Origin of the sequence: Niabella pedocola (genome assembly GCF_021044425.1) — a bacterium.
GTDB classification, from domain to species: domain Bacteria; phylum Bacteroidota; class Bacteroidia; order Chitinophagales; family Chitinophagaceae; genus Niabella; species Niabella pedocola.
The window spans coordinates 2710191-2767861 of sequence record NZ_JAJNEC010000005.1; the positions used below are offsets into that span (position 1 = coordinate 2710191).

54 protein-coding genes and 1 pseudogene (2 of these 55 cut by a window edge) are annotated in these 57671 nt (G+C 48.2%); 19 read left to right on the forward strand and 36 right to left on the reverse strand.

Annotated elements, in window-relative coordinates:
* The 8 genes from LQ567_RS18655 to LQ567_RS18690 all read left to right on the forward strand — a co-directional run.
* On the forward strand, positions 1 to 283 hold the 3' portion of the coding sequence (locus tag LQ567_RS18655; protein ID WP_231007036.1) for a SusC/RagA family TonB-linked outer membrane protein. 3074 nt of this gene lie to the left of the window's left edge; 283 of the gene's 3357 nt are visible here — the last part of the coding sequence; the start codon falls outside the window, past its left edge; it ends in the stop codon at positions 281 to 283.
* A gap of 21 nt (positions 284 to 304) precedes the next feature.
* Complete coding sequence (locus LQ567_RS18660) at positions 305 to 1831, forward strand: RagB/SusD family nutrient uptake outer membrane protein (RefSeq protein WP_231007037.1); 1527 nt, start codon at positions 305 to 307, stop codon at positions 1829 to 1831.
* A 77-nt stretch (positions 1832 to 1908) separates the two neighbouring features.
* Positions 1909 to 2841, forward strand: coding sequence for a dihydrodipicolinate synthase family protein (locus LQ567_RS18665; protein ID WP_231007051.1), 933 nt, complete (start codon positions 1909 to 1911; stop codon positions 2839 to 2841).
* Between the two features lie 9 nt (positions 2842 to 2850).
* Positions 2851 to 3993, forward strand: a complete 1143-nt coding sequence (locus LQ567_RS18670; protein WP_231007053.1) for a kelch repeat-containing protein — start codon at positions 2851 to 2853, stop codon at positions 3991 to 3993.
* The gene (locus LQ567_RS18675) at positions 3990 to 5255 is read left to right on the forward strand and encodes an MFS transporter (RefSeq protein WP_231007055.1); all 1266 of its coding nucleotides are present in this window, start codon (positions 3990 to 3992) and stop codon (positions 5253 to 5255) included. Before LQ567_RS18670 ends, LQ567_RS18675 begins: the two co-directional genes overlap by 4 nt.
* A 6-nt stretch (positions 5256 to 5261) precedes the next feature.
* Positions 5262 to 6830: a sialidase family protein gene (locus tag LQ567_RS18680; RefSeq protein ID WP_231007057.1), complete on the forward strand. Its 1569-nt coding sequence runs from the start codon at positions 5262 to 5264 to the stop codon at positions 6828 to 6830.
* Between the two features lie 4 nt (positions 6831 to 6834).
* Entirely contained in the window at positions 6835 to 8925 is a 2091-nt protein-coding gene (locus LQ567_RS18685; RefSeq protein WP_231007065.1) for a GDSL-type esterase/lipase family protein, read from the forward strand.
* 3 nt (positions 8926 to 8928) lie between these two features.
* On the forward strand, positions 8929 to 10113 hold the full coding sequence (locus LQ567_RS18690; RefSeq protein WP_231007067.1) for an AGE family epimerase/isomerase: 1185 nt from the start codon (positions 8929 to 8931) through the stop codon (positions 10111 to 10113).
* A 201-nt stretch (positions 10114 to 10314) separates the two neighbouring features.
* Here LQ567_RS18690 and LQ567_RS18695 read toward each other — a convergent pair whose 3' ends face one another.
* The 13 genes and pseudogenes from LQ567_RS18695 to LQ567_RS18750 form a co-directional block, all read right to left on the reverse strand.
* Complete coding sequence (locus LQ567_RS18695; protein ID WP_231007070.1) at positions 10315 to 10989, reverse strand: hypothetical protein; 675 nt, start codon at positions 10987 to 10989, stop codon at positions 10315 to 10317.
* A 30-nt stretch (positions 10990 to 11019) separates the two neighbouring features.
* Positions 11020 to 12033 carry an alpha/beta fold hydrolase gene (locus tag LQ567_RS18700; RefSeq protein WP_231007072.1) on the reverse strand — a complete coding sequence of 338 codons (1014 nt, stop codon included), beginning with the start codon at positions 12031 to 12033 and terminating at the stop codon, positions 11020 to 11022.
* A 154-nt stretch (positions 12034 to 12187) separates the two neighbouring features.
* Positions 12188 to 13342, reverse strand: a complete 1155-nt coding sequence (locus LQ567_RS18705; RefSeq protein WP_231007074.1) for a helix-turn-helix domain-containing protein — start codon at positions 13340 to 13342, stop codon at positions 12188 to 12190.
* 377 nt (positions 13343 to 13719) lie between these two features.
* Positions 13720 to 13797 (reverse strand): annotated as a pseudogene (locus tag LQ567_RS26320) (DUF6979 family protein); the annotation flags it as partial.
* A 269-nt stretch (positions 13798 to 14066) separates the two neighbouring features.
* A complete protein-coding gene (locus LQ567_RS18710; RefSeq protein ID WP_231007089.1) occupies positions 14067 to 14558 on the reverse strand; it encodes a hypothetical protein in 492 nt (163 codons plus the stop codon).
* 13 nt (positions 14559 to 14571) lie between these two features.
* On the reverse strand, positions 14572 to 16494 hold the full coding sequence (locus tag LQ567_RS18715; protein ID WP_231007099.1) for a J domain-containing protein: 1923 nt from the start codon (positions 16492 to 16494) through the stop codon (positions 14572 to 14574).
* 17 nt (positions 16495 to 16511) lie between these two features.
* Complete coding sequence (locus LQ567_RS18720) at positions 16512 to 17480, reverse strand: DUF4407 domain-containing protein (RefSeq protein WP_231007102.1); 969 nt, start codon at positions 17478 to 17480, stop codon at positions 16512 to 16514.
* On the reverse strand, positions 17477 to 18739 hold the full coding sequence (locus LQ567_RS18725; RefSeq protein WP_231007104.1) for a DUF4407 domain-containing protein: 1263 nt from the start codon (positions 18737 to 18739) through the stop codon (positions 17477 to 17479). Before LQ567_RS18725 ends, LQ567_RS18720 begins: the two co-directional genes overlap by 4 nt.
* 524 nt (positions 18740 to 19263) lie before the next feature.
* A complete protein-coding gene (locus LQ567_RS18730; protein WP_231007106.1) occupies positions 19264 to 19470 on the reverse strand; it encodes a hypothetical protein in 207 nt (68 codons plus the stop codon).
* Between the two features lie 221 nt (positions 19471 to 19691).
* On the reverse strand, positions 19692 to 19937 hold the full coding sequence (locus tag LQ567_RS18735) for a hypothetical protein (protein ID WP_231007107.1): 246 nt from the start codon (positions 19935 to 19937) through the stop codon (positions 19692 to 19694).
* A gap of 10 nt (positions 19938 to 19947) precedes the next feature.
* The gene (locus LQ567_RS18740) at positions 19948 to 20169 is read right to left on the reverse strand and encodes a hypothetical protein (RefSeq protein ID WP_231007109.1); all 222 of its coding nucleotides are present in this window, start codon (positions 20167 to 20169) and stop codon (positions 19948 to 19950) included.
* 315 nt (positions 20170 to 20484) lie between these two features.
* Entirely contained in the window at positions 20485 to 21150 is a 666-nt protein-coding gene (locus LQ567_RS18745; RefSeq protein ID WP_231007112.1) for a DNA-binding transcriptional response regulator, read from the reverse strand.
* 5 nt (positions 21151 to 21155) lie between these two features.
* The gene (locus tag LQ567_RS18750; RefSeq protein ID WP_231007113.1) at positions 21156 to 22796 is read right to left on the reverse strand and encodes a tetratricopeptide repeat-containing sensor histidine kinase; all 1641 of its coding nucleotides are present in this window, start codon (positions 22794 to 22796) and stop codon (positions 21156 to 21158) included.
* A 641-nt stretch (positions 22797 to 23437) separates the two neighbouring features.
* Here LQ567_RS18750 and LQ567_RS18755 point away from each other — a divergent pair.
* From LQ567_RS18755 to LQ567_RS18765, 3 genes are all read left to right on the forward strand, one after another.
* Positions 23438 to 24550: a hypothetical protein gene (locus LQ567_RS18755; protein WP_231007115.1), complete on the forward strand. Its 1113-nt coding sequence runs from the start codon at positions 23438 to 23440 to the stop codon at positions 24548 to 24550.
* Positions 24551 to 24965: 415 nt separating this feature from the next.
* Positions 24966 to 25844: an isocitrate lyase/PEP mutase family protein gene (locus tag LQ567_RS18760; protein ID WP_231007116.1), complete on the forward strand. Its 879-nt coding sequence runs from the start codon at positions 24966 to 24968 to the stop codon at positions 25842 to 25844.
* A 137-nt stretch (positions 25845 to 25981) separates the two neighbouring features.
* Positions 25982 to 26470 carry a hypothetical protein gene (locus tag LQ567_RS18765; protein ID WP_231007118.1) on the forward strand — a complete coding sequence of 163 codons (489 nt, stop codon included), beginning with the start codon at positions 25982 to 25984 and terminating at the stop codon, positions 26468 to 26470.
* Between the two features lie 303 nt (positions 26471 to 26773).
* Here LQ567_RS18765 and LQ567_RS18770 read toward each other — a convergent pair whose 3' ends face one another.
* Together LQ567_RS18770 and LQ567_RS18775 are read right to left on the reverse strand one after the other, a co-directional pair.
* A complete protein-coding gene (locus tag LQ567_RS18770) occupies positions 26774 to 27139 on the reverse strand; it encodes a DUF1304 domain-containing protein (RefSeq protein WP_231007120.1) in 366 nt (121 codons plus the stop codon).
* A gap of 120 nt (positions 27140 to 27259) precedes the next feature.
* A complete protein-coding gene (locus tag LQ567_RS18775; protein WP_231007134.1) occupies positions 27260 to 28465 on the reverse strand; it encodes a sialidase family protein in 1206 nt (401 codons plus the stop codon).
* Between the two features lie 518 nt (positions 28466 to 28983).
* Here LQ567_RS18775 and LQ567_RS18780 point away from each other — a divergent pair.
* Both LQ567_RS18780 and LQ567_RS18785 read left to right on the forward strand, forming a co-directional pair.
* A complete protein-coding gene (locus tag LQ567_RS18780; RefSeq protein WP_231007143.1) occupies positions 28984 to 31773 on the forward strand; it encodes a family 78 glycoside hydrolase catalytic domain in 2790 nt (929 codons plus the stop codon).
* A gap of 116 nt (positions 31774 to 31889) precedes the next feature.
* The gene (locus LQ567_RS18785) at positions 31890 to 33419 is read left to right on the forward strand and encodes a choice-of-anchor I family protein (protein ID WP_231007152.1); all 1530 of its coding nucleotides are present in this window, start codon (positions 31890 to 31892) and stop codon (positions 33417 to 33419) included.
* A gap of 9 nt (positions 33420 to 33428) precedes the next feature.
* Here LQ567_RS18785 and LQ567_RS18790 read toward each other — a convergent pair whose 3' ends face one another.
* The gene (locus LQ567_RS18790; RefSeq protein WP_231007164.1) at positions 33429 to 33815 is read right to left on the reverse strand and encodes a VOC family protein; all 387 of its coding nucleotides are present in this window, start codon (positions 33813 to 33815) and stop codon (positions 33429 to 33431) included.
* A 469-nt stretch (positions 33816 to 34284) separates the two neighbouring features.
* On the opposite strand from LQ567_RS18790, the gene LQ567_RS18795 reads away from it, so the two are divergent.
* Positions 34285 to 34629: a chorismate mutase gene (locus tag LQ567_RS18795; RefSeq protein WP_231007166.1), complete on the forward strand. Its 345-nt coding sequence runs from the start codon at positions 34285 to 34287 to the stop codon at positions 34627 to 34629.
* A gap of 70 nt (positions 34630 to 34699) precedes the next feature.
* Here the strand turns inward: LQ567_RS18795 and LQ567_RS18800 are convergent, their stop codons facing one another.
* The 7 genes from LQ567_RS18800 to LQ567_RS18830 all read right to left on the reverse strand — a co-directional run bounded on the left by LQ567_RS18800 (position 34700) and on the right by LQ567_RS18830 (position 42171).
* Positions 34700 to 36691: a tetratricopeptide repeat-containing sensor histidine kinase gene (locus LQ567_RS18800; protein ID WP_231007175.1), complete on the reverse strand. Its 1992-nt coding sequence runs from the start codon at positions 36689 to 36691 to the stop codon at positions 34700 to 34702.
* 408 nt (positions 36692 to 37099) lie between these two features.
* Positions 37100 to 37924, reverse strand: a complete 825-nt coding sequence (locus tag LQ567_RS18805) for a formylglycine-generating enzyme family protein (RefSeq protein ID WP_231007177.1) — start codon at positions 37922 to 37924, stop codon at positions 37100 to 37102.
* Positions 37925 to 37931: 7 nt separating this feature from the next.
* On the reverse strand, positions 37932 to 38672 hold the full coding sequence (locus tag LQ567_RS18810; protein WP_231007178.1) for a hypothetical protein: 741 nt from the start codon (positions 38670 to 38672) through the stop codon (positions 37932 to 37934).
* Positions 38673 to 38741: 69 nt separating this feature from the next.
* Entirely contained in the window at positions 38742 to 39491 is a 750-nt protein-coding gene (locus LQ567_RS18815) for a hypothetical protein (protein ID WP_231007187.1), read from the reverse strand.
* Between the two features lie 18 nt (positions 39492 to 39509).
* Positions 39510 to 40235, reverse strand: a complete 726-nt coding sequence (locus tag LQ567_RS18820; RefSeq protein ID WP_231007189.1) for a hypothetical protein — start codon at positions 40233 to 40235, stop codon at positions 39510 to 39512.
* 40 nt (positions 40236 to 40275) lie between these two features.
* A complete protein-coding gene (locus tag LQ567_RS18825; protein WP_231007191.1) occupies positions 40276 to 40773 on the reverse strand; it encodes a GNAT family N-acetyltransferase in 498 nt (165 codons plus the stop codon).
* 24 nt (positions 40774 to 40797) lie between these two features.
* Positions 40798 to 42171, reverse strand: coding sequence for a M20/M25/M40 family metallo-hydrolase (locus tag LQ567_RS18830; protein ID WP_231007195.1), 1374 nt, complete (start codon positions 42169 to 42171; stop codon positions 40798 to 40800).
* A gap of 225 nt (positions 42172 to 42396) precedes the next feature.
* On the opposite strand from LQ567_RS18830, the gene bshA reads away from it, so the two are divergent.
* On the forward strand, positions 42397 to 43524 hold the full coding sequence (gene bshA / locus LQ567_RS18835) for an N-acetyl-alpha-D-glucosaminyl L-malate synthase BshA (protein WP_231007196.1): 1128 nt from the start codon (positions 42397 to 42399) through the stop codon (positions 43522 to 43524).
* Positions 43525 to 43608: 84 nt separating this feature from the next.
* On the opposite strand, the gene LQ567_RS18840 is transcribed toward bshA, so the two are convergent.
* On the reverse strand, positions 43609 to 44211 hold the full coding sequence (locus LQ567_RS18840; protein ID WP_231007197.1) for a 3-keto-disaccharide hydrolase: 603 nt from the start codon (positions 44209 to 44211) through the stop codon (positions 43609 to 43611).
* A gap of 148 nt (positions 44212 to 44359) precedes the next feature.
* Here LQ567_RS18840 and LQ567_RS18845 point away from each other — a divergent pair, with 148 nt between their 5' ends.
* The gene (locus tag LQ567_RS18845; protein ID WP_231007198.1) at positions 44360 to 44683 is read left to right on the forward strand and encodes a hypothetical protein; all 324 of its coding nucleotides are present in this window, start codon (positions 44360 to 44362) and stop codon (positions 44681 to 44683) included.
* A gap of 20 nt (positions 44684 to 44703) precedes the next feature.
* Here LQ567_RS18845 and LQ567_RS18850 read toward each other — a convergent pair whose 3' ends face one another.
* Positions 44704 to 45105 (reverse strand): GreA/GreB family elongation factor, encoded by a 402-nt coding sequence (locus LQ567_RS18850; RefSeq protein ID WP_231007199.1) that lies wholly within the window; start codon positions 45103 to 45105, stop codon positions 44704 to 44706.
* Between the two features lie 302 nt (positions 45106 to 45407).
* The gene (locus tag LQ567_RS18855) at positions 45408 to 46622 is read right to left on the reverse strand and encodes an MFS transporter (protein ID WP_231007200.1); all 1215 of its coding nucleotides are present in this window, start codon (positions 46620 to 46622) and stop codon (positions 45408 to 45410) included.
* 25 nt (positions 46623 to 46647) lie between these two features.
* Between LQ567_RS18855 and LQ567_RS18860 the strand changes: the two genes are divergently transcribed.
* Positions 46648 to 46914 carry a hypothetical protein gene (locus LQ567_RS18860; RefSeq protein WP_231007201.1) on the forward strand — a complete coding sequence of 89 codons (267 nt, stop codon included), beginning with the start codon at positions 46648 to 46650 and terminating at the stop codon, positions 46912 to 46914.
* On the opposite strand, the gene argH is transcribed toward LQ567_RS18860, so the two are convergent.
* The 10 genes from argH to tsaB form a co-directional block, all read right to left on the reverse strand.
* Positions 46897 to 48240 carry an argininosuccinate lyase gene (gene argH, locus LQ567_RS18865; RefSeq protein ID WP_231007202.1) on the reverse strand — a complete coding sequence of 448 codons (1344 nt, stop codon included), beginning with the start codon at positions 48238 to 48240 and terminating at the stop codon, positions 46897 to 46899. The two genes, LQ567_RS18860 and argH, sit on opposite strands and share 18 nt — an antisense overlap.
* A 35-nt stretch (positions 48241 to 48275) precedes the next feature.
* Positions 48276 to 48662 (reverse strand): four helix bundle protein, encoded by a 387-nt coding sequence (locus LQ567_RS18870; protein ID WP_231007203.1) that lies wholly within the window; start codon positions 48660 to 48662, stop codon positions 48276 to 48278.
* Positions 48663 to 48709: 47 nt separating this feature from the next.
* Positions 48710 to 49774, reverse strand: coding sequence for a M20 family metallo-hydrolase (locus LQ567_RS18875; RefSeq protein ID WP_231007204.1), 1065 nt, complete (start codon positions 49772 to 49774; stop codon positions 48710 to 48712).
* A 28-nt stretch (positions 49775 to 49802) separates the two neighbouring features.
* Positions 49803 to 50633 (reverse strand): acetylglutamate kinase, encoded by an 831-nt coding sequence (gene argB / locus LQ567_RS18880; RefSeq protein WP_231007205.1) that lies wholly within the window; start codon positions 50631 to 50633, stop codon positions 49803 to 49805.
* Positions 50630 to 51766: a PDDEXK nuclease domain-containing protein gene (locus LQ567_RS18885; RefSeq protein ID WP_231007206.1), complete on the reverse strand. Its 1137-nt coding sequence runs from the start codon at positions 51764 to 51766 to the stop codon at positions 50630 to 50632. Before LQ567_RS18885 ends, argB begins: the two co-directional genes overlap by 4 nt.
* A gap of 48 nt (positions 51767 to 51814) precedes the next feature.
* A complete protein-coding gene (locus LQ567_RS18890; RefSeq protein ID WP_231007207.1) occupies positions 51815 to 52789 on the reverse strand; it encodes a Rossmann-fold NAD(P)-binding domain-containing protein in 975 nt (324 codons plus the stop codon).
* A 219-nt stretch (positions 52790 to 53008) separates the two neighbouring features.
* Positions 53009 to 54157, reverse strand: a complete 1149-nt coding sequence (locus LQ567_RS18895; protein WP_231007208.1) for an aspartate aminotransferase family protein — start codon at positions 54155 to 54157, stop codon at positions 53009 to 53011.
* Positions 54158 to 54309: 152 nt separating this feature from the next.
* A complete protein-coding gene (locus LQ567_RS18900) occupies positions 54310 to 54957 on the reverse strand; it encodes a rhodanese-like domain-containing protein (protein WP_231007209.1) in 648 nt (215 codons plus the stop codon).
* A 97-nt stretch (positions 54958 to 55054) separates the two neighbouring features.
* Entirely contained in the window at positions 55055 to 55393 is a 339-nt protein-coding gene (locus LQ567_RS18905; protein WP_223708787.1) for an ArsR/SmtB family transcription factor, read from the reverse strand.
* 104 nt (positions 55394 to 55497) lie between these two features.
* Complete coding sequence (tsaB, locus tag LQ567_RS18910; RefSeq protein WP_231007210.1) at positions 55498 to 56163, reverse strand: tRNA (adenosine(37)-N6)-threonylcarbamoyltransferase complex dimerization subunit type 1 TsaB; 666 nt, start codon at positions 56161 to 56163, stop codon at positions 55498 to 55500.
* Positions 56164 to 56237: 74 nt separating this feature from the next.
* On the opposite strand from tsaB, the gene LQ567_RS18915 reads away from it, so the two are divergent.
* On the forward strand, positions 56238 to 56618 hold the full coding sequence (locus LQ567_RS18915; RefSeq protein ID WP_231007211.1) for a RidA family protein: 381 nt from the start codon (positions 56238 to 56240) through the stop codon (positions 56616 to 56618).
* Between the two features lie 170 nt (positions 56619 to 56788).
* Positions 56789 to 57671: the 5' end (the start) of a 2-oxoacid:acceptor oxidoreductase subunit alpha gene (locus LQ567_RS18920; protein ID WP_231007212.1), read on the forward strand. 962 nt of this gene lie beyond the right edge of the window; the window shows 883 of its 1845 coding nt (coding positions 1-883); the start codon lies at positions 56789 to 56791; its stop codon lies off the right edge, out of view.

Genomic DNA, 57671 nt, shown 5'->3' on the forward strand with positions numbered 1-57671 from the left:
GAATTTTGCAACCGATGCGTCGGGCAATAATCCCCCCGCCAACCTTTGGGAAAAAGGAGATTACCTGATGCTGAGAGAAATGACATTGAGCTACAGCCTCACCCGTCAGCTGCTGACAACCTTTCTCAGGAATAAAATTAAAGGGCTCAGTGTATCCGTAACAGGATCCAACCTGGTATACTTTACAAAGTACAGCGGCATTTTCCCGGAAGTAGGCGGATTTGATAATGGCCGTTACCCGTTGCCCAAGCGGCTGACATTTGGAGCACAGATCACGTTTTAACCATCAATAAATTTTACAATAATGAAACCGAATATAATATCTCTTATAATGGGCTTCGCGGGGATTGCATTGGTTGCCACATCCTGCAAGCAGCAGCTGAATGAAGTGATCCCGCAGGACCGGATCAGTAAATCACTGGCGCTAACAGATGCCGGTGCCGCACAAACCCTGTATGCCGGCGCCTACGCTTTGTTCCGCTCCAACGTGGGTACTTTTTTTAACCTGGGTGAAATGCGTTCAGATATATGGGCCGATGGTATTTTTACAGAATCGGTAGACGGTACCGCCCAGCAATTATATACGCATAATATCAGCGCCCTGAATGTACCTTATGCAAACTGGGGCGGGTTCTACGGTCTTATATATACGATTAACAATGTTATAGATGTACTGCCTCAAAGCCCGGTGGATGCGGTTACCAGCCAGCGGGAAGTGGCCGAGATGTACGGTCTGAGGGCCTATATTTATTACACCATGCTCAAAACCTGGGGCGGCGTACCGTTGTCGACCACACCGGTTGTTACTATAAACAATGCTGCAGAAACCTATAAGGCCCGGAGCACACCGGATTCAGTAATGCTGCAGATAAAAAGCGATATCGAAAAGTCGCTCCAGTTATTTGGAAGCAGCAATACGCTTCCTGCGGGCAACCGCGTTTTCTGGAGCCGCGTAGCATCGCTGGCATTGAAAGGTGATGTGTACCTCTGGTCCGGTACCCACTTAGGCGGCGGCAATGCCGACCTCACAACAGCCAAAACGGCGCTGCAGGAAATCATAAATTTACAGGGCAGTACAATCAGGCTGCAAACCAATTTCGCCGATATTTTTGACCCTACAAAAAAAAGCAATAACCCGGAGATCATCTTTGCGGTTAACTATGAACTGGGGCAGGCAACACAGGGTACATTTGGCAATTTCCTGGTAAATAATATCCAGGCTTCCGGTCTTTCTTTTGCCAAGGCCGCTACACCTACGGTTTCGTCCGTATATCCGTATGTGGGGGGCGCCAACCGGGTAGGCATGTCGCAGGCCACGATCGACAAGCTAACGGCAAATGCCGCGGACCAGCGGATACCGTATTCATTCAAAGTCATGTATTCCGCCGCCGCACCCTTTGCCACAAGAGGAGTGATGCTTACAAAATTTATTGGCGCCACTTCCGGTACCACACAGGTGTATAATAATGATTATCCCGTATTCCGCTATGCAGATATATTGCTGTTGATGGCCGAGGCAAAGGCCAAGTTGGGCGAAGATCCCTCCTCAGAGATCAGCCAGATACGGGCAAGAGCGTATGGCGCCGCGGCTCCTGCTTTTGTAAACGGATCCGTTTCCGATAATCTGAACGCCATTCTGGAAGAATACCTGAGAGAATATATCGGAGAAGGTAAACGCTGGTGGGCTTTAAGAAGAGCCGGCGATAATTATGTGTATGCGGCCATTAAACCGGCCTATCTTTCACCCGCCACGGTGGCAAAATTATTGCTGCCCATTTCTCAGTCGATGATGAATAATGACCCTCTGTTGGCGCAAACGCCCGGATATTGATGCCATCGGCAAAATAATATAGATTAGCTGCCGTGTATGTGCAAAAAATTGTTTTCATTCAATAGTATATAAAATTTATGAGTTATAAAAAATTGACAGGTCTCATCGCTGCCCCTTTTACACCCATGCATCCGGATGGCAGTCTTAACCTGGACCGGATACCCGCTTACTACAGCTTTCTAAAGCACAATAAGATGATTGGCGCTTTTATCAATGGTTCTACCGGTGAAGGCGTTTCTCAAACCAAGGAGGAGAAAAAGCAGGTAGCCGAGGCCTGGGCCGAAGCCACCCATGGCGATGATGCTTTTAAAGTCATCAATCTCGTAGGAGGCACTTCGCTGCGTGATTGCATCGAAATGGCCGAACATACCGCCCGGGTAGGCTTGTACGCTGTTTCCTTTACGGCGCCCTATTATTTTAAGCCCTTTACCCCTGCGGCACTTGCCGAGTGTTGCAAGGAGGTTGCGGCTGCGGCACCCCAAACGGCTTTCTATTATTATCATATCCCGGTGTTAACCGGCTGCCCGGTCAGCATGTATGATTTATTAAAAGCAGTTGACGGATCCATCCCGAATTTTGCCGGTATCAAATACACTCATGAAGACTTTATGGATTTTCTTTCCTGTATGTATGTAGACGGTGGCCGGTACGACATGCTTTGGGGGCGGGATGAAAACATGCTTTCGGCACTGGCCCTGGGGAGCTTTGGTGCGGTAGGCAGTACCTACAATTATGCAGCGCCCCTGTATCATGCGTTGATAGACGCGTTTAAGAAGGGATCTCTGCAAACGGCAAAGGATCTTCAGTACCGGGCCATCGAAATGATCCGGCTATTGGGCAAATACGGAGGCATCGCTACGGGGAAAGCTTACATGAAACTGGTGGGAATGGATTGCGGAGCGTTTCGCTTACCTGTGCTCAATATGAATGATGCGGCGTTTGATACCTTTAAACAGGACGTAGCTGCCATCGGTTTTGAAGACTTCCGTTCCCGGCTCCCGGTTGAATAAATTGCACACATGTTTAAATGCATTCGATATCTGTATTATTTATTATTCATTTTAAGTATGCAATGGATTGCCTGCCATCCCCGGCACAAAAGTAAACCGGCATTTCAATGGAAGCAGTTTGCACTACTCCCTTCAGCAAATGGAGCGAAGTCGCTGGGATACGCCGGTCCGGTTACGGGCATCCTGGGCCATTGGTTATTGATAGGAGGCGGGGCCAATTTTCCGGATGGAATGCCCTGGAAGGGTGGCAAGAAACAGTACTATAGTCAGGTATATGTAACGGACCTCAACGAAAAAGTTCCATTCTTCAGGGAATTCCGCTTGCCCTACCCCGTGGCGTACAGCGCAAATTGCAGCACATCCTCTGGGATTGTTTGTGTGGGCGGCGAAGCAGGTAAAGGGCCGCTCAGCCGGGTGCTGCTGATTCAGTTTGATAAAGAGATGCCGGTGTTCAGCTCCCTTCCCTCATTGCCACTGACGCTTACGAATGCTGCAGGCACGTCCATCGGAAACACGATCTACGTAGCGGGCGGGGAAACAGGAACCACCGTATCTTCCCGGTTTTTTAAACTGGACCTGGAAGACACGCTTAAAGGCTGGCAGCCCCTGCCGGATATTCCGCACCCGGTATCACATGCCGTATTGGTATCCATGCCGGAGAGCGGCACCGTTTTCCTTGCCGGCGGCAGAAGCAAAACAGAAAGCGGTGTCAGCAACTTATATAACAGTCTGTTTGCTTATGATATAGCCACCGGGCAATGGATGGCAAAGAAAAACCTGCCCTATGCCTTGAGCGCAGGAACGGGCGCAGTCATTGAAAACCGGTATATTGCCTTATTGGGCGGAGACAGGGGAACGGCGTTTCATAAAACCGAAGTATTGATCAGTGCCATCGGAAAGGAACAGGACCCTGTAAAAAAACAGGCACTTACCGAAGAAAAGAACCGGGTACAGGAAACGCATCCCGGCTTTAGCAATGAGATCCTGTTGTATGATATCGAAAACGACCGGTGGATGAGTGCCGGAAGCATTCCTTTCCCCGTTCCGGTAACCACCACCGCGGTTACAGGCAACAACCGGCTATGGCTCCCGTCCGGCGAGATAAAGGCCGGTGTGCGCAGTCCGTTCATCCTTGAAGCAAGCATCCGATGAAGATGATAACAAATACAACAGCTTCCCAAAAACAATCCGCCTTCTATCCATGGATGGTGGTGGCGCTCTTGTGGGGCGTGGCATTGCTCAATTATATGGACCGGCAGATGCTCAGCACCATGCGGGAGGCGATGCAGGTCGATATACAGGAACTGGAACGGGCAGAGCGCTTTGGCTTTCTGATGGCGATCTTCCTGTACATCTACGGTTTTATGAGCCCCGTGGCCGGTGCGGTGGCCGACAGGGTGAACCGGAAATGGCTGATTGTAAGCAGCCTCCTGGTTTGGTCGGCGGTTACCTACGGGATGGGTATGGCAACCAGCTTTAACCAGCTGCTGGGACTGCGCGCGCTTATGGGCGTAAGTGAGGCCCTGTATTTACCCGCAGCCCTTGCCATGATCGCCGATTATCATACCGGTAAAACGCGGTCGCTGGCTATTGGCATTCATATGACGGGCTTATACGCCGGCCAGGCGCTGGGCGGATTTGGTGCTACAGTGGCCGCAGCCTACACCTGGCATACGGCATTCCATTGGTTTGGTATTGCAGGCATTGCGTATGCGGCAATCCTGGCACTTTTGTTAAAGGATACAAAACCGAAACCGGCTGCTGGTACCGGGCCGGGAAAAATACATGTATTCGGCGGGCTGGTAACCCTCTTTTCCAATATTGCTTTTTGGGTGATCCTGTTTTGTTTTGCGGCCCCCAGTCTTCCGGGTTGGGCAATCAAGAACTGGTTGCCGACATTATTTGCAGATACCCTGCAGCTTCCGATGTCAAAAGCCGGACCAATGGCCACCATTACCATAGCCCTCTCTTCTTTTGCAGGCGTTATTTTGGGCGGCCTCCTTTCCGACCGGTGGGTACAAAAAAATGTAAGAGGCCGTATTTATACAAGTGCAATCGGCCTGGGTTTCACCATTCCTTCACTGGTACTACTGGGGTTTGGCCATAGCCTGCCTGCAGTGATGGGTGCGGCTATTTGCTTTGGAATAGGCTTTGGAATTTTCGACGCCAATAATATGCCGGTCCTCTGCCAGTTTATTCCGCCCCGGCTAAGGGCTACCGCCTATGGCTTTATGAATATGGTGGGCGTTTTTGCCGGCGCATTTATTACAAACCTGCTGGGGAAGGCCACGGATGAAGGGCATCTTGGAAGAAACTTTGCCATGATGTCCGGCATCGTTATGGTTGCAATGCTTCTCCAGTTTATTTTTTTAAAGCCCAGGACTAATAATTATACGGAACAGCATCAATCGTAAATCAGTATGCAGACAACAATCATCAGAACGCGCCTGTATGGCGCCCTTCATTTGATCTTAATGACCGGCTTGGCCGCCGTAAGCTACGGACAGCAGGCCGCCACTGCCGAAATTGTAAATTATACCATACCGGTTTTAAAAAGAGCCGGCAGTAATCCCGTGCAGCGGATCAGCGTATATGTACCCGCCACAGCCCCACCGGTAAAAAATATTTCCGTGCGCATCAATCCGCAGGCCATGGCTGCATTTGAAAAAATAACGGTATACCATACCGGCAATGAACCCCTGTTCTCCGGCAGGAATATTGCCGGTACAGGCACGGTAACCGGGAGTAACCTGTTGCTGGCTGTAAATGTTCCGTTGAAGCCCGGCTTTAATTATCTGTGGATGAGTCCTGTTTTAAAAGAACAGGCGCCTGTAGGGGTATCTGTAAAAATGGAGGTAACACAGCTGATGCTGGCAGATAACAAAGTGCTGATTCCCCGCAACCGGCAGCCGCAGGAAAAGGGCTGGGCTACGGGCGTGCGCATCCGTATGCCCGGTGATGATGCGGTAAACACCTATCGGATACCTGGTTTAACAAGAACCGATAAAAACACGCTGATCGCCGTATATGATATCCGGTATCAAAATGACCGCGACCTGCCCGCAGATATTGATGTGGGAATGAGTCGCAGCACCGACGGCGGCCAAACCTGGGAACCCATGAAAGTGATCCTGTCAATGGGAAAGACCGGGGAAAACAGTGGTATCGGCGACCCCGCTATTTTATTTGATCCGGTAACCAAAAAAATATGGGTGGCGGCGCTTTGGAGTAAAGGAAACCGTTCGATAGCAGGTTCAGAACCGGGCCTCTCGCCCGATAGCAGCGGGCAGTTTGTACTGGCGTATGGTGCGGATGACGGAAAAACATGGTCGGCGCCCATCAATATCACCGCACAGGTAAAGAACCCCGCCTGGCATTTGTATTTTCAGGGACCGGGAAATGGTATTGCCATGCAAAACGGCACCCTGGTTTTTCCTTCCCAATACTGGGATGAAACAAAGAAACCGGGCATCCCTCATTCATCTGTCATTTACAGTACGGATCATGGGCAAAGCTGGAAATCGGGCATTGGCGCGCGATCGAACACAACCGAAAGCCAGGTGGTGGAAACCCGGCCGGGCGTACTGATGCTGAACATGCGCGATAACCGGGGTAGCTTCCGGAGTATCGCCACTACAAAAGATTATGGAAAAACCTGGCTGGAGCACCCCAGCTCCTACCATGCGCTGCCGGACCCCGTTTGTATGGGTTCCATTATTAAAGCAAAGGTGCGGGTAAAGGGCGTATTAAAAGAAGTCCTTTTCTTCAGCAATATGAATAACACTTATGCACGTGATCAATTAACGATTAAGGCGAGCCTTGACCTCGGGGAAACCTGGCTGCCGGCAAACCGTATACTGATCGATGAGCGGAAAGCATATGGCTACTCATCACTGGTGCAGATCGATGATCACACCTTGGGGCTCTTATACGAAGGGATAAGGGATCTGAATTTTGTACGCGTACCGGTTGCGGAAATCATTCCATAAAGCCATGCCGAAGCAAGCCCGTTTGTATTGCTGCTGTATCCTGCTGTGGCTGATGGCCATTGCCGGGCAGGCGCAACAGCCGGTAAGGGTTGCCTGTATAGGCAATTCGGTTACTTATGGATGGGGGTTAAAAGATCCTCAATCCACATCCTATCCTGCGCAGCTGCAGCGGATGCTGGGCGCTGGATATGTGGTTAAAAATTTTGGCCACAGCGGCGCCACGGTATTAAAAAACGGGCATAATCCCTATTATAAAAGCAAGGCCTTCGGCGATATGCTCGCATTCAGGCCGGATATCGCTGTCATTCACCTGGGGCTGAACGATACCGATCCCAGGAACTTTCCCGGGTACCGCGATGCATTTATGCCGGATTACAACTGGCTGATCGATACCATCAAAAAGATCAACCCGGAGGTGCGCATTTATGTCTGCAGTTTAACACCGGTGTTCACCGGGCATAGCCGGTTCCTGTCCAGTACCTTCAGCTGGTATGGGAATTTACAGGAACAGATACGCCAGATCGCAACGGCCCGTCAGCTGCCATTGATCGATCTGCACGAGGCATTGGAGCACCGGCCCGACCTGTTTACAGATGCGGCCACCCTGCATCCCGATGAAGCCGGTGCGGCCATTATCGCACAAACCGTGTACCGGTACCTCACCGGGAATTTCGGGGGGCTGCAATTACCACCGCTCTTTACCCGGGATATGATATTTCAGCGGGATGTGCCCATCCGGATTGGAGGCATGGCCAATGCGGGCACTACTGTATCCGTAACATTTATGAATGCAACGCGGCGTGCGGTAACCGGTTATGATGGTAAATGGCAGGTGGTGTTCCCGGCATCCAAAGCCGTATCAACACCGGTGGAACTGGAGATCCGTAATGAGCAAAAAACAGTCCGCCTTCAAAACATCCTCGTTGGAGATGTATGGCTCTGCTCCGGTCAATCCAATATGTATTTTCCGGTATCACAAAGTACCGGGGGCGATAGTATTTTAAACAATGCAAACCCGGCGCTCCCGTTGCGGTTGTTTCACTATAAGCCACTGGCAGAAACCGATAACCGTACATGGACGCCAGAGGAACTGACACGGGCAAACAACCTGGATTTCTTTTCCGGCAGATGGATCACAAATACGACGGCAGCAGCCTCCGGTTTTTCCGCGGTGGGTTATGTATTTGGATTGGAGATCCTGCACAGGGAGCGGGTGCCCGTTGGCCTCGTAGAAGTCGCCGTTGGCGGTTCGCCGCTGATTTCCTGGGTGAGCCGGCATACGCTCGAATCCCATCCCTTGTTTGAACCGGCGTTCAAAAACTGGAGGCAGTCTGATTACCTGTCGCAATGGTGCAGGGAACGGACTGCTGTAAATGTAAAAAACGCAAGCAGGGCAGGGCAGCGGCACCCCTATGAGCCGGCCTATAATTTTGAGGCCGCCATTGCAAAGCTGCTTCCCTTCCCCATTAAAGGCGTGCTCTGGTACCAGGGAGAAAGTGATGCCGACAATGCGGAATTGTACCAGCAATTATTTCCCGTTTTTGTAGCCGACTGGCGCAAAAAATGGCAGCAACAGTTTCCCTTTTATTATGTGCAGTTGTCCAGTATCAACCGCCCCTCCTGGAATTATTTCAGGGATGCACAACGGAAATTACTCAGTGACCTGGACCATGCCGGAATGATAGTGACCAGCGACCTGGGCGATCCGGGAAATGTACATTATAAGGATAAAATTCCGGTAGGCCTGCGCCTGGCCCGGCTGGCCCTGAACAAAACGTATCACCGCAACATCATGGCCTCCGGCCCCATGCTGCGCTCCGTTAAAAAGAACGGGCATGTGGTGGAAATCCGTTTTGATGATGCGGCGGGGTTAAGAACAGCCGATAGCAAACCGTTAAGGGGGTTTGAGCTGGTAACGGATCAGGGAGGGTTCATTCCCGCAGCGGCACAGATAAAAGATGATATAGTATTGATCCGGATCCCACAGGGCATGCGGGTAAAAAAAATAGCCTATGGCTGGGCTCCCTTTACAAGAGCCAACCTGGTAAACAAAGCGGCATTGCCGGCAAGCACATTTATTCAATCATTAAAATAAAAAATGGTGGATACACAAGCACTCATACAACTCAAAGATTTTTACACAGCGCAATTGCTGGAAGATACCCTTCCGTTTTGGTTTCCCGGGAGCATTGACACTGAATACGGCGGATATTTACTGATGCGCGACCAGGACGGATCCCTAATCGATGATGATAAAGCCGTCTGGATACAGGGGCGGGCGGCCTGGCTGCTGGCTACCCTGTATAATACCGTGGAGCCCCGGGAAGAATGGCTGGCCGCTGCAAAGAGCGGGATCGATTTCCTGAGCAGGTATTGTTTTGATACCGATGGCCGGATGTTCTTTCATATGACCCGGGACGGGCGGCCCATCCGGAAGCGGCGTTATTTCTTTTCAGAAACCTTTGCGGCCATTGCTTTTGCAGCGTATGCCAGGGCCAGCGGCGACCCCGAGGCGGCCAACCGGGCAAGAGAATTGTTCACCCTGTGTATCCGCTATGCGGAGGGGGAAGCGCCCTCGGCACCCAAGTTTACAGATACCCGTCCCGCCAAGGGAATCGGCGTACCCATGATCATGATCAATACCGCACAGCAGCTGCGGGAAACCATCGGTGATCCCCGTTGCGATACTTATATCACCAAATGGATCCGTGAAATTGAAACCCATTTTGTAAAGGACGATATCCGCTGTGTGATGGAACAGGTGGCCGCAGACGGAAGCATCATCGATCATATCGACGGCCGCACGTTAAACCCTGGTCATGCCATTGAGGGAGCCTGGTTTATTTTACATGAAGCCGTTTACCGGGATAACGATCCGCAGCTGATTGACCTGGGATGCCGCATGCTGGATTATATGTGGGAACGCGGCTGGGATACGGAACACGGCGGCATCCTGTATTTCCGGGATGTATACCATAAGCCGGTGCAGGAGTACTGGCAGGATATGAAGTTCTGGTGGCCGCATAATGAAGCCATCATTGCCACCCTGCTGGCCCACCTGGTAACTGGTAATGAAAAATATGCGGTATGGCATCGCCAGGTGCACGACTATGCTTACCGGCATTTTCATGATAAGGAAAACGGCGAATGGTTCGGTTACCTGCACCGCAACGGAAGCATTGCGCAAACGGCCAAGGGCAACCTGTTTAAAGGCCCCTTCCATCTGCCGCGCCAGGAATGGTACTGTGCCCGGGTGCTGGAAAAGTATATTAAGCAGAGGTAGAAATGGGAGATGCTACAATGACGCTTCCTTGAACAGGACGGGTGCCGTGTTATGCGGCCCCCCGGCCTGTTCAGGAGCATTACCGTTTTCTCCTGCTTTTTCAGATCGGAAGAGGAACGGTCATTCCTTCAAAAAAACGGATGGAGATCCGCGCTTACCCGTGGCTATATAGTTGTACGATGCTCCGGCCCATTGGGGGTGTCAAAATCTGAAATTGCATCCCACCTGGGCAAAAAAAGGTAATATAGGTTTGCTCTTGAAGTCCTGGGCCAGCACATTACCGCCTTTTAAGGTAAGATCATACCGCTGAAACGAAATACCGGTTTGCAGTCCGTAGTAAAAATTCCCGCCGGTAGCGGGCTCAAACCAGCCGTCTTTTACATCCCTGTATTCATTTTTATATTGATTACTGTGTTTGAAATGGGTCGCAATGGCTTTGTCAAGACCGGCTTCGGCACCTGCAAACCAACGCGGACGATAATAGCCGATGGTGCCCGAAACATCAACACCCCAGTTGGCCAGGCGCACCAGGTCGTTTTCATACCTGCGGAAAATACCCTGGGCTTTAACGGCAAACCGGAAATGGTCGAGTTTTATCAGCGGGATCTGTCCGCCGATTTTTGTTTTGAAATCATCGGTCAGTGTGCCGCCGGAAGGAAAGGAATACTCCGCCGTTACCAGCAGCGGAAATGAATTCACCGGCAGTTTATAGCTGTATCCCACACCAAATACGAGTCCGTATTCTGCCCCCGCAAAAGTGTGGATCAGTTGTTTGCTTTTATTCAGGCTGCTCCAGTTAAGGGTTTGGGCATGCAGGGTGGTAACGGTTAACAACAGCGTAACGATAAAGATATTTAAGAGCGCATACTTTTTCATAATGAAAGGTTTGATGAGGTATTGTTTTATTTACTGGAGGGTGTTGAGATATGCAAGGATTTGCGGCAGGGTGGTCTTGGTCCAGGCTTCCGGATTGGTAATGATGCCATCATGCCCCACACCAGGTACCTTAACCCGGTTCACAGAAGGGTAAACCGCTGTTATTTTCTGTGCCCATGACTCCGGGTAGGCTTTATTTTTTTCACTGAAGAAAAAAAGCACCGGCTTTTTGAATTGTTCCAGGCCGGCGGAGAAATCGCTTTTATTATGCTCGCCAACTTCAAAAAGAGCATCCATGATCACGGCCCCATCCCTCCATGAAATGGCGGGGTCAAAGGACCCTTCACCTGTGATGTCGTTTTTGGAACTTAACATCGACATCTTATAATCCAGAATTTCATGCTGGTCTTCCTTGCCACTGATAAACTGGTCGATATAGGAAGCGTCATTCAACACCTCGCTCCATAATTTCATCGACCTTGATTTTTTTACATAGTCGGTTACATCCTTCCATTTCAGTCCACCGGGTTCACAAAGGATCAGGCCCCGAACAAGGCCTGGGTATTTTCCGGTAAAACCGGATGCCAGCATGGCGCCCCAGGAATGTCCGAGCAGTACTACCTGCTGATCAGGGCGGGTGCGGTAGTGTTCAATAACCGACTTCAATTCTTCGTACATCTGGTCGATGGCTTTTTCGCCCAGCTCCGTATACGCCTTTTTGGGGAGCCGTTGCGAAAGACCGGAACCGCGCTGGTCATAGAATACCACCCGGTATCCGTTGGCTGCAAGATCCTTGCAAGGCAGCAGATACCGGTAGTCGGCTCCAGGACCACCATGCAGGGCAACGATCATTGTGGCCCCGAACGGTCCGTACGCTTCTGAATGCAGGATGTAGTTGTTTACTTTAATAGAAGGCAGGCCCGGATCCTGATCGGCCGTTTTAGCTACCAGGTTGCCGGCACCGGTAAGGGTACGGTCCTTTGTGGAACAGGCCACCAGGAAGAGCACAAAAAGAAGTGCAGAAACATTGCTTTTAAAAATCATACATTATGGTTTTGAAAATTTGAGTCTCAAAGATGAAGAAGGCCCGCTGCGCGAGCGCTCCATCAGGAGAGATGATACTCAACAGTTTTTTTTACAACTGATTTGTAACCAGTGATGTATGAGTGTTGATACCTTTTCGTTGAAGATTGATACCTTAGATATTTGAATGTTCTACCTGTTTTTGATACTCGGTTGGGGTAATACCCATGCATTTTTTAAAATTCCGGTTGAAGGAGGCTTTTGAATTAAAGCCGCACTCAAAGGCCAGCGAAAGCAATGTGTATTTTTTATTGGAACTGTCGGCCAGCAGTTCCAGAAATGCTGCTACCCGAAGGGTATTGATATAATCATAAAAATTCTGGTCGCCGGTGGTATTGATCACCTGCGACAGGATATTGGGATGCACCTGGAGCCGCTCGCTCAGGCGGCTCAGGGTTAATTCGGGATCCGTATACAGGCGTTCCTTTTCCATCAGTTGTTTCAGATCGGCCTGGATCTTTTCCAACGCATCCGGACCAAGCCTGGATTTCTGGTATTTTTTGTTTGCTGCTTTTGGTATTGCTGTGGGGGCGGTTTCAGGTGTTTCTAAAAGATCCGGACCGGTAATCTGTGCAGCAGCCGGCGGCAACACTGTTTCCTCCGGGCTGTTCAGAATGCCCACCTGCTTGATTCCGAAGTAACCGATAAACAGGATAAAAAAGACGACCACTGTATAAATGGCAGCCTCATCGCCCCAGATCACAATCGCCCAAATAATGCCGATACCGGCAATAAGGTACCGCAGCCAGTTCAGGTTGATCTTTTCCGTATCAGCGTATTGCTCCAGGATCCGTTTCCGGTGTTTTTTTAACAGCAATAGCGACAGGAAAATATAGGTAATGCCGGATAGAATAATTGCGGTGAATATGTATACGGTCTCGGTTTCATAACCCCTGCCTTCATGTTCGTATACATAAATTTTATGGATGCCGGGCAAGCTTAAAAAACCGGATAAGCAGATATAAAGGGCCAGAAATGGCAAAAAATGCCAGAACCAGCGATTTTTTGGAGGAAACTGGTTGGTGAGGGCTGCGGTATATAAGTATAAAAAGGGCCCGTGTGCAAGCGGCAACGGAATGCCGAGGCCAAGCAGGAAGGGCCACTCCAGGTATCTTTTGGTAAGTACGGTGTAGAATAAAAACAAATGCAGCCCCAGTAAGAACAGCCATGCCGCCAATATATAATCAGCCCCTGTCTTCCTTTTTTTGGTGAGCAAAAGCGAAGACAGGAAAAAAGTAATAATAATACCTGTTAGATAAACAATAGTCAAAATAATGATCCGGTTAAAAGCAGCGCAAAAATAGCAGAAAGCACGGTTATGAAGTTATAGTGCGTGCCGATGCTTTGCTGGAATTGCGAAAGTCACAGGATTGAATGATCTCCGTTTTATTTAAAGAGAAGAGGAGGTGTGAGGTTTCCGGAATTTAATTACATATGAACTGATTGCTTTTATATTGGTGATCGATTATGAGCGGGTATATTACTATTTTGTCTTTTTAAGACAAACCGGCAACCACAACGTCTGCGTGGGAATTGGTCCGGATACCCGAATGCTGCGGAGCATGGACCCACATGTCGCTAAAATTGACCGGTTGACCGGGTGTGACTTTAGCCAGTTTACATACGTATTGCATAAGGTTTATTCTTCTAACTGATGTATGCTCCACGCCGTACATCGTAAATCAATCCTTTTTCACAAAGGTCGAGAAATGCTGATTTGGGGCAATTCTTCTTGGTGCCGGGCTATCACCAAAGATCTGTAATGTAACTTCTTCCCATGCCCTCACCGGGCTTAAATCTTTATCAATTCTCAGCTTACGTACTGCACTGAGTGCTGTCTCCCGTATTTATTTACCTTTTTCACATGCAGTGTATATTTTCGATAAAGCACATTCCTGATCTCTACAGAATTGAAGATGAGCACTAAAATGCGTGTTAACAATGTAGTTTTCGGTTGCGCTGTCAGCCTGTGTTCTTTCAAACACATAAGCAGCTTACCGGAAAGTAATAAACCGGGGCGTTATATAATCCAGTACCTCCTTGCAGGTAAACCAGCATACCAGCGCAATACCAATCGTTACTATCGTAATGAGTATGCTGATAGCTGTTCCGGGACTTGGATAATGCTTACGAAATAAAATGCGAAAATGTACAAAGCCTAGTATAATGTACAAGCCGCTAAAGAACAGGATAACGGTAAAAGAACGGATAAAATACAGCAAGAGGAGCTTCCCTGTGGAAAGATCCATGTCGCTGTAAGACTTGGCTGCCTGGAACAGTGCAGGTGCATTTGCCGACGCCAGGAACAGGACACCCGAAAGTACAACGGCGGCCACTAATAGCTCCGCATGATCCATGCCGTTATAAGGCCGCTTCATCATCTTCAGCCGCCGTAATAAAAACAACGTGCTATAAAAAAGAATATAGGTCTGGAATAATAGCAGTAGCAAAATGATTCCAAAGTGTGTCGGTAAAAAATGGTTCATGATGATCTTGGTTTTATTGAATCAGGGTAATATTCCAGTAATGGATGTTGGATAGAGATGCGGGCAGTTCTCCCGGTCCGAACTTTTTGGAAGTGGTTTCCCACAGGTAATAACTTTTTTTATCAATAGATATTCCAACGGCATTGCCGGGGGGCGGCTTGTCAAACGCCACTGCAATAACCGCATGTTTATAGTAGTTGCTGGTCATTAGTGCTACCGGGTAACCCAATTCGCCCAATACGCTATACAGGAATAGTGCCCGGGTATCACAGTCTCCTTTCAGGTCTGCCAGAAACTCAGCGGGTGATTGTACCCCGAATTTTGAATAGCCCTTGCAGCAATCCGTTTTGCAGGTTGCAAGATATTGGTTGATGTAGGTATCGTTATAACTGTCGGAGCAGGATCGGTCTACGACCAGCGCATAGGGAATGGATTGTATACAGGACAGGATCATCGACGCTGTTTGTGACCGGTTGAGTTTTTTTGCCTTTGCCAGCGCGCCAAAAGCCAGGACCGCTGGCTTTATGGCATCCTGGTCGGTGGCCAGCATCTGGCTGTATACCCCACCGATACCGAGCGATGCGTATTGCTGTTCATTCATCTGGCGGTGAGCCCGGGCCGACTGGTGCCACTGAGATGACCGTACAGACAGCTGGATGGTATATACGCTATCGTTCCGGTCCTGCCAGCGAAGTGTATGGGTGATCAATGTATCTGCCGGCATATCGGGGTGTTGAATGGGTTCTTTTTTTGAACGGATGTTGTCCAGCCTTGTATGGGCACCAGCCGATGGGCGATGCGTTTGCTGCTGAAGCATGGCGCCGATGGTTAACAGAAAGACAGCGCCCAACAGGAATGCAAGTACCCAATGAAATCCTTTGCCGGCTTTTTCGGTCATCCATACAAGCAGTAAGGGCAGCAGCAATATCCCGGCAAGGATCAGTATAATGGCGAATAAAGGTGGCCAGATAAGACCTGCAACCAGTAATAGGAGGAGCCACCACCAATCAGAATACAATGGTGCCGGTGTGGTATAAACAGGTGTTGTTTTTGATGAGTACGCATAAGGCCGGCTTTTTTGGGGCACCCGCCGCCATTCGGTCCAGCGGGTGTCGCAGTTTTCGGTGTATTGCTCTTCCCTTGTAAAGACCTGTCCGCCTTCTGTTTTTGTTTCAACGCGCCCGGTGGTACCAACACAGGCTGTATAGGTTTCTGTGACCTCCTCTTCATAGCGGTGCAATACATAGGCAAACAACTCCCCACGCAGGGTTCCGAAACTGTACTGTTCATGTTTCGTAATGCCGTCAAGTCGCGGATCTTTTATCCGGATGTCATAGAGGTCGAGCTGGTAATAGGTCTCCTTACCGGCCGTAACGATTTTGCAACAGACCGGTTGTCCGATAGGTGTTGTAAATATATCGGTGCCGGAATACATCCGCTGATATTCATCGGGTGCCTCTTTTGCATAGATATCGGGTGCGGATATGGTTACCAGTATTTCTGTAGGTGTAATTGTAAAGCAGGTTTCCCATTGTCCGGCGTAATGTTCAACAAGATCTGGCATACCCTGGAATTTTGCTTCAATGACACCCTGCACATAAATTTTTCTTTCGTGGATAACGGTGTAAGTGCGGGTCTTTGTTTCCTGGTGAGGGTTCCGGGCATGGGTAGCCTTTTTAGTGTTAAGGGAATCCTGTGATGCTTCTTCCTTTTTTTGACGGGTGCGGTAGCTGTCATAAACGGCACGGGATGTGGGATCACCCAGCATTTCATAGGCTTCATTGATGTCCTTAAAATGATCCTCCGCATCAGGGTTACCGGGATTTTTGTCGGGATGATAGCGTTTGGCAAGACGGCGGTAGGAAGCGCGAAGTTCTTCCGGCGTAGCCTGCTCCGGTACCTCCAATATGCGGTAATAATCTTTCTTGTAGTCCATCGCAGTTCGGATTGCTATCAGTTGTCAAGATACTTTTGAACAAAATCATTCGTGTTGCCGGCAACTGGCGGCTTTTTGCGAATGGTATTGAAAGGCGGATCGATGTACCGGGAGAAAATCGTAACGGACCGATCCCATAATTTTTTGTAATGCATGGTAAAAGCCTGGTAGGCATCCGTGACCAGTTTCCTTTCGAACGCTTTTTTTTGCTGGTAATAATGGTGGTCGCCGGAAATAACATAAATCAACAGACCCGGAAGTATAAAGAGCAGCACGATGATAATGACCAATAGCCGGGATAGCGGATAACTTCCGTTCACCCTTTTTATCCGGTACAGGAAGAAGCTGTTTGCTGCAATGGTGCATGCGGCTGTAGATTCGAGTGCCTGGGTTTTGATCTGCATTGCCTGTAAACTGCGATCGATCCTGGCCATCTGGTCATCGTATATGGTTGTGCCGGATTGCTGCTTTTGCTGGTTATAATAATGGTACCGGGTTAAAAGTTTTTTTGTTTCTTTTTCTGTTAGCCCGGATATGCGGGTGGTATGCGTGTTCAACAGTTGCTGCTTATAGTGGGCTACGTCTGTTGAAAGTCGGGTTGCATATAACAGGATGATCAATGGTTGTGCGATCAGGAACCCCATAAACGCAATAAAGCCGATGCGTATGATATCTGAAAAGTTCAGCTTTTTTTTATGCTTCCGGTCTTCTTTAGAGAAGGTATTCAGCAGGAAAATGTAAATGCAGATAAACAGTAAAGAAAAAAATATCGCGAGCATGGTTTCCACCGCAACGGAATGAAATAAAAGTTCGATGGCATAAAAGATACTGACGCAGGTTAGTAACAGGATTGCAATGATGAGCAATGTGGCGGCATAGAAGCGCTTTAAAATGCCGGCACTGCGCATCAGATCCTGTTCTGCTCCCAGCAGTTTTACAAGACTTCTTTGGGAGGCAAAACCACGTGGTTTGCTGCCGTTGCTCATGGCGTTACATCATTGTGCGGTACCTTGCTTTCGGCTACGAATGCTTCCGGGTTGGCCACAATACTTTCTTTCTTTTTTTCTTTCCAGTGTTCAAGGGCGGCTGCACTTAACTGACTTTGTGCTTCCAGTAAGGCGATTTTTTCTTTTAGCAGCCGGATCACCTGGTGCTGAACCACCTTGTCTCTTTCATGCCCTTGTTGATCCTGATAAAAATTGTGTTGTATTTCAATACCGCTTTCTGCCTTGATCAGCTCTTTGATGTTCTCTTCCATATAGTCATATGGACTTTTGATGAGCATCAACTTAAAGAAGATCGGTGTGAGTTCAATTGCCATAAAGAGCAAGGTAATGAACCAGGAGATCGCCGGACCTGATATCTCGTGCCCGATTTTTATGCGTTCCAGCAATCCATCCAGCCCGGCGGCATATTTTTCGCTTTGATTCAGAGCGGCCGCACGCCGGTCTTCAATGGCTTCTTTTTCTTTTTTTACACGCAGATAATCGGGGTTTGCCTCTAATGCTTTTATTTCTGCTGCCAGGCCATCCATTTGCTGTTTAATGGCCAGGGCACGGGGCCCAACGGTAACCAGGCGGGCTTCTTCGATATAGTTCTGTTCAAGCGTTTGGTACCGGCTTCGCTTATTGCTCAGCTCCATTTCTATTTTTTCAATCTCTTTGTCCTTTTTGACAAGTTCACTATTGAATACAGAATCGGTTTTAGCTTTGTAGACCTGCTGCTGTTCAATCTGCTTTTCATGCAGTTTAATATCGATTTCTGTTTTGAACATCCGGATCTCGACGGGTTTTGAAATGGTCATCGCAATGATTGCACCCATCAGCAATCGGGGTAACGCTCCTTTGAGTTCTTTCCCGGTAATGTCTTCGGTTCCGTCGCCTTTTCCGGTACTGGAAATAATAAACCGGTCGATATTGAAAATGATCAGTCCCCATATGATACCAAATATCACGGCCTTGGCCATGGTTGGAAGATCCGTAATGTCGTGATTTCCTCCAATAGCGGCTGTTGTTTTAAATGAATCAATGGCGTTTCCCCTTGGCTCGAAGATCGTATAGAATGCATAGCCGCCTGCCAGTCCGGCCATCAGACCGGTCGCTACAATGATGCCTCCAAGACACAGGTATTTTACCTGGTCACCGTAGGTACTCCGTTCCAGGATATAGCGGTCGGCGCCGGCTGCTTTCCAAAAAAGGCGCATGATGCGCGAAGATTTGGGGCTTTGATAAAAATCACGAGACATAGTCATTAAATTGAGATGAATTAAAGGAGATATTGAAATCGGTTATTTGGAGGTTTAGTAGAAGTCGGGGGTATAATGGTTTTAACCGGATGGTTGTGTTGGCAAATGCAGGCGGCGCAACTCGGATATTGAAAGGCGGCTCATTGGAAAAATAAGCATCAAGATACCGGCGCATTTGCGGATTCACCGGCAGGTTTTTGAGATCAATGACTTTTTTAGCAGAACGCCAGGTGCTCTTTATTACGATTTCGACCCCGGTCGTGGTAGAGGGCAACGTATAAACGGCGGCGCCTGCAGAGCGTCGGTCTGAATGTTTACCCGGCCGGATATGCAGTCTGTTTGCATGCATCGTTTCCCAGCTGATCAACAATAATCGTTTATTTTCTAAAATGAGATCGATATAATCCAGGTGACGGAATGCCGGCCTGCGGAAGTTGAAGCACTGCTTTATCTTCTTTGCGCAACTATAAAGGAACCGTTTCATTTTTAAAGTTGTTTTAAAGCCTGTTGTTTTTGACAGTACACTAATCCTCCCATCTGCAAAGTGTCCGGTTGCTATTCTCTGCACTGTCCAATGTGGTTGCGATGATGCGGTAATTGCAGTTTTTTAAACCCCTGCAATGTTCATTGTAATGATACCAGGTGGCCGTATTGCTGTCGCAGATATATACGGTGGTGGGGGTGCAGCTGTTGCTGTTGAGGATGAAAACGGCTAAAAGAATGGATTTCATTTTCGGACTGTAACCTGTTTATAATAGAAATATGTTTGGTTTTTTCAGTCCGTTAGCCCCTGGCTGGCTGGCCGGTTCCATGATGGGCTATAATCCTGGCGGAGCAATTGGCATGGCTTAAAGTTTATAATGGTTATAAATAAGGAACCTGTTATCGAAAGGCGTTTTCATGGCGCAACGGCCGCTGGTATATGGAGATTTTGGTTACCTGGTTGCGGAATCTATATATAGGTTTTGTTCCCGTTGCGGTTGATATAATAACGCCCGCCCCTTGGACCGGTATAAATTTTATGCCCGTTATAATATTCTCCGTCATCAGCCTCGATACTTTTTGTTTTGCGGGCCTTGCTTTTTTTGGGGGTGACGGTTTTTTGTGTGCTGGCTTTTTTTTGGGATTGTGCATGCAGGGGCGTTGTACCGAACGCAGTGACCAATAACAGGAGCAGCAGTATTTTTTTTATTTGCATGGTTTACACTTTAAATCGATATGAAAATGAACAGGAGCATAAATGCCGAAATCCCGGCTAAGAAAAAAAGGAATAGGATGCAGCCCTGTGGCGCGCTGTTTGGAATAGCACGTTTCTTCGGTTGTTTAGCAATAGCCTTCCCGATTTTATAACTCGTTTTGAAAGCGGTATTTAAAATTTTCATACCGCTTTTTGATTTTTTCCTCCAGGGATCGTAGTATCCTTTTGCCATGGATCAAAAGTATAGCGGCAGCAAGACTGTTTTTTACGGAAAACCGTAAAGTGACGGATTTTTTTAAATAAATTGTTGAACGTTTTCAAAGAGGAGCAGGACACTATATAAATGGCTCATAGCGAATCTTCCGGCTGTTGTCCTGCGTGCATCCCGCAGCGGCGCATATGCGTCAGGTACAGGTTGCCATCAGGAGCTGCGGAACAGCGCTGATCCTGTTAGCGGTAACCAGCTCACCGCCCAGCTGCGGCCGGGAAGGTGTGCAGCACTTCGGGTTACAAAGATGAGCGGCGTAATGCCCTTTGTTGGCTCCGGTTAAATAATGCGCATCTTCACGCAATGCGCAATCAGCTGCTCGTTGGTGCTGCAGTCCAGGGCATCTTTGATGGTGTTCAGCCGCTTTTCAATACTGCTGAGTCCCGATGGTTTGATGTTGTTTTTTTTCAGGTATGCGGAGATCTCATGCTGCCGCTTTCCATTCGCCATTAACGTCAGGATGGTAATATCAAATGCATCAAGTTCATAAGTATTCTTCTGCTTTTGTTGCTGTACAAATTGCTGCGGAAAATAACGCCGGTTGGCTGCAATCTGTTCCAGGGCCAGCTTCAGCTCCCGGGCATCATTACGGCCCTTGTATACATACCCGTCAATATCTTCTTTCTGGAAGAGTGCTTCAATAGTGGACGGTTTTCCGGTGGCCGAAAATACCAGGATCTTCAGGTCGGGCTGTATATTCCGGGCGGCCGCAATCAGCGCTTCTCCGCTGCTGATCTTTTGTTGACGGTGATCTTCCTCGAAATGAAGATCGGTGATCAGCAGGTCGTAGGAGGCGTTGGCCTGCAGTGCTTTTTCAATGCGCAGCAGCGCGTCGTCACAATAGTACACATAATCCGGGTTGGGAATGTGCAGCTCTTCCAGTGTTTTTTGTATAGACAGGTTGACGGTTTCGTAGTCTTCAGCGATCAATATTTTTTGAATCATATGGGTTATGCAGTTGGGATATACAGTTGAATTTTCATGCCTTCCGATGTTTCGGTGTCAAAGCTAATGCGTCCGCCCATACCGGCAATACGGGATTCCGTATTCCGGAGCCCGTTACCATAGCGGAAATCCGGAGCGGCACCTACCCCGTCATCGGTGTATTGAACCGTTAGTGTTTTCTGCTGCAGGAGAAACCGGATGACCACATTTCCGGCCCGGCTGTGTTTTTTCATATTCACCATTAGTTCCTGCAGGATCTGTGTCAGTTCTTTTTTAATACCCGGTTTTACCGCGCTCCAAAGTTCTTTGGAGTTGCCCACGATCAATACCCGGGTATCGGCCGAGCTGAAAGAGGAAAGCAATGCTGCGAGCGATTCATTAAAGGGGAGGGGGGCTTTTTCTTCCGGCTGCTCATAGGAAATATTGCGGGATTGCTCATAGAGATGGGTGAGGTCGTCCAGCAATTGTTCCTTTCCGCCGGTTTTATCATGATCCACTTTCGATATGACGTGGTAAAGCCCGTTGGCCACCACATCGTGTACTTTTTGGGAGGTTCTTAACTGCTGTTCGCGGATGGCCCGTTGTTTTTGTTTCCGGTACCACCAGAAACCGGTAATGGTGAGTACAAGTATGCTCAGCAGCAGGATCCATTGCCCGACGATCTGTACCTTTTTTTCCGCATTGTCTTTTTGTAATACCAGGTTATCGGCCTTGCTTTTTTCCGTTTCATAGCGGATGAGCGCAAATTGGTTTTTATCCGTATTGCGGCTGGTTTGCATACTGTCATTTAAAAACCGGTAACGGTTAAAATAGCCCTTTATAAGTTCAGGTGGGCCAAATGTTATGAGTTTCCGTAGTGCCAGCAATTCATCGCCGGGGTTGGCCGGCTGTTGCGTCAGGAGATACATTTTGTTGGCATAGAATAAGGCAGAATCCGGACGCGAGCGGGCGTAGTAGTCGGATAAATGCGCATAGCTGGCACTTAGGCCCGAGGCATCTTTGTTGCTTTCCCGTACCTGCAGGGCGGCCCGCAATTCGGGCAGCGGGTTATACGTCGAATCCCGGAGCCGTTTGGTATTGGCCATATTGGTCAAAACCCGGGCATATTCCGCCGGGTTATTTTTGCTTTCCTCAAGGATCGATTGGTAGATTGAAAGCGCTTGTTCGTATTGTCTTAGCCGTTGGTAAGCCAGTGCCTTATTGTTTAAGGCCGTTATTCTGTCGGAGTCTTTTGCAAATTTTAATGCGTGATTGGAATAACCTAGAGAGGTTTCATATTTTCTGAGCGTGATATTGGTGTATGCCAGTTCATTATAAACCGATGAAAGCGCACGCCGGTCACTATATTTTTTTTCATTCAGGAATTTCAGTGCCTGCAAAGAGGTCTCCTGGCTGCCAAAAGGGTCTGCGGCCTTCGATAGTAGGATGGCCATGTTGGCATAGGCTCTTCCGATCAGCAGACTGTCACCGGGGCTGGTAGCTACTTTATTAAAATAATAAAAAGCCGAGTCTTTGTTTGTTTTAATAAAATTTGTAGCCTTCTGAAAGTCCGTAGACGGGGGAACGGGCTTTGCCTTGGGAGGGGTGTTGCACCCGGAGAAGATGGCCGAAATGAACAGGAACAATAAGGGCTTTAAATAGTTCAAGACAGTTATTTTGCTTAAAAATAATACGAGTTTAATAAAAACAAAAAAATAAGGCAGGACGAATGCCTGCCTTATTAATGATGACCCGGTTATTTTACTGGAGGAAGGGGCCGTGGTAACGGGGGAATATGCCCGCCATCTCCGGAGGGGTCCGAGGTATCGGCCCGAACGGTTATCTGCAATTTGCTGAGGTCGGTTTTTGCGCTCGCTTTAATAACAGGTGTAGAATGACTGGGCGATAATGCCATCAGAAAAGCTATAAACAATGTGATCATTTTTAAGTATTTAAAATGTTTGGTAATACTGCAGCCGGTATCCGGCGCAGCGATTTAAGCCACGTAAGAAGCGCTTCTTACATTGTTTGGGAAGGGGTGGGAGATTGGATTGCGGAAGCTTCTAAACGCTTCCCAAACCGGTTATCGACTGCCGCTTTCGCTGCTCCCGGAAATCAGTTCTGTACAGGAACATCTCTTAGCAAGGGAGATGGGCAACTGATTCTGGAAACAAAGATAGATCGATGTAACAGGCTGATTGTTAGATGATTCCGGTAATTCCGGTCTTTCCGTTTCGAATTCCAGGGATTCCGGAAATGCCGGCGGAATTCCGAAAAATCCGTTAGTTTTATCGGACAATTGTTGCCAATGTTTGCTGATTACACAAAACTGGTTCTGCTGGATTATGAAAAAAAGAGGGCGGAAAATGCACTCTCGCTGCGACTGATTCATCCAAGTCCGGCTAAGCTTCGGGAAGAGTGTTTTTATGTTCGGAGTCGGGGCTATGAAAAGAAAAAAGATGAAGTGGCATTAGTCGGGTTCTTTGGCGATGATATGGCGAATATTTTGAATACCATAAAGCGATTTGACATTGACAAGTTCAGACCCCTGAACAATTTTCTTAAAAAACCGGAGATTAATACCGATCAAAAAAATATTGAGTTACTGGCCTGGTTAATCGATTTTGAGCTACGGCCGTTTGAATTGGGCAGACTGTATGAAGTACCGGAAGAAGCGGTTGAGGACTTGAAGACAGCAGAAGCGAGGAATAAAGAAGCAGCAGATGAAGCAAATCCAGTAGAAGGGACTGCGCCTGCAGAGGAGCAGGAGCTAACAGATCCCGATCCGGGGGAAAACATGGAAACGGAAAAAAAGGACGGGATGCGAGAAGGGCCGGATCAACCCGAAGCACCGGCCCCGGAGGCCGGAACAATAAAGGATCCGGTTGCGGTTGAAACACCCGGCACTTCGGAACAAGCGGAGCCGGATAAAGGATCGCCGATGGGAGTTGCTATACCGAAGCCGGAGTTGCGGAAACCCGGATCTGTTTTTAAAAGAGGATTGGCTGTTTTAGCCATAACATTATTTGCAGTAGCGGGATTTTGGATTTACCGGGGCGGAAAGAAGGAACCGGAACCCATTCCCATGGGCCAGGCGCTGCCGGCAAATAATGCCTGTATGCGCTGGACGGGCGATCATTACGAACAAATTCCCTGTAGAGGAACTACGGGTGACACACTGGTGGAACCGCTGGATCCGGAAAAGATCCGTTCGTTTAAAAAGATCACCCGACCGGATACCATCACCCGGCAATCGAAGGGATCGGTTTGGTATGTGAAAATTAATAAGGGGAAGGAGATTGAATTTTATACTTCGGATGGGTTTCACCCAATCGACCGGCAGCTGCGGTTAAAACCGGTTACCGATTATATTATTGAGAAACATCTTCACCTGGCGCAGGCACAAAACACAGGTAACTGATTTCCGGTTTCCGTAGGTACTGTCCGATAAGCATAAATATAATAGCTGGTTAGCATAAGGTTGCTCTTGCAGCATTACGTTTCAATGTACAGGACAGAGGTACGGAGGGCTTCGATACAGGATCGTATAGCGCAGCAAGTACCGGATCGTGAGCGGGGTTATCAAATACGTTCTATGGTCATGCCGTCCCGATCAATCGGGATTGTTTCGGCATCTGTAAAAGGATGACCCGTCAAATGGAGGCCAATTCACCCCGTCAGCTCAGGAAAACGCAGCTTTACCCGAACGCAGTATTTTAACAATTACTTCCACGTCACCGGCCGCGATATCTTTTAAAAAACAGGAAAATTGCAGTAACTTACTATGTCCGGAGTATTGATTGTAATCCGGGTTCTTTTACATTAAACCCCAGACTATGGTTCCTCCCATTCAAAAAGAAAAAGCTGAGCGGTTCCTGAAACTGCATCACGATGAAGCGATCCTCGTATTGCTAAACTCATGGGATACCGGCAGCTCAAAATTAATTGAGGCCTGCGGCTATAAAGCCATTGCCACCACCAGCATGGGCATTGCTGCCTCCATGGGGTACCCCGATTGCCAGGTGATACGGTTGCCCGAAATGCTGGAAGTGATCACGGGTATTGTAAACGGCGTACAGGCGCCGGTAACCGTGGATATAGAGGCGGGCTATGGCAATGACCTGTACGAAGTCATTGAATCGGTTAAGCAGATCATCGCCACCGGAATTGCCGGAATCAATATTGAAGACAGCATTCATCTGAGCCCGGTATTGATAGACGAGCAGGAATTTTGTGAACGGATAGCTGCAATCCGTTCCTTATCTAATGCACTAGGCTTTCACCTGGTTATTAATGCCCGAACGGATGCCTTTTATACCGGATCGGGTACACCGGCGGAAAAATTAGCCGAGTCTATAAGGCGGGGGAATAAGTACCGGGAAGCAGGTGCCGACTGCATTTTTGTACAGCCGGTATGGGAAAAAGCAGCCATCGCCACACTGGTTAAAGAAATCAATGCGCCCATTAATATTCTTTCCAACCCCACCATCGGGGCGGGCGGACTTCCACCCTCCGTTCCCGAGCTCCAGGACCTGGGTGTGGCCCGCGTAAGCCTGGGCTCCAGTATGATGAAGGCAACCCTGGCACTGATAAAAAAAGTGGCCCGAGAATTGTCCGGCCAGGGTACCTACCATACATTATCTGAGGTGATGAACCCGCTCGATGAAGCGGTACAGGCCTATAATATGGCTATCGGGAAAACGTCATCGTTGTAAAGATCCCGTATGTAATTCCGGCAAGGGCGCGGGGTCCTCTGCGAGCGACCCCGCTGTGAAAAAGAATAATACCGGAAATGCTTAGGCCAACACGCTGGAAATACAGCATTTTATTTACAGATAAGAAAATAAAGCGGATGCGAACACTCTTGCTAAATATACTGCTGATCAACGCCACGGGTGCTTATGGACAAAGCCTGGCTGAAATGGACAGCCTGGTACGTGCAGCTGGCAGCATCCGGAACTCCAATCAACTGGCACAATCGCGGCAGCTCGCCGTTGCAAAAGGCTATGGTCCATCAGCCCTGTTTGTGCTCGCGGCGTTGTTCAACAAAGAAGGTGAAACCGGCATTTATTCGGATTGCAGAAAACGTAATCTGACCGAAGGGGAAGTGGCGATGATTTTTGCGGATGGCATAGAATGGATGCCCTATGCGACACTGACCGGCATGCAGAATTGCACCCTTACGTTTTGTGAAGACAATCTCAATAAGATTGAATATTACTTCGGGGTTATACATCTGATCGGGGTGGAAACGTTTCAGAAGCGGTATCTGAACTGGCTAAATGGTAAAGAGCGGAAAAGATACCTTAAAGAGGAGCGGCGGCTGAGGGGAAATCGATAAAGCGGTACAGGCCTATAATATGGCTATAGGGAAAACGTCATCGTTGTAAAGATCCCGTATGCAATTCCGGCAAGGGCGCGGGGTCCTCTGCGAGAGACCCCGCTGTGAAAAAATGAAAAAGCTTATTCTGGTCATGCTGAATTTATTTCAGCATCTATACACTTCTTTCATCCCGGCGTCTTCTGGAAGAGACGCTGGGAACCAAAAAAAAACGAAAGGGAAGGAAATCCGTTAAAATCAAAGCAGAGAGCGGGGTGCAAAAATTTTGGTTTGGGCCTGCCTGTTTGCCGGAGCGTTGCAGCATCATCTGCTCAGGTAAACGCATAAAAATCCAAGGATCGCGGGCAGGGCCTGTATAAAAAAGATCTTTTTTGATGCGGAAAGCGCGCCATAGATGCCGGCTACGATTACACATCCTAAAAAGAACAGGGCAATGCGCTGCTGCCATACGGGGTCTGGTATAAATAGGCTCCACACCAGGCCTGCAGCCAGGAAGCCGTTATACAATCCCTGGTTGGCAGCCAGCGACCGGGTGGGTTTAAAAAGCGCGGGTGGCAGCGTTTTGAAAACTTTTTTGCCGGTGGTTTCCCAGGCAAACATCTCGATGTATAAAATGATCAGGTGCTCCACCGCAACCAGTGCAATAAAAATTTGGGCAATTGTTTGCATGTGTCTTTATTGTGAACACTAAAGATACAACAATCGGGGTTCGGCCGGATACCGGAAAGGGAATGCCCATATCTGCGGCAACAGCCAGGGCGGCTGCAGCCGGGTTACGGAAATCGGATATTAACGGTACTCCAGCAAGGTGCCCTCAATGGAGCGGGACCCATTATTGATATTATAATAGTACACCACCAAAATACGCCGGCGGTCCAGCATTATGGCCCAGGGATAACCAATATCGGTGCTCGTTGCATCGGCTCTGAGGATAAATTCCTTTGCGGTTTTAAAGTCTGTACATTCAGCATTGAGCACACGGGCCCTGATCCCGTGAGGGGCATGCCGGTAGCCGTAGGTGACCAATACCCGGTTGTCTGGTAAACGTAGGGCCTGCAGGGGATGTCCCATAAACCCCATGGGTTCCCACTGGAAGGTTTTGCCGCCGTCTTTTGAGCGGGCAATACAGGCAGTATCGCCGGCATTGGCCGTGCGCATGAAAGCAACAAGGTCGCCCTTGGGCGTTTCATAAATAGAGGTTTCGTTAAAGGAGATCCTGGGGTCTTTGGCAACCACCGATTGATACGCCCAGCTCTTTCCCCCATCGTTGGATGTGAGTAAATAGTTGGAGGTTTTTTTGCTCGCGAAGTCATCCGTAGCAGCCACTACCCAGTAGATGGTGCCGTTCCGGCCTTCATACAGGGCGCCCCTGTTATAAGCCGGTAACTTATTTCCGTAGGGACTGTAATGCACTTCTTCGGGAACGGTTGGCGGGTAAATGGGAGCGCTCCAGGTGTGGCTATTATCCGCAGAGCGTAACAGGTAGCCGCCCAGGAAAACCGCATTGGCGGCTTTAAAGTACGGGGTCTTTAGCCGGGCCAGTGCCTCCGCATTGGGAAAGGACCATCCATAACTGGCGCATAAAAGGGTGCCATTCCGCAGCTGCAACAGGCAGGGATCCTGTGAGCCGCCAAAGGGATGTGCATACAACAGGCTGGGTGCTGCGGGCCAGTGAAGCCCGTCTTTTGAGGTCAGCTGCATCAGGTAGCTGTTGGGATCCACATGTGTGGTAACACGCTCTCCTAAAACGCGCCGCTCGGGCGCCCTGCGAAAAGCCAGCAGGTAGCTGCCGTCTTTTTTCCGGACAACCGAAGGAAAGGCGCAGTGAAAGAGACTGTCTTTGTAAATAACAAAGTCTCGGATTTTTTGCAGCGTCGGGGCGGCATTCCCTTCTTTGATAACCGTTGAAGATTGTGCATAGGTTGCTATGCCTGCGCACCAAAAGGCGATTGCCATACAAAGGCGGAGTTGTTTGGATGTTGCAATTTTGATCATATGTTCAGAATATCGTTATATGATGTTAGCAGTTAACCGGTGTGCCGATCTTTGCTAACCATCTGGGAGATCTGCTCAAAAATAAATGATACCGTTGTTGTGCGCTTATACTTTATGGCAGATATGCTGTATTTTTTTTCAGGGGCCGGCCCGTAAGAAAGGATCGGGCAGGAGCCGGGTACACTTTCAGCCCGCTGAATGCTGATCTGAAACCATAGTATCATTTTTACCGTATCGGAAATGCGCGATGGTTGCCGGCGGTGCTAAAGGACATCGGACAGTTTGCCCAAGCCATTGTTGACAAAAAGGAAATAAAACCGATCTTTACGAGCCCTGGCGGAAACAAGGGAACTGCCTTTGCGTTGCCTGCAGGGAAATCGGTTGCGGAATTGTCAAAAACAACGGTAAAAAAATAAAACGGATCCAGAACAGAGCGCATGTGGAATGACCGCTTTGAGGTTGGAGCGGGCGACTCTGCAGGATTATGAAACCAATAAAATAAAACGGATACTGAGCACATGAAACGGATCACCTGTGTACTTAAACGATGCATGGCCTTGCTGCTGTTACTGCCCCTTTGCGGAGCTGCTGCAATAGCGCCCTTACTGCCCGTAAATCTGAAAATAGAATACCTGGACCGGCCGATGGGGCTCGATGCGCCGCAGCCTCGTTTCAGCTGGACGTTAAAAAGCACCGGAACGGGGTTGTATGGTCAGCAACAGACGGCATACCGCATACTGGTGGCCAGCTCCTTAAAAAAACTGGAGGCCAATATCGGGGATGTTTGGGATTCGGAATGGAAGCCGTCTGCGCAGATGGCGCAGGTTGTGTTCGCTGGTAAACCGTTGCGTTCGGATCGCCGGTACTATTGGAAAGTGGCCGTGAAAGATGAAAAGCAGGTGGTTTCCGACTGGAGCGAAACGGCGTACTGGCACACTGGTATCCTCACGCCGGATCTGTGGAAAGCAGGGTGGATCGGGTCTTCCGTGGTTTTTGATCCGGCTCAAAATGACTGTAATATCCCCGATCCCTGGTTGCGTAAAACCTTTGTACTGGATGCTGTTCCGGAGCAGGCGATGCTATACGTGGCTTCTGTGGGCTTTCATGAGGTGTATGTAAATGGCAGGCGGATCGGCGATGATGTAATGCCAACAGCGGTAACGGATCACACCAAGCGGGCTCGGTATGTAGCCTATGATATTGCATCCTTTCTGAATAAGGGTTCGAATGTGATTGCCCTGTGGCTGGGCACATCCTGGTCCATACACGGGCCTTATGTAACAAAAGACCGGCCGAATACGCCGATTGTGGCGGCGCAGGTGGATGTTTATAAAAGCAAAGATCCGGGCGCGGCAGAACGACCCTTCGCCACCGTTCGTACCGATGCTACATGGAAGATAAAAGCCAGTCCCAGCAAGCTGTTGGGGGTATGGAACTCCAACCGGATGGGCGGAGAGCTCTGGGATGCCAACCTCGATGAACCCCAATGGAATACAACTGCCTACCGGGATGATGACTGGCTGCCCGCAACCGCTTATCATCCGAAACTGCAGGTATCAGCCCAGCAGGTGGAGCAAAACAGGCGCTTTAACGAGATCCGTCCCGTAGCTATTAAAAAGATCAGTGATGATACCTACCGGGTGGATATGGGCGTCAACTTTGCCGGCTGGATCGCGGCTGACCTGGAAGGAAAACCGGGTCAGCGTGCAACATTGTTGTTTTCCGAGCGGGAGCAGGCAGACATGACCTTCGGCCTGCACAGCGCTTATATTTTTGATAAAACCGGTAAAGGAACCTTCCGGAATAAATTCAATTATGGATCCGGCCGGTGGATCACCGTTAAAGGCGTTACAAAAGCGCCACAGCTCGGCGATATCAAAGGATGGCTGGTGCGCACCGCTTATAAAGAGGCGGCAACGTTCAGCTGTTCAGACAGTCTTCAAAACTGGATCTACAACACCGTGCGCTGGACCTACGAAAATTTATCGCTGGGAGGTTTTATTGTCGATTGCCCGCAACGGGAGCGGCTGGGGTACGGAGGGGATGCGCATGCTACCTGCGAAACCGGAATGCTGAACTACCAGGTGGGTGCACTTTATACCAAATGGATGGAGGACTGGCGGGATGTAAGCGGCACCGAATCCATCGTAGGTAATATGTATGATACAGCCTTTGCCCGCAAGGAGGTAATGAGCGGGCGACATCTTCACCAGGGTGTCCTGCCGCATACGGCACCTACCTATATGGGCGGCGGCGGACCGGCCTGGGGCGGCATTGTAGTAACCTTACCCTGGTACTTCTACCGGCAATACGGTGATGAAACGATCCTCCGGAAAAATTTTTCACTCATCCGGAACTGGATCGGTTTTCTGGAAAGCAATACCCGGGATGGTGTGTTGCAGCGCTTTGGCGGCAGATGGGATTTCCTGGGCGACTGGCTCTGGCCCAATGCTACGGCAGAAGGCATGAATAACGACTCGCCGCAGAACCTGTGCTTTAATAATCTTTACCGGATCTATAATCTCCGGATCGCGGCAAAGATCGCCGGCCGGATCGGGGAAAAGGAATGGGCGGTAAAATGGAGCAGCCAGGCGGATGCTTTCAGCGGCATCATTCATAAAAAATTCTTTAATGAAAAGGACACTTCTTATGCCGACGGATCGATGGGGAATCTGGTTGCGGCGCTGCTTGCAGACGTAGTTCCGGAAGCCTGGAGGCAACAGGTATGGAAGCGGCTGGAAAATGAGATCCGGGTGCGCAGGAAGGGGCATATTCATGTAGGGATAACCGGTGGTGCATTGCTCTTTAAACTATTAAGGGAACAGAACCGGCAGGACCTGCTGTTTGAAATGGCTTCCAAAACAGATTACCCCGGCTGGGGGTATATGAAAGAAAACAATGCCACAACGATCTGGGAAATGTGGGAAAAAGACCTGCCCGGGCACTCCCTGCTTCATAGCTCCTTTTTATATCCAGGGGCCTGGTATATCGACGGACTGGCGGGGATCAAAGTGGATGCGCCGGGATATACAAGGTTCATCATTCAGCCCCCGCAACTTGCAGCTTCCAGACTGAGTTGGGTTAAGGCCGGTTTTGAATCGCCCGCCGGTTTTATTAAAAGCAACTGGAGCCGGGAAAATGGAAGGCTTCAGCTGGATCTGGAGATCCCGCCAAACAGCACGGCATTGCTGAAGATTGCAGATGCAGATGGCCTGTTCCTGAAAGAAAAAAAAGGTGCGATCCGGAAGATCGGAAAACATAAGGGGATAACGGTGTACGAACTCCGGTCTGGGAAATACCATTTCTGAGGACCAGGGCAGTTACCGGTGAAAACCGGCTGCGGTACCGGAAGTAACATTTTAGTAAACTTGCCGTTACATTCTGATAATGCCCTGCGGATAGTTTTGCGCAAATGGCATCAATCATGAAATATCCGATTACACTGCTTTTGACCGTGCTGTTGGTAACAGCCGGCTGCGACCCTGACAACAATGATATTGTTCCTGAAGAGATCATCCAGGAAAACCCGGCTACATTTACCGCGGTTGGACAAATTGATATTGGCGATCAGGGCGCCGCCGAGATCGCTGCCTATGATCCGGCAACAAAATGCCTGTTTGTGGTAAATAACAGTGCCGGTGTAGTAAATGAAAAAGCTGCGAATTTTATTGATGTGGTAGATATCAGTAATCCCGCGGCGCCGGCGAAGATCCATTCCATTAGCCTGGAGCCTTATGGCGGGGCGGTAAACAGCCTCAGCGTTTCCGCCGGTAATGTAGCTGCAGCCATACAGGCCACGGTAAAAACCGACAATGGAAAAGTGGTGGTATTCAATACGGCCGATTATAAAGAAGTAAAAACCATCACTGTTGGTGCACAGCCGGATATGATTACTTATACACCAGATGGCCGGTACATTCTTACGGCGAATGAAGGAGAGCCCACTACAGAAAACTATGCGGTGGATCCGGAGGGCAGCATCTCTGTTATTTCCGTTAAAGAAAATTATGCGGTAACTACTGTGAATTTTGCCGCTTTTGCCGGTAAACGTGCGGCTCTGGAAGCCGGCGGATTCCGGATCTTTGGAAAGAGTAATGACTTTATAAAAGACATTGAACCGGAATATATAACGGTTGCTTCGGATTCCAAAACAGCCTGGATCACGCTGCAGGAAAACAACGGGATCGCAAAAATGGATATTCCTTCCAAAACCATTACCGGTATCTTTCCGCTGGGTTTTAAAGATTTCAACATCGCCGCCAATGCCATAGATGTAAGCGATGAAGATGGAAAAACGGAACTGAAGAACTGGCCGGTGAAAGGCATATATATGCCGGACGGGATTGCGGTATTGGAAACCGGCGGCACCCCATATTTATTTACCGCCAATGAAGGTGATGCCCGGGAATGGGGCGATTTTGTGGAGGCTGTGCGGATAAAAGATGTAAAGCTGGATGCTACGGCTTTTCCCAATGCCGCGGCACTTCAGGCCAAAGCCCAGTTGGGACGTTTAAATATTACAAAATTCCTGGGCAATAAAGATGGCTATTATACTGAACTGTATGCTTTCGGTGCACGCTCCTTCAGTGTATGGAACGGTCTTACAGGCGCACAGGTGTATGACAGCAAAAATGAACTGGATCAAAAAGCGATCGAATTCGGGGTATATGATGATAAACGAAGCGATGATAAATCCATTGAGCCGGAAGGAATAGCCATTGGAAAAATCGGAAAAACACCGGTGGCCTTTGTGGGCATGGAGCGGGTGGATGCCGTTGCTGTTTATGATATCAGCAACCCGCAACAGCCGAAATTCCTGCAGCTGCTAAAAGTGGGGGATGCACCTGAAGGGGTAATGATCATCGCCGCCAAAGATAGTCCTACCAAAAGATCGTTGCTGGTAGTGAGCAGCGAAGATGACGGTGTGATCAAATTGTTCAGTCCTGCCAGCTGATGAGCGGCACTAAGCAACCAGTTCCACTACGTTCCCTTCGGGATCCAGGACCACGCTTTCATAATAGCCATCACCGGTGGTACGGGGTTCGCCGGTAATGGTGAAGCCATCGGTACGTAAACGTTCTGTAAGCGCATCCACCTTTTCCTTTCCTCCCAGGGAGATGGCAAAATGGGCAATCCCCATCATATAGCCACGCGGGGTTCCTGCACCGCTGATCTGCGGCATCTGCATCAGTTCAATGCGGCAGCCGCTGTCAAATGATAAAAAATAAGAATAGAAATGTTTTTTGGGGTTGTGATAACGCTCGCTGCTGACGGCATTAAAGTAAGTGATGTAAAAATGACGCAGTTTTTCCAGGTCGTCTGTCCAGATAGCGATATGATCAATGTGCATGGTAGATGATATTATGGACTGAAGGTATCAAAATTTTTATGTAACGGTGAAGCGGCCGCAGATCTTTGCAGATCAGCATGCAGCACAGATTGATGCCCGCCGGTGCGCTGACCCGCCAAGGAGGCCCATATAAAACTGGTATGGAGCTTGGGACCCTGCTCCTGCGGGTTTATTTGCTATCAACGGCAATGCTTAATAGGTTGTGCAGTTACATATTCCGGCCATGAGGTTTCCGTTGCTACTTTCAAAAAAATCTACGCATTTGCAGCTGTCTTTCCTTCTATACCAAGTCTTTCGCAGGACCTCCTGTGCTCTTATAAAATAAATGGGTATTTTTACCGTTATACTCTTGGTTCGGTGATCGCATACACCTGTATGGTCAAACATCTTTTAAATACGGGGCGCTTACCGTTTCATCATCTTGACCCTCTGTTCTTTTATGATTAAAAAAATAATTTGCAGTCTGAGTATGGCTTTTTGTTTTTACACGGGAGCCGCTTATGCGCAGGACCAACCGGCTACGGACACAATGAGCTACTATCGCAGTCAGATCGATACATTGGATCAGCAACTGATCGACCTGCTGGGACAACGTATGAAGGCAGCCCGTGCTATCGGCAACTATAAACTGGAGCACAAGATCGGGGTTGTTCAATCCGCGCGTTTTGAAAAGGTACTGGAAGCCGCCATCCGGAGGGGCAAAGCCTGGCAACTTTCAGAAGCATTCGTGCGGGCCTTTTACAATGAAGTGCATAAGGAAAGCATCCGGCAACAGGAACAGTTGCAGGCAGAAAAGAAACAAGCCGCGAAGTAGCAGTGTCGAAGCGAAGGTGGTTGAGCCGGATGCAAAGCCCGGCCGCAGTTAAAGGATCCGTATAGATTTGCTATACCAGGTTCAGTTCAATGCTGACAACGGTTCCGTTGCCAGGCTCGGAACGGATATCCAGCTGACCGTTCAGGTAGTTTACCCGGTTTTTTATATTATGAATGCCCGATCCTTTTTTTTCGGCTAGGCTCCCGGGCGTAAAGCCGGTTCCATCATCTTCCATTGTAATAAAGAACCGGTTTGCGTTCTGACTGCATTGCAGCAGCACATAACTGGCCTTTGCATGCTTTACGGTATTCGACAACAGCTCCTGTATGATGCGGTAAATATGCACCTGCTTTAACCGGTCAATGTCGGATCGGATATGTATCGGTTGAAAATCGATCTTCAGTCCCTCTTTCATATAAAATCCGCAAAGATCCTTAAGCGCGGTTTCCAGCCCGAATTCGATCAGGGACTGTGGCATCAGGTTGCGGGCCACCCGCCGGAGTTCTTCAACGGAATGATCAAGCTGGTGCAGGATTTTATAAAAAGGCGGATCTGTGGCCGGGTTCAGGTGATGCTTTGCCCAGGACGAGAAATTTATTTTTACACCGGAAAGCAGTCCGCCCAGTCCGTCATGCAGATCTCTTGCCAGTCGTTCGCGTTCCCGTTCCTCGCCTTCGAGGATAGAGCGGGTAATGGTGAGCTGCTGTTGCTGAGCCAGTTCCTTTAATTGCTGCCGGTGGTTTACCGCTTCCTGCTCCAGTAATTTTTTATGGCTTTTGTAATAGAAATAATAGAAAATGGCAAAGGCCAGCAGCAGAAGACAGGCACCACCCAGTAAAAAATTAAACAACCGGTTCTTACTGGCCTGCAATGCCGCCTGGGCATTGGCTGCTTTTAAGGAGGCTACCTGTTTTTCCGATTCCGCTGTTTTGTAACGGGCCTCCATATCATTGATGTCGTTCCGGAACCGGCTTTCGTGCAGGCTATCGCTCAGATTGCTATACAACACCTGGTAGCGGAAAGCTACCGGGTAATGATTAAGACCGGAATAGACCAGCGCTGATTTACGGTATACCTCCAGCCGGTTCTGATCCATTTCCATATTCCGCGGGTCGGAGGAAAGGATATTTAATACGGTAAGGGCGTTTTGAAATTCCCCGGCTTCTATCAAACAGTCAAGCTTGTAAAAATTCAGTTCGTCTATGAAGTATACCTTATTGGGACCGCTGGCTTTTTCAATGGCCCTGTCAAAGCTCTGTACGGCTTCCCTGTATTGTTTTTGTCCCTTCAGGTACAGCCCTTCAATCATATAATAGCCTGCGTATTGATCGGATTCGGGGTATTTGAAAAGGATCTGTTTAAAAGCGTTTAAGGTTTCTTTGGCTTTATCCCATTTTTTTAGCAGGATATAATTTTCACCCGAACGTTTATAAGCGGCGATCAGGCGGCTCTCCGATTTCAGGCGGAGCAATATGGAAATGGCCCTGTCAAAATAGGTTTCTGCCTTTTCATTTTGATCGAGGTTCATAAACGCCACGCCAACCCCTACGTAATGTGTGGCCAGGGATGCGGAGTCATTGGCCTGTTCGGCCAGGGGGATGGCTTTTGAAAGCATGAGCTGGATATAACCTTTATCATCATCGGCTTTTTGCCGCATTACGGCCCGGCTGCTCCAGGCTGTAGAGCGGATGGTGAGCGCTTCTTTTACAGGAGAGGCGGACAGTCCTTCCTCTACTTTTTTATAAAGGGCTTCGCTTTGTTCGGTAGCGCCGGTATAAAACAGGTAGTAGGCTTCTGTGGCATTAGCCACCTGGGTGAGGAAGGGGCTGGAGGCGGCCAGTGCCCTGCCCCGGGCAATACAGCCCCGGGCCTTTAGGGTATCTTTGGAAATCCAGTAGGTAGCGAGCTGAAAGTTGACCCGTGCCTTAACACTGTCACTAACGGGTTGCGTTAATACCTGTTGCAGACTGTCGATATACTGTGGTGTATACAGATAATATTGCGCCCGCGCGGTAGTGCTCCACCACAACGCCAGCACCAGCACAAAATATTTTAAATACATGCGGATCCGATAAGGGTTTTGAATAGCTCCTTTATGTGTAACGCCGCTCCGGAACCATTCGCAACAATGCCCTGCAGCAAAGACCGTTCAGGGTCACAGGGTAGCAGGTTGCGTGGTAACGGCTGCAGCTATTGCTTTACGGGTCAGCACATATTCGAGGTAATGTAAAGCTAAAGTTCTTTTTTGATATAACAGAAGCCGGAGCCGGTAAACCTGCCTGTTTGGCGATAGACCTGCACTTCCCCAGGGAAAGAATCCAGGTTTGACGTTTCAGGTTTCAGGTTGAGTTGGGTTCCGTTTGAGATTTGAAGTAAGGGCAAAACTTCGGATTCCTGCGGTACAGACCGGGAGCGACCAGCGGGATGATCGTTGATCGGCGACGACTTCTTCTCTTCTATATTTAATGTTTTACAATCCCTCAGCATCTTTCACTACCCGGAATCCAAGGTTGCTAAAAGAAGCGTGCGGGTTAACCGACCCGATATCCACGGCATTATAAAAGTTACACGCGTTTTTGCTGCACCACCAGGAACCTCCCCGGGCATGTGCCACGCGGCGGCCCTTATCTCTTGGCAGGGATCCGCTGCAAAATTCAAATACATTTCCGAATACATCATACAGGCCCCAGGGGTTGGGTTGAAAGCGGGCTACCGGAGCAGTATACATAAAGCCATCGGTGCTATCCGCCTGCAGATGATCGCGGCCCTGCCAGATATTGGCATAGCGGCTGATACTTTCAGCAGTAACGCCCTTGAAATATTTGGTAGCGGAGCCCGCCCGCGCCGCGATCTCCCATTCTTCCAGCGTAGGTAGCCGCACACCGGCCCATTTGCAATACACCAGCGCATCGGTGAAACTGATGCCCGTAACCGGGTGGTTCATCTTCCCGGTAATACCGCCCCTGGCGACCCCGTTGGGATAACGCCAGTAGGCCGTGCTGTCATCCAGCCACCGGAACTCTTCCAGGCCCGGCTCAAATACCAGGGCATCTTTAAAACGTTCAGCCTCGGTTTGATAACCGGTAGCCAAAATGAACCGTTCAAATTCGGCGTTGGTGAGTTCCGTGGCCGCTATGGAAAATGCCTTTATAGTGATCCTGCGCCGTGGATTTTCAACGCTTCCTTTAAGACCTACTTCGTAGCTGCCCGCGGGTATTTTTATAAACGATTGCTCCTGGGAATATACGCCGGTATAACAGTAAATAAGCAGGAGCAGGGTCGCTATTGTTTTCATAACGCGGTTATTTTACCAGTGTTTTTAAAGAACGCTTTCCTGTTCTGGATGTATAATAGGCCATTGTTGTGGTTAAAATAAAAGCTTCTGTGGTTTTATCAGCATCAACCGTTACCTGATAACCGACCGGGTCGCCATACAGGTGGTTGTAATATTCCGACTGCGTAAAGCTGCTAAATACATCATGCGCCATCAGCGCCATAAAGGTAGTAAGAACATCCGTATCATCCGGCCGTTGCCGGTAGTAAGCCATCATGGCAGGGATGAATTCCCATCCGTTTATTTCAATAATGGCTTGTTTGATGTTGATGCCCCAGCTTTTCTTTTGTTGAATGACCTCATTGAGGAAGGTTATCACAGAATCCCGGTTCATTTTCAGAAACTGGATCTGGCGGAAGCTTAATGTATTTTCATTATAGCCAAAGCTTAATCTTGGAAACAGTTTTCCGCGCTGAAAAAAATAGGTGAACCTTGCACAATTCTGAAGGTACCGTTCGGGATAGATCATGGCATAGGTGAATTTTTCCCGGATGCTCAATGAATCATAAGCCCCCTGGGATACCGGTTTATTCCTGTAGGATTCCCGGCTGTTCTTGTATTGCTGTATAAAGGCCTGTATGCGCTCCAGTCCGAAGCCGGGGTTGGTTAGGCGTCTGAAATCGGGTAACCCGTTGTTTTTCGCGGGGGCGGTTTGCCCAAAACCCGGGAGGCTCATGGTGATCCAGAGCATGATCTGAATAATTCTCATAATGAAGATAACCGGTTAAGGATCGGTTTATGGAAATAGACGTGGCAGCGCCGTTTTTCCATAAATGCCTTATGCAGGTTTCCGTTCCTTATAATAGGCCCTTGCCCTTGCGATGATCAGCGCTTCATTGGCGCTGTTGTATTCCAGCGCCGTTTCATGATTGCCATCGATACCATATAGTCTTTTATGGGAAGCGGAACGGATAAAAGGCATGAACGTCCCGCGCTTCATCAGCAGCATTAATACGGTGAGCAGGTCCTTGTCTTTTTTATCCGCCGTGTAAAAGTCGATGAGGTAGGGAATCATTTCCCAGCCATCTATTTCCACCAGTGCATTTTTATAATTCACACCCATCCGGCGGCTGCGGTTGGCCGACTCCCGGATCAATGCCATCACCGAATCGCGGTTGCTGCGTAAAAAATCCAGCTGCCGGCTGCTCCAGGTTTCTTCATCGCCTTCAGACACCAGGTACCCGAAGATCTCTTTGTGCTCATTGGCGTGGATCATATTTATGTCGCAATTTTGCGCATACATTTCCGGGTGTATCATCGCATAGGTGAACTTTTCGCGCAGCGACAGCGATTGATAAACGGTGTCTGTTAATGCGCTGATGCCTTCATCGCCGCTTTCGCCCGGTTTGTCTTTGATGGCCGCAATCTGCTTTTTTACATTGTCCAGTCCATAGGGAGGTACGGTGGTTTTCTGCCGGAATTCACGGTAAGCCATGGCCGCCTTTGGTGGCTGCTGGTAAGCCGCGTCCTGGGCCTGTGCCCCAAATAAGCAGGTATAAAAGAGCAGCAACAGTAACGATTGTTTCATTGAATTGATTTTTTCGGATCAGCTTTTGGTACTTCTTTTTTTGTAATAGTCCATAGCGGTTTTTAAAAGAAATTGTTCGGCAGCAGGGGAATAATGAATGGCCGATTGGTAATTGCTGCTTTTGCCATACAATTGTTCATAATAGGTGGTATGTAAAAAGTCATCAAAAGATCCCTGCTTCATTAATAAGATCAGCGTGGTAAGTATGTCCATGTCATTGGCTGCTTTATAATAGCGGATCATAAAAGGGATCATCTCCCAGCCATCTATAATGGTAATGGCGTTTTTATAATTGACACCCATTTTTTTACTTTCATCAACGGATCTTATGACCCAGGTCATTACAGAGTCTCTGTTGTCCTTGAGAAAGCGAACCTGCCGGTCGCTCAGGCTGTACTCATAAAAGGTTGTGATCAGGTTGCTAAATACTTTATCCGGTTCGAAGAGTTGCCGGGGAATGAGGCTGCAATTTTGCGCATATCGTTCCGGGTGTATCATGGCATAAGTAAATTTCTCCTGCAGAGACAGGGAACCGAAGGCTCCCATGGACAAAGGACTTTGGGCAAAGGGCCTACCGGTCTTTCGCTGTTCCAGGTCTATCAGCGCCTTAATTTTTGACAGACCATAGGAAGGGGTTGAGGCTTGCACTCTGAATGAAACTGCGGGAGCTGCGGTCTGCTGGCACCGGCCGGCATCAGCCGTCGTAAGTAAAACCGTCAGCATAAATAAGATGGCGCGATTCATAAACGGTAGTTTTAAAAATGAGGAATATGATTAAAGATCCTTAAATTTCTTTCTGATAGCCCACCACATCCAGCACTTTTCCGAATTTTTCCCCTACATTTTTGAAATGGGCGCATTTGACGTACCCGTTCTTCTCAAAAAAATGAATGCTCCGGTCATTGTCGCCGGAGATAATGGCCAGCAGGTTTTTAAAACCGGCCTCCCGCGCATGTGCCTCCAGTTGCGTAAGCGCTGTTTGCCCGATCCCTTTTACATAACAGTCATGCGCCAGGTAAATGGTCAGTTCGGCCGTTTTATCATAAGCCTGCCGCTTTTTATAATTGGTAAGGTAACAATATCCTGCCGGCTGCCCCTGGTTGTGGATCAGCCAGGATTTGAACCTGGGATGTCCGATATAGATAAATTCCTTTAGTTCGTCTGTAGTAACCGGTTCGGTATGAAACGTAGCGGTGGAATGGAGCACATACCAGTCGTAGATCTGCTTCACGGCCGGCAGATCTTCCGCCGCAAGTTCTTTAAGGGTGATATCGGGTCCCATATTATTGATAAGGCAAAGATATGTTTAGAATCCATATTGATCTACCAGGTAGATCAGGGCTGCCAGGTTCACGGCGCCCAACTCCAGCTCGCGTTTGTTTACGGCTTCAAACACATCGGAGCGCGCATGATGAATATCGAAATAGCGCTGCGAATCGGGCAACAGCTCCGCCATAGGCACATTTAGTTTTTCGTGGATAAACGATACGTCGGTACCGCCGCCGCCGCGGGTAAACTGGTTGGCCCCGTAAGGCTCCAGCAGCGGGATCCAGCTTTTTAACTGCGCAAACTGTGCATCATTGCAGGTAACGCCAAAGCCACGGGGTGTAAAACCGCCGGCATCACTCTCCAATGCCAGGAGGTGTTTTTCCTGCCTGTTTTTTGCAGCTTCATCTGCGTACCGGGCGCCACCTCTTGCGCCGTTTTCCTCGTTGGCAAAAAGCACAAAGCGGATGGTTCTTTTGGGTCTGTAGCCAAGGGCTTTGTAAGCTCTTAATATTTCAATGGTCTGCGTAATACCGGCTCCGTCGTCGTGGGCCCCTTCGCAAATATCCCAGCTGTCCAGGTGACCGCCCACAGTGATGATCTCGTTGGGGAATTCGGTGCCTTTTAATTCTCCAATAATATTATGTCCCTTTGCATCCGGCAGAAAATGTCCCATTGTTTTAAGGAATAATGATACAGGCGTTCCTTTACCAAGCTCGGCTGCCAGCCAGTCGGCGTCCTTTAGTCCAATGGCTACTGCGGGTATCTTTTTATAAGCGGAATCATACCGCGTGCCGCCGGTATGGGGGTTATTGTCAACGCTGTGGCTCATACTGCGTACCAGGCTGGCCAGGGCGCCGTATTTTGCAGCCAGGGAAGTGCCGCGCGTGCGGTATTTTACCGCATCGCCATAGGCTTCAAAAGTTCGTATGAACCGGGGATTGAAGGGATAATTATAAAAAACGATTTTTCCTTTTAGCTGGTCTTTTTTTGCCTCCAGCTCCTCAAAGGAACGGATAAGGATCACCGGGGCGTTAATGCCCTTTGTTCCGGTACCTTCCGTATTTCCCAGCGCCAATACATCCAGTGCCTTTTTTGTTCCATTGGCCAGGGTGGCCGTTGCCTGGTCGTTGCCGCCGCGTACCCAGTGGGGCACCATGCATTCCTGTTTAAAAGTACGTTCACTGCCGCTTTTTTGAAGCAGCTGATAGCCCCATGCCTCTGCCTGGTACATTTGAGGGGAGCCGGCCAATCTGCCCCCAATGGTTTTGGTAAGCGTTCTCAGGTTTTCGTAGGCCTGGCTGTTGACCAGTATTTCATCGGCGATCTTCCGGATAAATGTTTCATCTTTTGTTTGAGCCGGCAGGTTTAGCCAAAAAAATACGCCTGCGATCCAAAACAATTTTTTGCCCATGCTGTTATTTGTTTTCTGTAAAGGTAAAAGTTTACAAAAGATCTGGTTCTGAAAATTGAGGGGCGATTCATTTTTTACGGCAGGGAGATGGCCCGCCTGTTGTGCGGCGCAGTTTTAATGCCGTTGCATAACCGGGGTTCTACGAATTGTGGCGGTTAACAAAAAGGTGATATGCCCCGGAAAAGAACGGATCGGTAATTATCAAAGCAAAACATATCTTTGGGTATGCGAATTGGAATCGTTTGTTATCCTACCTACGGCGGAAGCGGTGTATTGGCAACAGAATTAGGGAAAGCCCTTGCGGAAAAAGGCCATTTTGTGCATTTTATCACCTACCAGCAGCCGGTGAGGTTAAACGGGTTTATTCCCAATATTTATTATCACGAAGTACAGGTACCTACCTACCCGTTGTTTGATTTTCCGCCTTATGAAACGGCGCTCGCAAGCACCATGGTGGATGTGATCAAGAACTATAACCTGGACCTGCTGCATGTGCACTATGCCATTCCGCATGCTTCGGCGGCCTATATGGCCAAAAAGATCGTGGAAAGAGAGGGCAAGCATATCCCGGTGATCACCACATTGCATGGAACGGATATTACCCTGGTTGGCCGCGATAAAACCTACGCCCCGGTGGTGGCTTTTTCTATCAACCAAAGCGATGTGATCACGGCCGTGTCCAATAACCTAAGAGAAGAAACCTATAAAAACTTTGATATCCGCAAAGACATCGAAGTGGTATACAATTTTATTGATGTTACCCGTTTCAATCATAAACCACTGGATGCTTTTAAAAAAGTGCTGGCGCCAAACGGAGAACGGATCCTGCTGCATGCGTCCAACTTCCGTAAAATAAAACGGGTGCAGGATGTGGTAAAGGTATTTTATGAAGTGCAAAAGAACATTCCTGCAAAACTGTTGCTGGTAGGGGATGGTCCCGAGCGGCAAACAGCGGAAGAGCATGGAAGAGAACTGGGGATCTTTGATAAGCTGGTATTTGTAGGTAAGCAGGAGCAGATGGAGGAGATCTTTGCGGTTGCTGATCTGTTCTTACTGACCTCCGAATATGAAAGCTTCGGACTGGCGGCGCTGGAGGCGATGGCATCCAGGGTGCCGGTTATTTCCACCAACGCAGGCGGATTGGGTGAAGTAAACGTAGAAGGGGTAACAGGGTTCCTGGCAAATGTAGGCGATGTAGCCACCATGAGTGAAAAAGCACTGTACATCTTAAAGGACGATACGATACTGAACGAATTTAAACAGCGGGCATTTGAGCATGCGCAGCAATTTAATATTGATGCGATCATACCCGAATACGAAGCTATCTACCGGCGGTTTTGTAAAGATTGTTAAAACGGGTTTAAAGCAATCAGCCTTCAGCTTTTGGCACAATGCTTATAGCTGAAGGCTGATGTATGAAAGCTGATAGCGAAATGCTTACAGCTCCTTTATCTTAAAATTCTTCCACCGTACTTTAATACCGCCGCCGTCGTGGATCTGAAGGGCGATAAAGCCGTTTGCCTGGCCGATTTTTTCGTCTTTCAGGTACACCATCTGATGTCCATTGAGCCAGGTGGTTACTTCATCTCCCACCACTTTAATGCGCATGGTATTCCACTGGCCTTCTTTCAGGATTTTTTCGTCTTCGGGTTTGGGTTTGATGATCCAGCCGCGGCCATAGGATTCATAAATACCACCGGTATTGTGATTGAGCGGGGCTACTTCCACCTGCCAGCCGCTGATTTTTACGCCTTCGATATCGGACCGGAAAAATACGCCGCTGTTGCCATTGGCCTCCTGTTTGAACTGGAGGGTGAGATCAAAGTTTTTATAAGATTTTTCAGTGGAGAGGTAACCATATTTTTTATCAGGTCCGCTTTCGCAAACCAGTTCCCCTTTATCTACATACCACTTTTCAGTACCATGTATTTTCCATCCGGTAAGATCTTTGCCATTGAATAAAGATGCTGCCTTTTTCTTTTGGGCATTTGCCGTTATAAGAACCGTGCAGAGCATCAGGAATAAAAAGCCTTTTTTCATTTTCAAGAAGTTTAATTTTTAGTAAGCGATCGGAAAACGTCTAAAATAAGCCAAATAATGGAAGGAACCTTCATTGGTGCGCCTTTTTTTGTTGAAATTCCTGTTGCAAAACAACGTATCCATGCGTTTTATAAATTAAACTTTTTATATGCGAACTTTTGCCATTTTGCTGCTCTGTATTTCATCATTAGCCGGTTGTAGCAAGTCCGGAAAGGAACGTCCGGTAAATTGCGATGAGCGGATGATCAAAAAATTTGAAGACCAGCTTAGTTGCAACGGGTATCCGGGTATGTACACGGTGCTGATGCGGGGCGCGTACCAGGGCAAGGCTGTTTATTTTGTAGAAACCGCTTGTATTGCCTGCAACACAGCGCCGCCTTCAAAAGGAACCCGGTGCGATGATACCGAGGTTACCTTCGGTAGCCGGGATCATCTGCAACAGGTTACGGTGGTAAAGGGTTGCCCAAACTAAACGGTATCTCCGGCGCGGCATCAGGCCTTTACAAGTAGCGTGGCATTGTCTACAGCCACGATTTTCAGCTGTTTCATACCCGATGGCATTTTCCAGGAAACTTCATCGTTTTTCCGGAATCCGATAATCGCCGCGGCCATTGGAGTAAAAATGGATATTTTTTTTGCCTGGATATCGGCTTCTCCGGGCATTACGATCTGGAATGTCCGTTCTTTTTGCGCATCAATGTCCAGGATCCGGACAGTTGAGCCGATACGGATGGTATCAGGGGGCAACGCCTCATCTTTTACGACAACGGCCCTGCTTAATTCATGTGCCAGGGTATTGTCTGGTTCTTCTGTTTTTTTATCCAGCACTACGATGGCTGTAAGTTTTTTATAATCGGATTCGCAAAGAATAACCGGGTTACTGTTCGTACTCATAATTAAAAAAATAAATGATTAGAAAAAAATAATGCAAAAAGGGATAGCCGGAAAGCTGTTAAAGAAGCTGACCAGCGGGGCGCAGGAGATAGGCCTTTGTATGTATATAACACAGATGCATTGGGGGCAAAGTTACCTCAAAACCCGGAGGTTGCCAAATTGCAGAGGAGAGATGCCACTGAAGCACTGAAACACAGAAGCTTCAGACTTTTGTTGGAGAGACCATCAGAAAACCTGTGTTCCTAAGCCCCGGTGGCTATTGATACCGGGAAGTAGAAATAAAAAGCTCAGTGGTTCTTTGCTCAGCGGCCGGCCTTCGTCTTTCTTTTTCCTTCAATATCCGGTAAAAAACCGGTTAAAAGGCCAATCAACGGAAGGAATGAACAGATATAAAAGACGTATTTAATGCTGGTGGCATCTGCCAGATTTCCTAACAATGCAGAGCCGATACCAGCCATTCCAAAGGCGAAGCCAAAGAACAGCCCTGAGATAAGACCCACTTTTCCGGGTATCAGTTCCTGCGCATAAACAAGAATGGCCGAAAATGCCGAAGCCAGGATCACCCCTATGGGAATGACGAGTACAACCGTCCAGAAAAGATTTACATGTGGCAGCAATAACGAAAACGGCGCTACCCCCAATATGGATACCCAGATCACATATTTGCGTCCGATACGGTCGCCCACCGGTCCGCCGATAAGGGTTCCGGCTGCAATGGAGAACAGGAATACGAACAAATAAACCTGGGATGCCGATACCGATACATGAAATTTATCGATGAGGTAAAAGGTAAAATAGTTGGTTAAACTGGCCATGTAGAAATACTTGGAAAAAATGAGGACCAGTAAAACCGTTACGGCCAGTGCTACTTTGCTCCTGGGTAGGGGAGGAGCCACGGCTGTGGTAGCGGTTCTTTTTTTGCGGTGCTCCCGGATAATACCTTTATACCATTTGCCAATATACGAGAGGATGACCATTGCAATAAGCGCCACCAGCGAGAACCAGATAATACTGAACTGTCCGTGTGGTACAATGATCCAGGCGGCCAGCAGTGGTCCCAGGGAGCTGCCGAAATTACCTCCAAGCTGAAATACAGACTGGGCAAGACCTTTGCGCCCGCCGGAAGCAGTATGGGCCATCCGCGATGCTTCGGGATGAAAAATGGAGGAGCCTACGCCGATCAGGCAAACGGCCATCACCATTACCGGGAACCGGCTTGCATTTGCAAGAATGATGAGTCCTATAAGCGAAAATCCCATGCCGGCCGCGAGGGAATAGGGCTGGGGCTTCCGGTCGGTATACATACCCACAAACGGTTGCAGCAATGAAGCGGCCAGCTGAAACGACAGGGTGATCAGGCCGATCTGCGCAAAACTTAATGCATAGCTGGTTTTGATAATAGGGTAAATGGCCGGTATCAGCGATTGAATGGTATCATTTAATAAATGGGAAACGCTCAACGCAATTAATATCGGAAAGATGGTTTCTTCGGCTCTTTTTTCGGTTATCGCTGTCATTTTCTTCAGATAAATTAGGGGTTCATTGCTGTACCGGATTGCAAAGGTAAAGCGGATCGTTGAAACAGATGTCTGTTTATGGATAAGCGGTATTATGAATACGGGCGTTCGTTTGCTGCCGGTGGGCAGCATCAGCTACAACAACGCAGCAGTCATCAACCCATCATTCCTGGTGTATGCTGTTTTTTTAAGATGCCTGCCCGCGTACCCTTATTATGTGAACGTACCCGGTCGCTGGCGGAGCGCACCACAAAGCGGCGTTGCCCCGTCGCAATTACCCTGTTTTCAATAACTGCTGATAGGCCCGGTGTACGGCATCAAAATTAAAAGAGGCCACCGTTTGTGTCATCAGCGAACGGATCTGTTCTGTACATAAATTCTGAATGCTTCCTTCGTGGGGATCTTTAATGGTGGTTTGCTCCGGTACCTGATAAGTGCCATCGTCTACAGAGCGGCCCACCTGGATATAGGCATCACGGAAGGGGGTTCCTTCCAGCACCAGCTGGTTCACCAGGTCTACGGTAAACAGGTACTTGTATTTTTCGTCTTTTAAAAGATCGGGCTTTACGTCAATGTTGGAAAACATCAGGCCGGCCATCTCAATACAATCCCTCAGCGTTTTAAATGCGGGAAATAGATGCTCCTTCAGTAACTGGAGGTCGCGGTGGTAACCAGATGGCAGGTTGGTGGTCATCATCAGGATTTCATTGGGCAATGCCTTTATGCGGTTGCAATGCGAGCGGATCAGCTCAAATACATCCGGATTTTTTTTATGTGGCATAATGCTGCTGCCGGTTGTTAATTCCGGTGGGAAGCTGATGAAGCCAAAGTTCTGGTTCAGATATAAGGTGGCATCCATGCTCATCCGAGACAGGGTGTCTGCGATGTTGGCCAGTGCCTGGGCAACTACCCGTTCGGCTTTACCGCGGCCCATTTGTGCATATACCACGTTATAGTTGAGGGTGGCAAAACCCAGCAGTTCTGTTGTAAGTGTCCGGTTGATCGGGAACGAGGATCCATAACCGGCTGCCGAACCCAGCGGGTTTTTGTTGATGATATCGTAAGCCGCTTTGAGGCTGATCAGGTCGTCTACAAGGCTTTCCGCATAGGCACCAAACCAAAGTCCGAAGGAAGAGGGCATGGCCAGTTGCAGATGGGTATACCCGGGCAGCAGGAAGCTTTTATATTTTTCGCTTTGGGTTTGTAACAGTTCAAAGAAGGGGGTAATAGCGTTAACCGTTGTTTCAATTTCGCTGCGCAGGAACAGTTTCAGGTCTACCAGCACCTGGTCGTTCCGGCTGCGGGCGCTGTGTATTTTTTTACCGGCTTCGCCGATGCGCTGGGTTAGTAAGAGTTCTACCTGGGAATGAATGTCCTCCACATCTTCCTGTAATTCAAAAGCACCGCTCTGGATATCGGTATAGATGTTGCGCAGGGCGGCCTGCAGCTCGGTGAGTTCGTCTTTTTTTAAGAGTCCCACCGATTCCAGCATTTGAATATGTGCCAGTGAGCCCAGTACATCAAAGGGGGCCAGGTATAGGTCCATTTCACGATCCCTGCCTACCGTAAAGGTTTCTACTTCTTTTAAGGAGTCTGTATTTTTTTTCCAAAGCTTCATACTTCAGTTACAAGTTACAAATTTTAAATTGCAGGTTATTCTGCGGATGGATAATTATTCCAGTTATTTTCAACCCAGTCGATAAATTTATTAATTTGTTTGCTAAGCCCCGTATAATTTTCTCTTACGGTTTCGTAGCCTTCTTTATCTGTTAAAGATTTTGTTTCAAAGAGATAATCGAGATGTTCGATTGTTTCATCGCATTCTGTATGAGCGTAGGTGAGGTATCGGATGAATTCTGCTTTGTATCTTTTCCTTCCATAGCCTTCAACAATAGCGGTTGATACTGCCTTTGAAGATCGGCGTATCTGGCTTCCTTCTTCAAAGCATTCAAATTTAGGTAATTGCAGACTTATCCTATGGATCTCAATGGCCAGTCTGTGTGCTTCCCGATAAATATTTAAGTCTCTGTAACTTTTCATTTTTATAGGAATTAAACCTGTAATTTGTATCCTGTAACCTGTAATCCTCAGATCACCACTCTTCCCACGATCTCAATATAATCGTTAATGCCACCCTCGACTTCATGCAGGTAGATGTATTCATCTGCGGTATGACTGCGGGCAGAGTCGCCGGGACCCATTTTCAACCCCGGGAACGGCATCAGCGCTTTGTCGGAAGTGGTAGGCGAGCCGTACGTGGTTTTCCCCATGGCAATGCCGGCCTGTACAATGGGATGATCCAGTGAAATGGAGGTGGAGCGCAGGCGGGTAGACCGGGGCTTCACTTCACTGGAAACGTTCTGCCGGATGGCGTCCAGGATCTCTTCAAAGCTGTACAATTCATTCAACCGTACATCCACCACATATTTACAGGAGGAGGGTACTACGTTGTGCTGTTTGTTTTCGGTTTCAATAACAGTGCAGGTCATGCGGCTGTCGCCCAGCAGCTCCGATACTTTTTCAAAGCGGTATGAGTGAAACCATTCAATATCCTTAAGCGCTTTGATAATGGCATTTTCCCCTTCATTGCGGGCGGCATGCCCGGCTTTTCCCTGTGCGGTACAGTCCAGTACCATTAAGCCTCGTTCCGCCACTGCCATTTGCAGTTTGGTGGGCTCACCCACGATGGCAAAATTTATGGGCGGAAGAATATTTACAGCCGCTTCAATGCCGTTGTAACCGGAGATCTCTTCTTCGGCACTGGCCACCAGCATCACATTATATTTGAGGTTTTCTTTTTCGTAATAATAGATAAACGTTGCGATCAGCGATACCAGGCAGCCACCGGCATCATTACTGCCAAGCCCGAATAATTTTCCGTCTTTTTCAATCGCTTTAAACGGGTCAAGGGTGTATTTCGGGTTGGGCTTTACCGTATCGTGATGCGAATTCAGCAGCAATGTTGGCTTGGCATCATCAAAATATTTGTTTTTGGCAATGATGTTGTTCCCCAACCGTTTGGTGGGAACCTGGTACTTGTCCAGGTAGGCAATGATCAGCTCTGCGGTCTGGTCTTCTTCTTTGCTGAAACTGGGTGTTTCAATCAATTGTTTTAACAGCGCTACTGCTTCCTGGTAAAGTTGTTCCTGCATAAAATAGAATTATAGCCCTGGGGCCTGTTTAATAAATCAATGTTCCTTCGTTATCGTTTGTGGTATTTTTGATCAGATCGCGGGCATCACCGATCAGCACCTGGGCTACGCCTGCGTCAATGGCAGCAAAGGCATTGTCTATTTTGGGAAGAATGCCTTCGAACAGTTTCTTTTCTTCTTTGAGTTGCTGATAATACGTGCGATCCAGCTTGCGGATCACGGAGGCGTCATTGTCGACGTCTTCCAGTACCCCTTTCTTTTCAAAGCAATAGATCAGGCGTACATTGAAAAGCGCAGAAAGTGCAACGGCTAATGAAGATGCAATCGTATCGGCGTTTGTATTGAGTATATGCCCGTTGCCATCATGTGTAAGCGGGGCAAACACGGGGGTGATGCCGTTTTGGAGAAAAAAGTGAACCGTGGAATATTGGATACCTGTTGTTTCTATATCGCCCACCCATCCGTAATCGATCGTTTTTACCGGCCGTTTTTTTGCCGGGATAATATTGGCGTCCGCACCGGTAAGCCCGATGGCATTCGTGCCCAGCGCCTGTAGCTGTGCCACGATCTTTTTGTTTGCCAGTCCGCCGTATACCATGGTTACCAGGTCGATGGTCTCATCATCGGTGATCCGTCTTCCATCTACATATTTTGATTCAATGCCAAGCTGTGCCCCGATCTTTGTGGCGATCTTTCCGCCGCCATGTATCAGGATTTTGGCGGCCTGTATTTTGGAAAAGTCGGCCAGGAAGGTTTCCAGCGCTCCGGGATTGTCAATAATGTTCCCGCCTATTTTTATGATAAAGAGCGCATTTTGAATACCCTCGGTTGAACTATGGTCCTTTTCTTCTGTGCTCATTGCAATTTTTTTAACTCTTTTTCAATATGATGCTCCAGTTGTTCTTTATCCGGCAACCGGATCAGGTATTTTTGTATAAACAGGTTTTCGTCCATCCCGGCCGTGGCATATTTAACCAGCGCATGATCTTTTTCTGCAACCAGTAAAATACCAACCGGGGGGTTGTCGTCCTGTTCACAGATTTCCTGTTTAAAGTAATTCAGGTAGGTGTTTAACTGCCCGATATCTCCGTGTTCAAAAGCTCCGATTTTTAATTCAATAAGTACATGGCATTTGAGAACACGGTGGTAAAAAACGATATCGATAAAATAATAGGTGTCGCCTATTAAGATACGTTTTTGTCTTGCTTCAAAGCAAAAGCCATTGCCCAGTTCAATGATAAATTCCTGCAGGTTGTCGAGTAAAGCGATTTCCAGATCGGATTCTTCCACAACCGGCTTTACACTGATATTTAAAAATTCGAAAGCATAGATATTTTTGATGATATCAACAGGCGCCAGCGGTTTTGTTTTTTGCTGAACCAGTTGTGCCAGTTTTTCCGGGTGTCCGGATAAGCCGCTGCGCTCAAAATACAGGCTATTGATCTGCCGTTTTAATTCGCGTACGCTCCAGGTGCCTTTTATACATTCGATTTCATAAAAAGATCGTTTCAATAGATCCTCTATTTTGCTCAGCTCTATTAAATGCGAAAAAGATAAGCGGCTGATGATTTTTTCGGAAGGTACGGTTACCGGTATACCGGGAGGCTGATTGTTTTGTATCGCCGGCAATAGCGGTTGTAATTGGTCAGACACCGTCTGACCAATTGTAGTTTGTTGATTTTCAATTTGAAAAAATGATCTTAATTGGTCAGACACCGTCTGGCTTATTTGAGGGTATGCCAGGTAAAACTGCCGGAACAATTTAAGATTGGTTGCGGAAATACCATTGATTTTTACTGTTGCCGCAATTTTTTCAAGAAGCTGCTGCCCATATGTTGCCCGCTCGTATCCCTTTTGTTCAAACTCAACAATGTAATAACCAATCAGCCAGTTGCGCAGGGTCAGTGCCCGGTTTACAGCACCTGCAGCTTCTGCCTGTAACCGCTGATGCACCTGTTCAATGGCTGTTATCAATTGTTTGAAATCATTCATGCGGCAATCACATGTATTAGAACTTGTAGCAACTTTATCGTTTCAATGTCAGGAATTGAGTTGGCTCAACAACTCGCTTAATACTGCCTGGGCTGCCCATACACGGTTTCCGGCTTCCTGGGTTACAATGCTGTGCGAACTGTCCAGCACTTCATCGCTCAGCTCCACATTTCTCCGTACCGGCAGGCAATGCATCACTTTTGCGTTATTGGTAGCCGATAGCTTGTCCAGCGTCAGCATCCAGGAAGGATCGTTGTTGTAAATTTTAGCATAGTCGGTGTATGTGCTCCAGTTCTTCACATATACATAATCGGCATCCTTCAGCGCCTCGTTCTGGTCATGGAGGATCGTGGCATTCCCGGAGAACGCCGGGTCCAGTTCATAATCTTCCGGATGAGTGATCACAAAATCCACTTCGCCCCAGGCGTTCATCCACTGCGAAAAGCTATTGGCCACACATTGCGGCAATGGCTTTACATGTGGTGCCCAGGTAAGCACTACTTTCGGTTTCCGTTTTTCCTTGAATGTTTCTTTGATGGTGATCACATCCGTAAGGCTCTGCAACGGGTGCAGGGTGGCCGTTTCCAGGCTCAGCACCGGGATGCCGGAGTATTTGATGAACTGGTTTACATACAGCTCACTGTAATCATCCTCTTTGTTGGCCAGCGAGGGAAAGGTACGGATGGCCAGGATATCGAAATACTGTCCCATAATGGGTGCGGCATCTTTTACATGCTCCGAGGTGGAACCGCTCATGATGGCTTCATCCTCAAACTCCAGCTTCCAGCCTTCCGATCCTACGTTGAACACGATGGGCTCCATACCCAGATTCTGCGCGGCGATCTGTGTACTTAAACGGGTACGCATACTGGGGTTTAAAAACAGGCACCCGATCCGTTTTCCAGTACCAAGGGTTCTATCTTTAAACGGGTTGGCTTTATAATCCAGTGCTTTTGACACCAGCGCATTGATGTCGGTAACATCATGCGCGCTTATGAAGTTTTTTGCTTTTAAAAGAGACATTGTATGGTATCGGTTCTTAGTTGTCTTTATTGAATGATATAAAAGAGCAGTACTGCTTTCGTTATTCCATATCCCGTTCGTTCCGCAATGCTACAGCAACCAGGTCGTTTTGCTGGCGAAGGTTGGCTTCCGGCAGGTACTGACTGCTTCGGAAATGAGTGTCAACACCGGCGTTCCGGTTGTACCGACCGATGAACGATTGTAAGCATTTGCCGGGCATTACACCGTGGCATGCAGCGCCGCAATTTCCTCTTTGATGGCCTCCATAAATTCCTCGGCATCTTTTTTCTTTAATGCTAAAGAAGGCAGCAGCCGGATCACATTGGGTTTGGCCTCTCCGGTAAATATTTTATGATTGTTCAGCAGGTTTCTTTTCAGGGCACCCAGTTCTTCAGGAACGTCGAAGCCGATCATCAGTCCGCGGCCTCTTACATTTTTTATTTCCGGAAGTGCCGCCAGCTCTTCGCGCAGGTATTTACCCACCATTACCGCGTTGCCCATCAGTTTTTCTTCGCGGATCACTTCCAGCACGGCCAATGCGGCTGCACAGGCCAGGTGGTTTCCGCCAAATGTGGTACCCAGCTGAAAATGTTTGGGCTGAATATGTGGAGCAATGATGATACCCGCTACCGGAAAACCATTCCCCATACCCTTTGCCATCGTATAGATATCGGCATTTACACCTGCAAAATCATGGCTGAAAAATTTTCCGCTGCGTCCATAACCACACTGCACACTATCGGCGATATACAGGGCGCCGTATTTGGTACACAGTGCCCGGATCAGTTTTAAAAAGGATTCGCTTGCGATATTGATACCGCCAACGCCCTGGATCCCTTCAATGATCACGGAAGACACTTCCTTGCCGTGCTTGTCAAAATAGGCTTCCAGTGCCTCTTCATCATTAAAGGGGAGGAACACTACATTGTCGGTTTCATTTACAGGTGCTACAATATTCTTGTTATCGGTAGCGGCCACGGCCAGCGAGGTTCTTCCGTGAAATGCCTTATTAAAAGCAATGATCTTTTTGCGACCGTTATAGAACGATGCCAGTTTTAAAGCGTTTTCATTGGCTTCTGCGCCAGAGTTACAGAGGAAGAGCTGGTAGTCTTCCTTACCTGAAACCTCTCCGAGTTTCTTCGCCAGCTCCTGTTGCAACGGTATCCGGATGGAGTTGGAATAGAACGCGATCTTTTCCAGTTGCTCCTCAATTCGTTTTACCCAGTGCGGATGTGTGTGTCCGATACTGATAACAGCGTGTCCGCCATAAAGATCCAGGTACTGGTTGCCCTGGTCATCCCAAACATACGACCCTTTTGCTTTTACAATAGTAACATCGTTCAAAGGGTAAACATCAAATAAATTCATTATACCGTTGGTTTAAAAAAAATATGCCTGTAACCAGGCAATCGAGGCTATAAAAATAAGCAAAAATGTTCATAGTTCATGGTAAATGGTTCACCGGTCATAATCACTCCTGTTATTCATGAACCGTGCTCCATTCACCATGTACCATCGCTCTAATTCAGCATTCCGGGTTCCTTTACAATTTGGGCCCTGGGTTCTTCCTTGATCTTTGTCCATCCTCCCGCCACATTCCGGAGATTATGAAGCCCCTGCCTTTTCAAAACGGATGCTGCAATCACACTGCGCGTGCCTCCGCCGCAATGCAGATACAGGTTGTCCTTATCTTCAATGGCAGAAACGCGCAACGGATCATTGAGCTCGCCTAAGGGCAGGTTTACGGCGTCCTTTAAATGGCCTTCTGCATATTCGATGGGTTTCCGTACGTCCATAACAATCAGGTGTTCATCAAACGGAATGTCCATCATCAGCTCATCCGGCTCTACATCAATGATCATATCCAGGGGCTTGCCGGCGCTGGCATATGTGTTAAATCCTCCTTCGAGGCTTCCGGCAAGCTGATAGCCCAGTTGCCGGAGCCGTTCTGCCGCCGGTGCCGCCGCTCCATCTTCGGTTACGAGCAAAACCGGTGTTGCTTTATCCAGTACTGCGGTTACCCACTCATCAAACTGTTTTGCACCGAAGGGCACATGGATGCTTCCGGGGATAAAACCTACTTTAAATAATTCGGTAGGCCTTGTATCCAGGAGCACCGGGCCGTCTCCGGCGATCTGTAAAAAATCGTTCAACGCTAATGTCTTCATTGCTTCTCTGTTTAAACTGCCGCAAAGTTATGGGTAAAAAAAAGTACCGCTCTCATAAAAAGAGGGTACTTGGGAAGATCTTAAAAGGCCTTAAGAATTAACCAAGAAGATCGGACACAAAACGGTTTAAATCCTTCATACGATCGGTGTTTACCGTGTAGTAAATGAATTTTCCGTCGCGCTCTGTGTTTACAAATTCCGCCTTGCGGAGAATCGCAAGGTGTTGTGAGGCTACCGACTGCTCAATACGTAGTTTTACGTAAATCTCAGTAACGGTGATTTTGTCCTGGGTGTCGATCAGCTTCAGAATTTGCTGTCGTAATTTGTGGTTAAAGGCTCTCAGGATCAAGGCTGCTTTTTTTACATTGAGAGTATCAACAGTGATGTGGCTACTGTTTTCTTTTTTTAACGTAAAAGAAATCTGGTAATTGCTCATTGTTCTGTATAAATAGAGTTTATTTGAATGGCCAACAAAGTTATATATCCATTTAAATTATTTGATATTTGCTGGTATTAAAATCGTATATAAATTTCCTTAATTTAACTTTTGTTAAAATGTACCGCTTTTAAATAAAAAGGCTCAACGTATGAAAGATCGGCAAACTGATTTTCCCGATAGTGCTTAATCGTTAAAAATGGCATATCTGCTGCACTGTAACGGGTATTGCTAAAGACTGCGTTTGAATGTTTTATAGTGGCCTGCAATTTGTTCACCGCATTTCCGGTAAACAGTATCGGGTGATTTGCAAGCAAATCCTCGAAACTGTGTTCGTACACAATCAATGCCTCCGGGGGGCGCACGATTGTTAAATCTTTTTTGTATACGGCGGCATAAATTTCCATTCTCCGTGCGTCGATAGCCGGGCAAATAAGGGCGTCTTCCGGCATTTCTTTTACAGAATGGGCCATAATTTCCAGCGTACTTAGGCAAATAAGTGGTTTATGCAGGGCAAAACACAAACCTTTTGCTGTGGCCAAACCGATCCTTAACCCGGTATAAGAACCCGGGCCATTGCTTACGGCAACGGCATCTAAGTGATTCATTGATAATCCGTTTGATGCAAAAAGCTCCCGGATGGCATGACCGATCCAGGATGCATGGGCGGTGGTGGCGGCGTTTTCCGTATAGGCGATTATTTTTTCATTGTCAGATATGCAAACGGATGCATAATCCACCGCTGTGTCAATATTTAAAAACAATGCCATTTCACAAAAATAACACAAACAGCTTTTTGTGCATGCAATTCATTCAAACTATATTCGTTTTCAAATACGTTCTAATGGAAAAGAAAATTATTACCACCGACAAAGCTCCTGCTCCCATTGGCCCTTATAACCAGGCGGTACTGGCAGGTGATACCTTATATATTTCCGGTCAGGTATGCATTGATCCGCAAACAGGGGAACTGAATAATGGCAATCTTGAGGAGGAAACGCACCAATGCATGCGCAACCTGGCGGCGATCCTGGCGGCGGCGGAACTGGATTTTTCCCATGTGATCAAATCAACCATTTTTATTACGGATATGCATCGCTTTGCAGAAATCAACAGCGTTTATGGTCAATATTTTACAGCTGATTTCCCCGCCCGTGAAACCGTTCAGGTAGCGGCGCTTCCCAAATTTGTAAATGTAGAGATCAGCATGATTGCTGTGCGGTAGGTGCAGCATCAGCTTTCAGCCTTCAGCCTTCAGCAATCAGCAATCAGCGCCATTCCTTCAAAAAGCAGTGCTAAAAGCTGATTGCTGAAGCCTGGCTGCCCGTCATTTTACAAATTCGTGGTAGAAGCTCCCGATAACTGTTGTACCTTTGCATCCCAATTATTTTTGATATGGTTCGAAATCAGGAGGTGCTACAGGATGTAGTCATCAAGTTTGCAGGAGACAGTGGCGATGGTATGCAATTGACCGGAACGCAGTTTACCAATAATACAGCTTTATTAGGGAATGATCTTTCAACATTTCCCGATTTTCCCGCCGAGATACGGGCTCCGCAGGGTACCCTTCCCGGGGTGAGCGGCTACCAGCTTCGGTTTTCGTCGGACAGCATTTTTACGCCGGGTGATAATTACGACGTACTGGTGGCGATGAATGCCGCCGCATTAAAGGCCAATCTTGCTACCCTGAAAAAGGGCGGAAAGATCATTGTAAATACCGATGGGTTTGATTCAAAAAACCTGCGGCTGGCCAATTATCCGGATGGTGAGAACCCGATTGCGGATGACAGCCTGCAGAACTATGAGGTCATTAAGATGGATGTTACTAAAATGACCCGTGAGGCGCTGAAGGAATTTACCATGGGTACGAAGGAAAAAGACCGGGCCAAAAACATGTTTGTGCTGGGCTTTTTATATTGGATGTACGACCGGGATATGGAAAGCTCGGTTAATTTTTTGAGGGAAAAATTTGAAAAACGCCCGGAGATCCTGGACAGCAACATAAAAGTATTGCAGGCCGGGTATAACTACGGAGAGACCACGGAAGCGTTTACAACCACTTATAAGGTAGAAAAAGCACGCATGGAGCCCGGAACCTACCGCTCCATTATGGGAAACCAGGCGCTGGCCCTGGGCCTGATAGCAGCTTCGCAAAAAAGCGGCTTGCCCATGTTCCTGGGAACCTATCCCATTACACCCGCTTCGGATATCCTACATGAATTAAGCCGGCACAAGAATTTTGGCATCCGTACCTACCAGGCGGAGGACGAAATTGCCG

What these genes read in the sequence shown, in the direction of transcription:
- LQ567_RS18660 (WP_231007037.1), top strand. Translation starts at nt 305, where the DNA reads ATGAAACCGAATATAATATCTCTTATAATGGGCTTCGCGGGGATTGCA.
- LQ567_RS18665 (WP_231007051.1), top strand. Translation starts at nt 1,909, where the DNA reads ATGAGTTATAAAAAATTGACAGGTCTCATCGCTGCCCCTTTTACACCC.
- LQ567_RS18670 (WP_231007053.1), top strand. Translation starts at nt 2,851, where the DNA reads ATGTTTAAATGCATTCGATATCTGTATTATTTATTATTCATTTTAAGT.
- LQ567_RS18675 (WP_231007055.1), top strand. Translation starts at nt 3,990, where the DNA reads ATGAAGATGATAACAAATACAACAGCTTCCCAAAAACAATCCGCCTTC.
- LQ567_RS18680 (WP_231007057.1), top strand. Translation starts at nt 5,262, where the DNA reads ATGCAGACAACAATCATCAGAACGCGCCTGTATGGCGCCCTTCATTTG.
- LQ567_RS18685 (WP_231007065.1), top strand. Translation starts at nt 6,835, where the DNA reads ATGCCGAAGCAAGCCCGTTTGTATTGCTGCTGTATCCTGCTGTGGCTG.
- LQ567_RS18690 (WP_231007067.1), top strand. Translation starts at nt 8,929, where the DNA reads ATGGTGGATACACAAGCACTCATACAACTCAAAGATTTTTACACAGCG.
- LQ567_RS18695 (WP_231007070.1), bottom strand. Translation starts at nt 10,989, where the DNA reads ATGAAAAAGTATGCGCTCTTAAATATCTTTATCGTTACGCTGTTGTTA.
- LQ567_RS18700 (WP_231007072.1), bottom strand. Translation starts at nt 12,033, where the DNA reads ATGATTTTTAAAAGCAATGTTTCTGCACTTCTTTTTGTGCTCTTCCTG.
- LQ567_RS18710 (WP_231007089.1), bottom strand. Translation starts at nt 14,558, where the DNA reads ATGAACCATTTTTTACCGACACACTTTGGAATCATTTTGCTACTGCTA.
- LQ567_RS18715 (WP_231007099.1), bottom strand. Translation starts at nt 16,494, where the DNA reads ATGGACTACAAGAAAGATTATTACCGCATATTGGAGGTACCGGAGCAG.
- LQ567_RS18720 (WP_231007102.1), bottom strand. Translation starts at nt 17,480, where the DNA reads ATGAGCAACGGCAGCAAACCACGTGGTTTTGCCTCCCAAAGAAGTCTT.
- LQ567_RS18725 (WP_231007104.1), bottom strand. Translation starts at nt 18,739, where the DNA reads ATGTCTCGTGATTTTTATCAAAGCCCCAAATCTTCGCGCATCATGCGC.
- LQ567_RS18730 (WP_231007106.1), bottom strand. Translation starts at nt 19,470, where the DNA reads ATGAAATCCATTCTTTTAGCCGTTTTCATCCTCAACAGCAACAGCTGC.
- LQ567_RS18735 (WP_231007107.1), bottom strand. Translation starts at nt 19,937, where the DNA reads ATGCAAATAAAAAAAATACTGCTGCTCCTGTTATTGGTCACTGCGTTC.
- LQ567_RS18740 (WP_231007109.1), bottom strand. Translation starts at nt 20,169, where the DNA reads ATGGCAAAAGGATACTACGATCCCTGGAGGAAAAAATCAAAAAGCGGT.
- LQ567_RS18745 (WP_231007112.1), bottom strand. Translation starts at nt 21,150, where the DNA reads ATGATTCAAAAAATATTGATCGCTGAAGACTACGAAACCGTCAACCTG.
- LQ567_RS18755 (WP_231007115.1), top strand. Translation starts at nt 23,438, where the DNA reads ATGTTTGCTGATTACACAAAACTGGTTCTGCTGGATTATGAAAAAAAG.
- LQ567_RS18760 (WP_231007116.1), top strand. Translation starts at nt 24,966, where the DNA reads ATGGTTCCTCCCATTCAAAAAGAAAAAGCTGAGCGGTTCCTGAAACTG.
- LQ567_RS18765 (WP_231007118.1), top strand. Translation starts at nt 25,982, where the DNA reads ATGCGAACACTCTTGCTAAATATACTGCTGATCAACGCCACGGGTGCT.
- LQ567_RS18770 (WP_231007120.1), bottom strand. Translation starts at nt 27,139, where the DNA reads ATGCAAACAATTGCCCAAATTTTTATTGCACTGGTTGCGGTGGAGCAC.
- LQ567_RS18775 (WP_231007134.1), bottom strand. Translation starts at nt 28,465, where the DNA reads ATGATCAAAATTGCAACATCCAAACAACTCCGCCTTTGTATGGCAATC.
- LQ567_RS18780 (WP_231007143.1), top strand. Translation starts at nt 28,984, where the DNA reads ATGAAACGGATCACCTGTGTACTTAAACGATGCATGGCCTTGCTGCTG.
- LQ567_RS18785 (WP_231007152.1), top strand. Translation starts at nt 31,890, where the DNA reads ATGAAATATCCGATTACACTGCTTTTGACCGTGCTGTTGGTAACAGCC.
- LQ567_RS18790 (WP_231007164.1), bottom strand. Translation starts at nt 33,815, where the DNA reads ATGCACATTGATCATATCGCTATCTGGACAGACGACCTGGAAAAACTG.
- LQ567_RS18795 (WP_231007166.1), top strand. Translation starts at nt 34,285, where the DNA reads ATGGCTTTTTGTTTTTACACGGGAGCCGCTTATGCGCAGGACCAACCG.
- LQ567_RS18800 (WP_231007175.1), bottom strand. Translation starts at nt 36,691, where the DNA reads ATGTATTTAAAATATTTTGTGCTGGTGCTGGCGTTGTGGTGGAGCACT.
- LQ567_RS18805 (WP_231007177.1), bottom strand. Translation starts at nt 37,924, where the DNA reads ATGAAAACAATAGCGACCCTGCTCCTGCTTATTTACTGTTATACCGGC.
- LQ567_RS18810 (WP_231007178.1), bottom strand. Translation starts at nt 38,672, where the DNA reads ATGAGAATTATTCAGATCATGCTCTGGATCACCATGAGCCTCCCGGGT.
- LQ567_RS18815 (WP_231007187.1), bottom strand. Translation starts at nt 39,491, where the DNA reads ATGAAACAATCGTTACTGTTGCTGCTCTTTTATACCTGCTTATTTGGG.
- LQ567_RS18820 (WP_231007189.1), bottom strand. Translation starts at nt 40,235, where the DNA reads ATGAATCGCGCCATCTTATTTATGCTGACGGTTTTACTTACGACGGCT.
- LQ567_RS18825 (WP_231007191.1), bottom strand. Translation starts at nt 40,773, where the DNA reads ATGGGACCCGATATCACCCTTAAAGAACTTGCGGCGGAAGATCTGCCG.
- LQ567_RS18830 (WP_231007195.1), bottom strand. Translation starts at nt 42,171, where the DNA reads ATGGGCAAAAAATTGTTTTGGATCGCAGGCGTATTTTTTTGGCTAAAC.
- bshA (WP_231007196.1), top strand. Translation starts at nt 42,397, where the DNA reads ATGCGAATTGGAATCGTTTGTTATCCTACCTACGGCGGAAGCGGTGTA.
- LQ567_RS18840 (WP_231007197.1), bottom strand. Translation starts at nt 44,211, where the DNA reads ATGAAAAAAGGCTTTTTATTCCTGATGCTCTGCACGGTTCTTATAACG.
- LQ567_RS18845 (WP_231007198.1), top strand. Translation starts at nt 44,360, where the DNA reads ATGCGAACTTTTGCCATTTTGCTGCTCTGTATTTCATCATTAGCCGGT.
- LQ567_RS18850 (WP_231007199.1), bottom strand. Translation starts at nt 45,105, where the DNA reads ATGAGTACGAACAGTAACCCGGTTATTCTTTGCGAATCCGATTATAAA.
- LQ567_RS18855 (WP_231007200.1), bottom strand. Translation starts at nt 46,622, where the DNA reads ATGACAGCGATAACCGAAAAAAGAGCCGAAGAAACCATCTTTCCGATA.
- argH (WP_231007202.1), bottom strand. Translation starts at nt 48,240, where the DNA reads ATGAAGCTTTGGAAAAAAAATACAGACTCCTTAAAAGAAGTAGAAACC.
- LQ567_RS18870 (WP_231007203.1), bottom strand. Translation starts at nt 48,662, where the DNA reads ATGAAAAGTTACAGAGACTTAAATATTTATCGGGAAGCACACAGACTG.
- LQ567_RS18875 (WP_231007204.1), bottom strand. Translation starts at nt 49,774, where the DNA reads ATGCAGGAACAACTTTACCAGGAAGCAGTAGCGCTGTTAAAACAATTG.
- argB (WP_231007205.1), bottom strand. Translation starts at nt 50,633, where the DNA reads ATGAGCACAGAAGAAAAGGACCATAGTTCAACCGAGGGTATTCAAAAT.
- LQ567_RS18885 (WP_231007206.1), bottom strand. Translation starts at nt 51,766, where the DNA reads ATGAATGATTTCAAACAATTGATAACAGCCATTGAACAGGTGCATCAG.
- LQ567_RS18890 (WP_231007207.1), bottom strand. Translation starts at nt 52,789, where the DNA reads ATGTCTCTTTTAAAAGCAAAAAACTTCATAAGCGCGCATGATGTTACC.
- LQ567_RS18895 (WP_231007208.1), bottom strand. Translation starts at nt 54,157, where the DNA reads ATGAATTTATTTGATGTTTACCCTTTGAACGATGTTACTATTGTAAAA.
- LQ567_RS18900 (WP_231007209.1), bottom strand. Translation starts at nt 54,957, where the DNA reads ATGAAGACATTAGCGTTGAACGATTTTTTACAGATCGCCGGAGACGGC.
- LQ567_RS18905 (WP_223708787.1), bottom strand. Translation starts at nt 55,393, where the DNA reads ATGAGCAATTACCAGATTTCTTTTACGTTAAAAAAAGAAAACAGTAGC.
- tsaB (WP_231007210.1), bottom strand. Translation starts at nt 56,163, where the DNA reads ATGGCATTGTTTTTAAATATTGACACAGCGGTGGATTATGCATCCGTT.
- LQ567_RS18915 (WP_231007211.1), top strand. Translation starts at nt 56,238, where the DNA reads ATGGAAAAGAAAATTATTACCACCGACAAAGCTCCTGCTCCCATTGGC.